This is a genomic window from Streptomyces sp. AP-93 (assembly GCF_022808175.1).
GTDB lineage: Bacteria > Actinomycetota > Actinomycetes > Streptomycetales > Streptomycetaceae > Streptomyces.
The window spans coordinates 55,126-111,723 of the sequence record NZ_JALGBX010000004.1; the positions used below are offsets into that span (position 1 = coordinate 55,126).

General features: G+C 73.8%; 44 protein-coding genes and 3 pseudogenes (2 of these 47 cut by a window edge). 22 read left to right on the forward strand and 25 right to left on the reverse strand.

The annotated features are described in order from the left end of the window. Positions 1–369: the start of a GNAT family N-acetyltransferase gene (locus MTF69_RS08090; protein ID WP_243332042.1), read on the reverse strand. 717 nt of this gene lie to the left of the window's left edge; only the first 369 of its 1,086 coding nucleotides appear in the window; it begins with the start codon at positions 367–369; the stop codon falls past the left edge of the window. 201 nt (positions 370–570) lie between these two features. On the opposite strand from MTF69_RS08090, the gene MTF69_RS08095 reads away from it, so the two are divergent. Then, positions 571–1,356 carry a VOC family protein gene (locus MTF69_RS08095; protein ID WP_243332628.1) on the forward strand — a complete coding sequence of 262 codons (786 nt, stop codon included), beginning with the start codon at positions 571–573 and terminating at the stop codon, positions 1,354–1,356. 165 nt (positions 1,357–1,521) lie between these two features. Here the strand turns inward: MTF69_RS08095 and MTF69_RS08100 are convergent, their stop codons facing one another. Beyond that, complete coding sequence (locus tag MTF69_RS08100) at positions 1,522–2,556, reverse strand: PHP domain-containing protein (protein WP_243332044.1); 1,035 nt, start codon at positions 2,554–2,556, stop codon at positions 1,522–1,524. Positions 2,557–2,633: 77 nt separating this feature from the next. Next, the gene (locus MTF69_RS08105) at positions 2,634–3,755 is read right to left on the reverse strand and encodes a hypothetical protein (protein ID WP_243332046.1); all 1,122 of its coding nucleotides are present in this window, start codon (positions 3,753–3,755) and stop codon (positions 2,634–2,636) included. A gap of 184 nt (positions 3,756–3,939) precedes the next feature. Between MTF69_RS08105 and MTF69_RS08110 the strand changes: the two genes are divergently transcribed. From MTF69_RS08110 to MTF69_RS08120, 3 genes are read left to right on the forward strand one after another with little or no spacing between them, the layout of a single operon-like run. Next, positions 3,940–4,452 (forward strand): DinB family protein, encoded by a 513-nt coding sequence (locus MTF69_RS08110; protein ID WP_243332048.1) that lies wholly within the window; start codon positions 3,940–3,942, stop codon positions 4,450–4,452. Beyond that, positions 4,452–6,236, forward strand: coding sequence for a carboxylesterase/lipase family protein (locus tag MTF69_RS08115; RefSeq protein WP_243332050.1), 1,785 nt, complete (start codon positions 4,452–4,454; stop codon positions 6,234–6,236). The genes MTF69_RS08110 and MTF69_RS08115 overlap by 1 nt, the downstream gene beginning before the upstream one ends. Then, positions 6,233–7,375 (forward strand): serine hydrolase, encoded by a 1,143-nt coding sequence (locus MTF69_RS08120; protein ID WP_243332051.1) that lies wholly within the window; start codon positions 6,233–6,235, stop codon positions 7,373–7,375. The genes MTF69_RS08115 and MTF69_RS08120 overlap by 4 nt, the downstream gene beginning before the upstream one ends. A gap of 35 nt (positions 7,376–7,410) precedes the next feature. Here MTF69_RS08120 and MTF69_RS08125 read toward each other — a convergent pair whose 3' ends face one another. From MTF69_RS08125 to MTF69_RS08135, 3 genes are all read right to left on the reverse strand, one after another. Continuing rightward, entirely contained in the window at positions 7,411–8,934 is a 1,524-nt protein-coding gene (locus tag MTF69_RS08125) for an MFS transporter (protein WP_243332052.1), read from the reverse strand. Between the two features lie 81 nt (positions 8,935–9,015). Beyond that, a complete protein-coding gene (locus MTF69_RS08130; protein ID WP_243332053.1) occupies positions 9,016–9,576 on the reverse strand; it encodes a TetR/AcrR family transcriptional regulator in 561 nt (186 codons plus the stop codon). A 99-nt stretch (positions 9,577–9,675) separates the two neighbouring features. Then, a complete protein-coding gene (locus tag MTF69_RS08135) occupies positions 9,676–9,936 on the reverse strand; it encodes a DUF6158 family protein (RefSeq protein WP_243332054.1) in 261 nt (86 codons plus the stop codon). Positions 9,937–10,049: 113 nt separating this feature from the next. Between MTF69_RS08135 and MTF69_RS08140 the strand changes: the two genes are divergently transcribed. Beyond that, a complete protein-coding gene (locus tag MTF69_RS08140) occupies positions 10,050–10,655 on the forward strand; it encodes a TetR/AcrR family transcriptional regulator (protein ID WP_243332055.1) in 606 nt (201 codons plus the stop codon). Positions 10,656–10,779: 124 nt separating this feature from the next. Next, positions 10,780–11,064: pseudogene (locus tag MTF69_RS43350) on the forward strand (MFS transporter); the annotation flags it as partial. A 411-nt stretch (positions 11,065–11,475) separates the two neighbouring features. Here the strand turns inward: MTF69_RS43350 and MTF69_RS08150 are convergent. Together MTF69_RS08150 and MTF69_RS08155 are read right to left on the reverse strand one after the other, a co-directional pair. Then, positions 11,476–12,390 carry a LysR family transcriptional regulator gene (locus MTF69_RS08150; protein WP_243332056.1) on the reverse strand — a complete coding sequence of 305 codons (915 nt, stop codon included), beginning with the start codon at positions 12,388–12,390 and terminating at the stop codon, positions 11,476–11,478. Between the two features lie 253 nt (positions 12,391–12,643). Next, a pseudogene (locus MTF69_RS08155) lies at positions 12,644–12,982 on the reverse strand (LLM class flavin-dependent oxidoreductase); the annotation flags it as partial. Here MTF69_RS08155 and MTF69_RS08160 point away from each other — a divergent pair. After that, the gene (locus MTF69_RS08160) at positions 12,949–13,458 is read left to right on the forward strand and encodes an SDR family oxidoreductase (protein WP_308401377.1); all 510 of its coding nucleotides are present in this window, start codon (positions 12,949–12,951) and stop codon (positions 13,456–13,458) included. The pseudogene MTF69_RS08155 and the gene MTF69_RS08160 sit on opposite strands and share 34 nt — an antisense overlap. Here the strand turns inward: MTF69_RS08160 and MTF69_RS08165 are convergent. Together MTF69_RS08165 and MTF69_RS08170 are read right to left on the reverse strand one after the other, a co-directional pair. Continuing rightward, positions 13,412–14,374, reverse strand: coding sequence for an aminoglycoside phosphotransferase family protein (locus MTF69_RS08165; protein ID WP_243332057.1), 963 nt, complete (start codon positions 14,372–14,374; stop codon positions 13,412–13,414). The two genes, MTF69_RS08160 and MTF69_RS08165, sit on opposite strands and share 47 nt — an antisense overlap. Positions 14,375–14,545: 171 nt before the next feature. Next, positions 14,546–17,746, reverse strand: coding sequence for a TIM-barrel domain-containing protein (locus MTF69_RS08170; RefSeq protein WP_243332058.1), 3,201 nt, complete (start codon positions 17,744–17,746; stop codon positions 14,546–14,548). A gap of 258 nt (positions 17,747–18,004) precedes the next feature. Between MTF69_RS08170 and MTF69_RS08175 the strand changes: the two genes are divergently transcribed. Then, positions 18,005–19,339 carry a chloride channel protein gene (locus MTF69_RS08175; protein ID WP_243332059.1) on the forward strand — a complete coding sequence of 445 codons (1,335 nt, stop codon included), beginning with the start codon at positions 18,005–18,007 and terminating at the stop codon, positions 19,337–19,339. Positions 19,340–19,387: 48 nt separating this feature from the next. On the opposite strand, the gene MTF69_RS08180 is transcribed toward MTF69_RS08175, so the two are convergent. The 6 genes and pseudogenes from MTF69_RS08180 to malX form a co-directional block, all read right to left on the reverse strand. Then, positions 19,388–19,702, reverse strand: coding sequence for a hypothetical protein (locus MTF69_RS08180; RefSeq protein WP_243332061.1), 315 nt, complete (start codon positions 19,700–19,702; stop codon positions 19,388–19,390). Positions 19,703–19,879: 177 nt separating this feature from the next. Then, positions 19,880–21,685: an ABC transporter permease/substrate binding protein gene (locus tag MTF69_RS08185; RefSeq protein WP_243332063.1), complete on the reverse strand. Its 1,806-nt coding sequence runs from the start codon at positions 21,683–21,685 to the stop codon at positions 19,880–19,882. Continuing rightward, on the reverse strand, positions 21,685–22,758 hold the full coding sequence (locus MTF69_RS08190; RefSeq protein WP_308401378.1) for a glycine betaine/L-proline ABC transporter ATP-binding protein: 1,074 nt from the start codon (positions 22,756–22,758) through the stop codon (positions 21,685–21,687). Before MTF69_RS08190 ends, MTF69_RS08185 begins: the two co-directional genes overlap by 1 nt. 319 nt (positions 22,759–23,077) lie before the next feature. Then, positions 23,078–23,890 (reverse strand): annotated as a pseudogene (locus MTF69_RS08195) (SigB/SigF/SigG family RNA polymerase sigma factor); the annotation flags it as partial. 479 nt (positions 23,891–24,369) lie between these two features. Then, entirely contained in the window at positions 24,370–25,590 is a 1,221-nt protein-coding gene (locus MTF69_RS08200; RefSeq protein ID WP_243332067.1) for a MalY/PatB family protein, read from the reverse strand. A gap of 3 nt (positions 25,591–25,593) precedes the next feature. Next, positions 25,594–27,195, reverse strand: a complete 1,602-nt coding sequence (gene malX, locus MTF69_RS08205) for a maltose/glucose-specific PTS transporter subunit IIBC (protein ID WP_243332070.1) — start codon at positions 27,193–27,195, stop codon at positions 25,594–25,596. A 223-nt stretch (positions 27,196–27,418) separates the two neighbouring features. Between malX and MTF69_RS08210 the strand changes: the two genes are divergently transcribed. Beyond that, a complete protein-coding gene (locus MTF69_RS08210) occupies positions 27,419–28,981 on the forward strand; it encodes a S8 family peptidase (protein WP_243332071.1) in 1,563 nt (520 codons plus the stop codon). 36 nt (positions 28,982–29,017) lie between these two features. On the opposite strand, the gene MTF69_RS08215 is transcribed toward MTF69_RS08210, so the two are convergent. After that, positions 29,018–30,496, reverse strand: coding sequence for a cellulose binding domain-containing protein (locus tag MTF69_RS08215; protein WP_243332074.1), 1,479 nt, complete (start codon positions 30,494–30,496; stop codon positions 29,018–29,020). Continuing rightward, on the reverse strand, positions 30,493–32,088 hold the full coding sequence (locus MTF69_RS08220) for a beta-N-acetylhexosaminidase (protein WP_243332633.1): 1,596 nt from the start codon (positions 32,086–32,088) through the stop codon (positions 30,493–30,495). The genes MTF69_RS08215 and MTF69_RS08220 overlap by 4 nt, the downstream gene beginning before the upstream one ends. A 267-nt stretch (positions 32,089–32,355) precedes the next feature. On the opposite strand from MTF69_RS08220, the gene MTF69_RS08225 reads away from it, so the two are divergent. Further along, positions 32,356–33,201, forward strand: a complete 846-nt coding sequence (locus tag MTF69_RS08225; protein ID WP_243332076.1) for a GntR family transcriptional regulator — start codon at positions 32,356–32,358, stop codon at positions 33,199–33,201. Positions 33,202–33,226: 25 nt separating this feature from the next. Here the strand turns inward: MTF69_RS08225 and MTF69_RS08230 are convergent, their stop codons facing one another. From MTF69_RS08230 to MTF69_RS08240, 3 genes are all read right to left on the reverse strand, one after another. Further along, entirely contained in the window at positions 33,227–34,804 is a 1,578-nt protein-coding gene (locus MTF69_RS08230) for a M12 family metallo-peptidase (RefSeq protein ID WP_243332078.1), read from the reverse strand. A gap of 113 nt (positions 34,805–34,917) precedes the next feature. Continuing rightward, a complete protein-coding gene (locus MTF69_RS08235) occupies positions 34,918–35,781 on the reverse strand; it encodes a winged helix-turn-helix domain-containing protein (RefSeq protein ID WP_243332080.1) in 864 nt (287 codons plus the stop codon). A gap of 125 nt (positions 35,782–35,906) precedes the next feature. Beyond that, complete coding sequence (locus MTF69_RS08240) at positions 35,907–37,646, reverse strand: IucA/IucC family protein (protein WP_243332082.1); 1,740 nt, start codon at positions 37,644–37,646, stop codon at positions 35,907–35,909. A 37-nt stretch (positions 37,647–37,683) separates the two neighbouring features. On the opposite strand from MTF69_RS08240, the gene MTF69_RS08245 reads away from it, so the two are divergent. The 4 genes from MTF69_RS08245 (at position 37,684) to MTF69_RS08260 (ending at position 42,730) form a co-directional block, all read left to right on the forward strand. Further along, positions 37,684–39,285, forward strand: a complete 1,602-nt coding sequence (locus MTF69_RS08245; protein WP_243332084.1) for an IucA/IucC family protein — start codon at positions 37,684–37,686, stop codon at positions 39,283–39,285. 33 nt (positions 39,286–39,318) lie between these two features. Then, positions 39,319–39,975 (forward strand): class I SAM-dependent methyltransferase, encoded by a 657-nt coding sequence (locus tag MTF69_RS08250; protein ID WP_243332086.1) that lies wholly within the window; start codon positions 39,319–39,321, stop codon positions 39,973–39,975. A gap of 200 nt (positions 39,976–40,175) precedes the next feature. After that, entirely contained in the window at positions 40,176–41,750 is a 1,575-nt protein-coding gene (locus MTF69_RS08255; RefSeq protein WP_243332088.1) for an FAD-binding oxidoreductase, read from the forward strand. Between the two features lie 41 nt (positions 41,751–41,791). Beyond that, on the forward strand, positions 41,792–42,730 hold the full coding sequence (locus MTF69_RS08260) for a serine protease (RefSeq protein WP_243332090.1): 939 nt from the start codon (positions 41,792–41,794) through the stop codon (positions 42,728–42,730). On the opposite strand, the gene MTF69_RS08265 is transcribed toward MTF69_RS08260, so the two are convergent. After that, on the reverse strand, positions 42,684–43,076 hold the full coding sequence (locus tag MTF69_RS08265; RefSeq protein WP_243332092.1) for a hypothetical protein: 393 nt from the start codon (positions 43,074–43,076) through the stop codon (positions 42,684–42,686). The two genes, MTF69_RS08260 and MTF69_RS08265, sit on opposite strands and share 47 nt — an antisense overlap. A 63-nt stretch (positions 43,077–43,139) precedes the next feature. Beyond that, positions 43,140–44,090, reverse strand: a complete 951-nt coding sequence (locus tag MTF69_RS08270) for an AEC family transporter (protein WP_243332094.1) — start codon at positions 44,088–44,090, stop codon at positions 43,140–43,142. 421 nt (positions 44,091–44,511) lie between these two features. Here MTF69_RS08270 and MTF69_RS08275 point away from each other — a divergent pair, with 421 nt between their 5' ends. From MTF69_RS08275 to MTF69_RS08290, 4 genes are all read left to right on the forward strand, one after another. Next, on the forward strand, positions 44,512–45,798 hold the full coding sequence (locus tag MTF69_RS08275) for a sensor histidine kinase (protein WP_374322456.1): 1,287 nt from the start codon (positions 44,512–44,514) through the stop codon (positions 45,796–45,798). Continuing rightward, entirely contained in the window at positions 45,795–46,478 is a 684-nt protein-coding gene (locus MTF69_RS08280) for a response regulator transcription factor (protein ID WP_243332099.1), read from the forward strand. Before MTF69_RS08275 ends, MTF69_RS08280 begins: the two co-directional genes overlap by 4 nt. 151 nt (positions 46,479–46,629) lie before the next feature. Then, positions 46,630–47,673: an alpha/beta hydrolase gene (locus MTF69_RS08285; RefSeq protein WP_243332100.1), complete on the forward strand. Its 1,044-nt coding sequence runs from the start codon at positions 46,630–46,632 to the stop codon at positions 47,671–47,673. Beyond that, the gene (locus MTF69_RS08290) at positions 47,670–48,914 is read left to right on the forward strand and encodes an acyltransferase (RefSeq protein ID WP_243332102.1); all 1,245 of its coding nucleotides are present in this window, start codon (positions 47,670–47,672) and stop codon (positions 48,912–48,914) included. Before MTF69_RS08285 ends, MTF69_RS08290 begins: the two co-directional genes overlap by 4 nt. Positions 48,915–48,995: 81 nt before the next feature. On the opposite strand, the gene MTF69_RS08295 is transcribed toward MTF69_RS08290, so the two are convergent. After that, on the reverse strand, positions 48,996–49,418 hold the full coding sequence (locus MTF69_RS08295) for a DUF350 domain-containing protein (protein ID WP_243332104.1): 423 nt from the start codon (positions 49,416–49,418) through the stop codon (positions 48,996–48,998). Between the two features lie 105 nt (positions 49,419–49,523). Here MTF69_RS08295 and MTF69_RS42805 point away from each other — a divergent pair, with 105 nt between their 5' ends. Continuing rightward, complete coding sequence (locus MTF69_RS42805; RefSeq protein ID WP_279345530.1) at positions 49,524–51,695, forward strand: GNAT family N-acetyltransferase; 2,172 nt, start codon at positions 49,524–49,526, stop codon at positions 51,693–51,695. 8 nt (positions 51,696–51,703) lie between these two features. On the opposite strand, the gene MTF69_RS08305 is transcribed toward MTF69_RS42805, so the two are convergent. Then, positions 51,704–53,890: an AMP-binding protein gene (locus MTF69_RS08305; protein ID WP_243332106.1), complete on the reverse strand. Its 2,187-nt coding sequence runs from the start codon at positions 53,888–53,890 to the stop codon at positions 51,704–51,706. Positions 53,891–54,026: 136 nt separating this feature from the next. Here MTF69_RS08305 and MTF69_RS08310 point away from each other — a divergent pair, with 136 nt between their 5' ends. The 3 genes from MTF69_RS08310 to MTF69_RS08320 form a co-directional block, all read left to right on the forward strand. Then, positions 54,027–54,413: a VOC family protein gene (locus MTF69_RS08310; protein ID WP_243332108.1), complete on the forward strand. Its 387-nt coding sequence runs from the start codon at positions 54,027–54,029 to the stop codon at positions 54,411–54,413. A 129-nt stretch (positions 54,414–54,542) separates the two neighbouring features. After that, positions 54,543–56,471 (forward strand): ABC transporter ATP-binding protein, encoded by a 1,929-nt coding sequence (locus tag MTF69_RS08315; RefSeq protein WP_243332109.1) that lies wholly within the window; start codon positions 54,543–54,545, stop codon positions 56,469–56,471. 65 nt (positions 56,472–56,536) lie between these two features. Continuing rightward, positions 56,537–56,598: the 5' end (the start) of a VOC family protein gene (locus MTF69_RS08320; protein WP_243332111.1), read on the forward strand. It continues 319 nt past the right edge of the window; the window shows 62 of its 381 coding nt (coding positions 1–62); the start codon lies at positions 56,537–56,539; the stop codon falls past the right edge of the window.

Below are 56,598 nucleotides of genomic sequence, written 5' to 3' on the forward strand. Positions count from 1 at the left end.
CGCGAAGCCGCCCGGATCCGCCATCCCCGCCGGATGCCACGCGCGGTCCTCCGGCTTGGCGAGGGACACGATGGCGGACAGGAAGCGGCCGGAGGCGGTGATCATGTCGAGCACCCCGGCCGGGGTGGTGCCCTCGTCCGCCCGGACCTCCAGGGGGACGTACGCGTCGGTGGCGCGCACCGCGAGCTGCGCGGCGTAGGAGACCAGGTCCTCGGCCACGTGCACGGCGGTGTCGTAGCAGCTCCAGTCCAGCCCGGCGGCCGGGGTGCTCCAGTCGCGGTGAGTCACCGCACGCAGTGCTTCGGTGGCGATCGATACCGCCAGTTCGACGTCGGTGGCGGTCGCGGGGGAACCCTTGTACATCATCATCCGGCGAACCCTAGGTGTCGTTCCCGCGGGCCGCCAAGGGGATATCCGAGGCCCGGTGGCGCGCCTGCGCGGCCGAGCCGGGGCCGGGGCGCTACTGCTTGTGCCGGGACGGCGCGCTGACCGCGCCCCGGTGAAGGGCGGAGCAAAACGGTGGAGATTTCGACGAGGGACGTCTTCGGGGCGCCCTGCTGGGTGAGCCTGATGGCCCGGGATCTCGGTGCGGCGCAGCGGTTCTACGGTGAGGTGGCGGGCTGGCGGTTCCGGCCCGCGCGGCTCGGCGAGGCCTTCACCGTGGCCGAGCTGGACGGGATGCCGGTGGCCGGGATCGGGGCGCTGGCCGGGGATCTCGCGGTGGCCGTGGTCTGGACCCCGTACTTCGCGGTGGACGACGCCGACGTGGCAGCGGACCGGATCCGGGAACGCAGCGGCACGATCGCGGTCGGCCCGGTCTCCTTCGAGTCGGGGGGCCGCGGGGCGCTGGCGGCGGACCGGGACGGGGCGGTGTTCGGGATCTGGGAGGGCCAGGTCTCCTCGGGCTGGCGGGTCGGTTCGGGACAGGCTCCGGCCTGGCTGGAGCTGCGCACCCGCGACGCCTTCGAGTCGGCGATCTTCTACGGGGAGGTGCTGGAGTGGGCCACCGGCCGCGCCGGGTGCTGCGAGGTCGCGTACGAGGAGGACCGCGTCGTGCTGCGCCAGGACGGGGAGCCGGTGGCGCGCCTCGACAGCGGTCCCGTGGAGCCGGGTTCCTACAGTCCGTACACCCGGCCGCGCTGGCACGTGCACTTCCGGGTGCCGGCGCTGGAGCCGGCGGTGGAGGCGGCGGTCTCACTGGGCGGCCGCACGGTGTCCGAGCCCGGGTCGAGCGGGACCGAGCGGTGGGTGGCGCTGCGCGATCCGGACGGGGCGCTCTTCACCCTCACCTCGTCCCGGACGGACGACGACGGGACCGGCGGGGGCGGCGGGGGCGGCCGGGACCGACAGGACTGACGGGACCGAGGGGGCCGACCGGGACTGACGGGACCGGCCGGGACTGACGGGACCGACGGGACCGGCCGGGACCGACGGGACTGACGGGACCGAGGGACGACGGGACCGAGGGGACTGACGGGTCCGAGGGACGACGGGACCGAGGGGACTGACGGGTCCGCCGATCTACGGCGTCCGACGGGTCCGGGTCCAGTCGAGGAGCTCGGCCTCGGACCAGGTATTGACGACCCGGTCGGCCGTCACCCCGCACTCCAGGGCGCGTTCGCAGCCGAGGGTCTGCCAGTCGAGCTGTCCCGGGGCGTGCGCGTCGGTGTCGATCGCGAAGAGGGTGCCCGCGGCCACGGCGAGCCGCAGCAGCCTGCGCGGCGGGTCGAGCCGCTCGGGCCGGCTGTTGATCTCCACGGCGGCGCCCGACTCGGCGCAGGCGGCGAAGACGGCCTCTGCGTCGAACTGCGACTCCGGCCGGGTCTTGCCCGTGACCAGCCGTCCGGTGCAGTGGCCGAGGACGTCGAGGTGCGGGTTGCGCACGGCGGCGACCATGCGCCGGGTCATGGCGGGGGCGTCCATCCGGAGCTTGGAGTGGACGGAGCCGACCACCAGGTCCACCTCGGCCAGGAGTTCCGGCTCCTGGTCCAGCGAGCCGTCGTCGAGGATGTCGCACTCGATGCCGGTGAGCAGCCGGAACGGGGCCCAGGTCGCGTTGAGTTCGGCGACGGTACGCAACTGTTCCCGCAGCCGCTCCGGGGAGAGTCCCCGGGCCACGGTCAGGCGCGGCGAGTGGTCGGTGAGCACCGCCCAGTCGTGCCCGAGGGCGGCCGCCGCCCGGGCCATCGCCTCGATGGGGCTGCCGCCGTCGGACCAGTCGGAGTGCAGATGGCAGTCGCCGCGCAGGGCGGCGCGCAGCGCGAGGGCTTCGGCGCTGGGCGGCGGGCCCACGGGGTGGGCCGCGGCCTTCTCCTCCAGCCCCTGCAAGTACGTGGGGATCGCTCCGCCGAGGGCTTCCCGGACGACCTGAGCGGTTTTCGGGCCGATGCCCTTGACCGCTTCGAGGGTGCCCGCGGCGACCCGTTCGGCCGCCTCGCCCTCGCCCATCCGGCCGATGGCGACGGCCGCCGTACGGAAGGCCTGGACCCGGTAGGTCGGTTCCTGGGCGCGTTCCAGCAGGAAGGCGATCCGGTCCAGTGCGGCCACCGGGTCCATCGCGTGTCTCCCTCCACGAGACGACGACCGGGTCAGAGGGGGCCCGGGTCCCGGACCCGTGCCCCCTCCGCCCGGGGTCAGGCGCCGTCGGCCGGGTCGGCCGCCGGACGGTACTGCAGGGCCAGGCCGGCGAGTACGGCGCCGGCCGCCGCGCTCAGCACCGCCGTGGTGCCGGCCCACTCCAGGGAGCCGCCGACCGCGCCGCCGAGCGGGTCGAACCCGGAGACGCCGCCGACCACGTGGAGCCCGGCCACGCCGAGCGCGACCACCGCGCCGGCCCGCCAGGCTCCGGCCGTGTCCCGTACCGCCAGCAGGGCGCCGGCGGTCAGGCAGAGCAGGGTGACGGCCAGGGCGAGCAGCCCGCCGGGGTCGCCGGAGGCCAGGGCCGCCAGGTCGCCGGGCACGTGCAGCGCACCGCAGAGGAGCAGTGCGAGGGCCACCGGCCAGCGCAGTATATGGCGCAGCGCGCCCTTACCCGGGCGTGCCGGGCCCCGGGCCGGGGTCGTGGACGGGCCCCGGGCCGGGGTCGTGGACGGGCTCCGGGCTGGGGCCGGGGCCTGGGCCTGGGCCTGGGCCTGCGGTGCGGGCGGGTGGACGGGGGTCCGTGCCCGGTCCACCTGCTCGGGGCGGTGCGGTGCGGGCTGTTCGCCGGTGCCGAGGATGCTGACGAGCAGGGCCACGTCCTCGATGGGCCGGCCGAGGGCGGCGGCCCGCAGGGTGATGTCGGCTTCGACCCCCTCGTGCGGGGGCTCGCCCAGCAGGGTCACCATCTCGCGGACCTCGTGGACGGGCCGGGACACGGCGGCCGCGCGCAGCGCCGTGTGTCCGGGGTTGGGGACCTGTCCGGAGTCCTTGAGGAGGTTCACCAGATCGGTGACCTCCCGTACGGAGCGGCCGGTGGCGGCGGTCTCCAGGATGGTGTGTGCGGGTGGTGCCGCAGGCCGGGGTGCGGGGTCCGGGCGGGGAGCGCCCCCAGCCCCGGGACCTGCCTGAGGACCGGCCTGAGGACCGGCCTGGGTCTCGGCCCGGGTCTCCGCCCGGGTCTCGGGAGCGGTCCCGGATTCGGTCCGGGAGCCGGGCTCGGGGCCGAAGTCGAGGTCGTCCGTGCCGGGGGCCGGCGGCCGGACGTCCGTGGTGTTCTCGGGGAGCCGGCGCGGTTCTTCGTACTCCGTCGCGGCGAGCGTGATCGGGTCATTCATGGAAAGCTCCGTTCGCCGGCGCGCGGGTCTACACATCGCACGCCGGTCATCGTGCGTCATGGGAAGCGCACGCTTTGTTACATTCAGCGGCACCCGGCCGCGCTGCGCCATTCGGGGCGGGCAAACGGGGGTTCCCCGCGGTGCCGCGGGCCCGGTCGGCGCCCGGCGTGGGCATGGTGGGGGCATGAAGGGTACGGAGGTACTGGCCGACGCGTTCGGCCGGATCCAGGTCGTGGTGCACGAGGCCGTCGAGGGGCTGGAGCCCGGACAGCTCGATGCGCGGATCGATCCGGGTGCGAACTCGATCACCTGGCTCGTCTGGCACCTGACCCGGATCCAGGACGACCACGTGGCGGACGCCGCCGGCTGGGAACAGGTCTGGGACGCGCAGGGCTGGGACGAGCGGTTCGGGCTGGCGCTGCCCCCCGGGTCGACCGGCTACGGGCACACCGCCCGCGAGGCCGGCACCGTCCGGGTCGGCTCGGGGGAGCTCCTGCTGGGGTACTTCGACGCCGTCCACGCGCAGACGGAACGGTTCCTGCGGGGGCTGTCCGCCGCCGACCTGGACCGGGTGGTCGACGAGCGGTGGGACCCGCCGGTGACCCTCGGGGTGCGGCTGGTCAGCGTGATCGGCGACGACCTCCAGCACGCGGGGCAGGCGGCCTTCGTCCGGGGCGTGCTGACGAGGGGCCGCTGATGGCGTCCGCGGGAGCCCTGCTGCTGACCCTCCTCCTCATGGCCGCCGCCCCGGCTGCCACGGCCTCGGCCGCCCCCGGAGCCGGGGCATGGGCCTGGGCCGGCTCCGCGCCGCTCGACGGGGCCCGGGCCGACGCGACCGGCCGCCGCTCGGGCGCGGGCGTCGGCCCAGGCCCCGGCCCCGGCACCGGCGCCGCCGAGCGGCCCGTCGTCGAGACCGACCGGGGGCCGGTGCGCGGGCGGGAGGCCGCCGGGTACCGCACCTTCGAGGGCATCCCGTACGCCGCCGCGCCGACCGGGCCGCTGCGCTGGCGGCTTCCGGAGCCCGCCCCGCGCTGGGCGGGCGTACGGGACGCGGGTGCGCCCGGGGCCCGTTGCGTGCAGTTGCCCGCGGTGGGACCGGGCGGGCCGAGCGGCTCGGAGGACTGCCTGTTCCTCAACGTCACGGCCCCCGAGCCGGCCTTCCCGGAGCCGGCGGCCCCGGACACCTCCGGCCGTCCCGTCATGGTCTGGTTCCACGGGGGCGGGTTCATGAACGGTGCCGGGGACCTGTACCGGCCGGGCCGACTGGCGTCGGCGGGCGGTGGGGCCGTGATCGTCACGGTCAACTACCGGCTCGGGATCTTCGGGCTCTTCGGGCATCCCGCGCTCCACGGGGCCCCCGATTTCGCGCTGGCCGACCAGCAGGCCGCCCTGCGCTGGGTGCGGGCGAACGCCGCCCGCTTCGGCGGGGATCCCGGCAACGTCACCGTGTTCGGCGAGTCCGCCGGCGCCCTGAGCGTCTGCCTGCACCTCACCTCCCCCGCCTCGGCAGGCCTGTTCCACCGGGCGATCGTGCAGAGCGGTTCCTGCTCGCTCACCGTCCCGGCGCACTCGCTGCTCCCCGCGCTGCCCGCCTACGAGCCGTTCGTGCCGGAGCGCCGCACCACGGCCGAGGGGGCCGCCGCGGCGGTCCGGCTCGGCTGCGGCCGGCGAGAGGACGAAGAGGTACTGGGGTGCCTGCGCGGCCTCGCCCCCGAGGCCCTGGCGACCCCCGAGCTCATGACCCTCTTCTCCGCGGTGTCCTACGGCACCCGGTTGCTCCCCACCGAGCCCCGGCGGGCCCTGGAACGCGGGGAGTTCCACCGGGTCCCGGTGGTGCAGGGCTCGACCCGCGACGAAATGCGGATCTTCCTCGGGCAGACGCTGACCGCCCACCCGGTCGCCGACCGGCAGGCCTACCGGTCCCGGCTGCGCTCCGCCTTCGGGGCACGCGCCGGACTCGTCGAGGCCGCCTATCCGGTGGCGGCCCATCCGACACCGGCGCTGGCCTTCGCAGCGGTGCTGACGGACGCCTCCTTCGTCTGCCCGCAGCTGCGGGACAGCCGTTCGCTGGCGCGGCACGTGCCCACGTACGACTACGGGTTCGACGACCGGCACGCACCGGACTTCAGCGGGCTGCCGCCGGTGCCGGGCTTCCCGTACGGGGCCTCGCACGGGTCCGAACTGCCGTACCTCTTCGACACCGGGCTCCCGATGAGCGCCGCGCAGCGGGTGCTCGCGGAGCGGATGACCGGCTACTGGACCCGGTTCGCGGCGACCGGCGATCCGAACGCACCCGGGGCGGGGCCGTGGTGGCCGCGCTCCCCCGCCGTACTGTCCCTGGCGCCGGGGCCCTCGGGCGGCATCCGGCCCGTGGACGCGGCGGCCCGGCACCACTGCGGGCTGTGGGACTCCGCAGGACAGGCTCTCTCCGTAGGACAGGCTCCCTCCGTAGGACAGGCTCTCGAAAGGGCGGGCTCGTGACCGGTTTGACCGACATCCTGCAGCCGTACGTGGACGACGGGACCCTGCCGGGGGCGGTGGCCCTGGTGGACCGGGGCGATGGCAGGGAACCCGAAGTGGCGGCGGTGGGGAGCGCGGACGCCGGGGGCGAGGCCCCGATGGTCCGCGACTCGATCTTCCGGATCGCCTCGCTGACCAAGCCGGTCACGGCGGCGGCGGTCATGATGCTGGTGGAGGACGGCCGGTTCGCACTGACCGACGCGGTCGCGCCCTGGCTGCCGGAGATCGCCGCACCGGTGGTCGTACGGACTCCCGCGAGCCCGGTGGACGACGTGGTCCCGGCGAAGCGGCCGGTGACGGTGGCCGACCTGATGACCTTCCGCGCGGGGTGGGGCTTCCCCTCCGACTTCTCGCTCCCGGCGGTCTCACCGCTCTTCGGCGAGCTGCGCCAGGGCCCGCCGCGACCGCAGGAGGTCGCGGGGCCGGACGAGTGGATGGCCGCGCTGGGCCGGATCCCGATGCTGCACCAGCCGGGCGAGGCCTGGCTGTACAACACCTGCTCGGACGTGCTGGGGGTGCTGATCGCCCGGGTGGCGGGGTGCTCGCTGCCGGAGTTCCTGGCGGAGCGGATCTTCGAGCCGCTGGACATGCCCGACACCGGTTTCGCAGTGCCGGCGGGGCAGTCGGGCCGGTTCACGCACCTCTACCGGGCCGGCGCGGACGGGGGCCTCGACCTCGTGGACGGCCCCGACGGGCAGTGGAGCGCGGTGCCCTCCTTCCCGTCCGGTGCGGGCGGGCTGGTCTCCACGGCGGACGACTACCACCGCTTCGCCCGGATGCTGCTCGACGGGGGCGGCCCGCTGCTCTCGGCCGATTCGGTGCGCCGGATGACCACCGACTGGCTGACCCCGGCCCAGCGGGCCGGGGCCGAACTGTTCCTGGAGGGCCAGGGCTGGGGGTTCGGCGGGTCGGTCGACGTCGTGCCGGCCGACCCGTGGAACGTGCCCGGCCGCTACGGCTGGATCGGCGGCACCGGCACCGCCGCCCACATCGTCCCCGCGACGGGGGCCGTCACCATCCTGCTGACCCAGCGGGAGCTGACCGGCCCGTCGCCGGCCCCGGAGACGATGCGCGCGGTGTGGGCGTACGCGGCCGCCTAGGGGGCGCCGGTACGCCCCTGCTCCTCCTGCGCCCGTCAGTGGTTCTCGGTCGGCCGCAGGTCGCGCGGGATCAGTGTCCAGGTGGTCGCCGCGGCGGCCATCGCGAGGACGCCGGCCAGCAGGAACGCCGGGGTGATCGCGAGGGTGTAGGACTGCGAGGCGGCGTCGAGCAGGGTCCGGCCGACGGCGCCGCCGAGCTGTTCGGCGGTGTGGGCGGCCTCGCCCACGGAGTCCCGTACGGCGGCCATCGTGGCGGAGTCCAGGTCCATGGCCGGGAGGTTGCCCCGGTAGAGCGCGGCGGCGGTGGAGCCGAGGATGGCGACACCCATGGCCGAGCCGAGTTCGTAGCAGGTCTCCTCGATGGCGGCGGCGCTGGAGACCTCGTCGGCCGGGGCTGCGGAGATCAGGGTCACCGAGGCGACGGTGGTGGCGATGCCCGCACCCACGCCCATGATGGTCAGCGCCGCGGCGAAGGCGGGGTAGCCGAGGCCGGTGAACTGCTGGAGGGTCCAGGGCAGGGCCATGCCCGTGGCGAGGACCACCAGGCCGCCGCCGAGCACGTGGCGGATCGCGAAGCGCTGCATGAGGGTCGGGGCGACCATCGAGGCGCAGATCAGCGCGAGCGGGGCGGGCAGCAGGCGCAGGCCCGCCTCCAGCGGGGTGTATCCCTGGCCGTACTGGAACCACTGGGTGACCAGGAACAGGATCGCGCCCATGCCCACCATGGGCAGGAAGATCGCGGTGGCGGCCACGCTGAAGGCGGGCTTGGTGAAGAGCCGGACCTGGAGCAGCGGGTTGTCCACGCGGAGCTGGCGGCGGACGAACAGGGTCAGCGCGACGGCGGCGAGGACCAGCAGGGCCCAGGGCAGCGGGTCGGCGACGCCGCTCTTGCCGAGCTGCTTGATGCCGCCCGCGAGGGCGAGCATGCCGACGATCGACTGTCCGACGCCGGTCCAGTCCCACTTTCCGGTGGAGCGCGGGGAGCGGGATTCGGGGAGGTAGCGCAGGCCGGCGGCGACGATCACCGCGGTGACGGGCAGGTTGAGGAGGAAGGCGGAGTGCCAGCCGTAGTCCTGGACGAGCAGGCCGCCGACGACGGGGCCGAAGGCCATGCCGCCGCCGAACACGGCGGCCCAGACGGCGAGGGCGAAGGCGCGTTCCTTGGCGTCGGTGAAGACGCTGCGCAGGATCGACAGGGTGGAGGGCATGATCGCGGCGCCGCCGACGCCGAGGAGGGCGCGGGCCGCGATGACGTGCCAGGCCTCGGTGGAGAAGACGGCGATGAGGGAGGCGAGGGCGAAGATGCCGAAGCCCGCCATGAGCAGCCGCTTGCGGCCCCAGCGGTCGCCGAGGGCGCCCGCGGTGACCAGGAGCCCGGAGAGGGCGAGTGCGTAGATGTCGATGATCCACAGCTGCTGTACGGCGCCCGGCTGGAGGTCGCCGACGAGCGAGGGGAAGGCCACGTTGAGGATCGTGGTGTCCATCGAGATGAGCAGGAGACTGCCGGAGAGGATCGTGAGCACGATCCAGCGGCGCGGGTCCTGCGTGGGGGTGTGCATGGGGGTTCCGTTCACGGTTGTTTCACGGTTGTGCGGATTTCACGGTCCGCGTAGTGCGGTCTACGCGGGAGGGGTGCGGGCTCAGGCCGCCGGGGACGGCCGGGTTCCGCTGAGGAAGGAGGCGAGGACCAGGCGGCCGATGTCTCGGCGGGCGAGGTGGCCGTCGCGGACGCCCTCGGCGGCGGCGTCGAGAAGCCCCCACAGCGAGTACCAGATCCAGTACGCGGGCAGGTCGACGCGGAGCCGGCCGAGGCGCTGGCCGAGCGCGAGGAAGGCGAGGGCCCGCTGGTCCTGGCGCTGGATCCCGGCCCGGAACTCCGGGTCGGCGAGCACGGTGGCGTCGCGGGAGGTGAACCCGTACAGGTGCGCGGCGGGCAGCAGCCCGGTGACGAGCCGCTCCAGCGCGGCGTCGAACTCCGCTCCGTCGGCGCTGCCGGCCAGGTCGGCGGGGGCGAGGCACCCGTCGACCACGTCGATGGCCCGGACGGCCACGGCTTTGAGGAGTGCCTCGCGGGTGGCGTAGCGACGGCTGAGCGTGGCGCGGCTGGTCCCGATGCCCGCGGCGATGTGCGCCATGGAGGCGCTGTGATCGCCGGCGAGCACGCGTGCGGCGCCGTCCAGCAGCTCTTCTTCGTTCATCATGCGATCCTCCTTCGTATCAAACGATACAAATTTGTCTCACATGATGCAAGTCTGATTCACGGTCCAGCTATAGAGGCACACCCCCCTCCCCCCGGGGCTTCAGCCCTGCTCCTCCGTCCCCGTGCGGGCGCGGGCGCCCGAGCGGGTGCGGCCGGTGGTCTGGGCGCGCTCCGGGTGGCGGCGTACGTACTCGCGCTCCAGCTCGTCCATCCGCCGGGTGTGCGTGACCAGCGCGTCGTCCGATCCGTGCAGCAGGGTCTCGTGACGCGTGCGGTGGATGGCTTCGAGCTCCTTCATCAGGCGGCCCTCTTCCAGGCCGTCCGCCGACGGCCCGGCCTCGCGGGCCTCGCGCTCCGCCATGGCAGGTCACCTCTCCCTCGGCCGGGCCGGGCGCCTCGCCCGGCCGCGCTCATCCCATCATCGCCGAGGGAGAGAGATAGACACTGTCTACGGCCCGGTGGTAGACCGTGTCCATGGATCAGGACAACGGGCTGCGCGAGCGGCTGATCGACGTCGGCGTGGAGCTCGTGACGAGCGAGGGGACCGCCGCGCTCGGGCTGCGCGAGATCGCCCGCCGCGCCGGGGTGTCCCACGGGGCGCCCCGGCGGTACTTCGCCACCCACCACGCGCTGCTGTCCGCCATCGCCCGGCGCGGGTTCGAGGAACTCGGCTCCCGGATCCCCGCCGCGATGGAGGGCCCGGGCGCGCAGGATCCGCGCGGGCAGGCGCGGGCGCTGGGGCGGGCGTACGTCGGCTACGCGCTGGAGCGCCGCGGCATGTTCGAGCTGATGTTCCGCCACGACCTGCTGGACGGCGGCGGTCAGGACGGGCCGCCGGGGGCCCGGCTCCGGGACTCCACGCTGCCGCTGTTCGAGCTGCTCGTCTCGCTGGTCGCCCGGTGCGGGACGGCCGGAGCCCCCCGCGTCACCGCCGCCGCGCTCTGGGCCAATCTGCACGGCGTGGCGCAGCTGTGGGCCCGGGGCAGCCTGCCGCTCGTGCTCGACGGCGATCCGGAGGCCTCCGTCGACCAGGTGGTCGACGCCGCCCTCGACGCCCATCTGCCGGAGCGCCGCCCGTGAAGCCCCGGCTCGCGCTCTGCGTCAGCGCCGCCGGCGCGATGCTCGTCGCCCTCGACGGGACCGTGCTGCTCGTGGTGCAGCCCAGCCTGCGGCGGGACCTCGGGGCGCGTCTGGCCGAGGTGCAGTGGACGAGCGGCGCGTACCTCCTGAGCGTGGCGGCCTGCGCGCGGCGCAGGGGCTGTTCGGGGCGCTGCTCCAGCCGGCGACGCTCGCCCTGCTGCGCCTCGTGTACCCGCCCGACCGGATCGGCGGGCCGGTCGCGGTGCGGACCGCGGCGATCTGGGTGGCCGCGGCGGCCGGGCCGCTGCTCGGGGGTGTGCTGGTGGAACGCTTCGGCTGGCGTGCGGTGTTCGTGGCGAACGTCCCCGTCGCCCTCGCGATCGCGGCGGCGGCCCTGTTCCTACGGGCCCCCGCGCCCCCGCCCGCCGAGCCCGGCCGGATCCGGCCCGGCGGCGCGGTCCTCCTCGCGGCGGCCCTCGCGGCGCTGGTCCACGCGCTGGCCGGCGTACCGGAACACGGCTGGCCGGGGCCCGGACCCTGGCCGGGTTCACCGCCGCGGCCGCGCTGGCGGCCCTGCTCGTACGGTCCGAGCGCAGCTCCGCCCAGCCCCGACGCCCCTGCCGGGCACCCGGGGGTGCTGGGCGGGCTCAAGCAGACGGCGATGAACGTCGGGCCGGCCCTCGGCATCGCGGTGGCCGCGGGGACCGGGGCTTCGGTCGCGGCGCTGACGGCGCTGGCCGCCGTAGGGCTGCTGCCCGCGTCACGGCTGCCGCCGTCACGACTGCCGACCCCACGACTGCCCGCATCTCGGCTGCCGCCGTCACGGCAGCTCGGGGGTAGCCCCGCGGGCCACGCAGGTGCGGGCCACCTCGTCGGCGAAGGCGCGGGCGGGCGGGGAGAGGGCGGACCAGCTCCGGACGGCCCAGCCGACGGCGAGCGGCGGCAGGGCGGGGACCGGTACCAGGCGCAGCGGTCCGTCTGATCCGGGTACCCGCCAGCCGGGCAGCGCCGGTACGACGGCGTGGCCGAGGCCCAGTTCGGCGAGGAGGAGGGCGGTGTCCCAGTCGGCGGCGCTGGTGTCGGAGCTGATCCGGATGCCTGCTTCGGCGAGGGCGGCGTCGAGCCGGGCGCGGGAGGTGGAGTTCTCCGGCAGCCGGATGTGACGGATGGCTCCGAGGTCGGACGGCTCCAGGCGGGAGCGGGCGGCGAGCGGATCGTCGGCGCCGACCGCCAGGACCCAGGGCAGCCGCATGACGGGGCGTTGCTCGATCCCCCGCACGGGGGCGCCGATGGTGATCCACGCGAGGTCGAGGTCCTCGGCGCACAGGGCGTCGAAGCAGCTCCGGCTGGAGTTCTCGGTCTGGAACTCCAGGCTGACCCGGGGGTGGCCGCGCCGGAAGGCGACGATCGCCTCGGCCATGAAGTGGCGCACCGTGGTGGCCCCGGTGGTGACGCGGACCGAGCCGCCGTCGCCCCGCACCAGGTCGTCGATCCGGCGCAGGGCTCCGTCGAGCCCGGCGATGCCGTCGGCGGCGGCCGCCTGGAGGATCAGACCGGCCCCGGTGGGCGAGACCCCGCGCGGGTGGCGCTCCAGGAGCGCGGTGCCGGTCTCCCTTTCCAGGCGGCGGATGTGCTGGCTGACGGCGGACTGGGTGCGGCCGAGGTCACGGGCGACGGCACTGAGGCTGCCGGCCCGGCAGACGGCGACGAACACGCGGAGATCATCGAGGGTCACAACTCCAAGGTATCCCTTGGAGGTTACGAGAAATCCGGAGGATTGACTTGGATGTCCGGCTGCCCGACGATCAGTTCACGGCCCAGGGCGGCAACCCGGTCCCGCCATCGCGAGGGTGGGCCCGGGTGCCGACCCGCAGCCGCGGGGCCTCGGTCCGGGGCCCGAGGGCGCGCCCGGCAGTGCGGCGGGGTCAGTGCGACGGTCAGCCGTGGTTCGGGTGGGTCCAGAGGCCGGCCCGGGCGAGCAGCGGGGCCGATCGGATCGCCTCGGGGATGAAACCTTCGAGCAGCCGGCGGGCTTCGGCCCACGCCTGCCCGGCAGTGTCCCGGGTGATCACATGGAGCCGGATGCCGAACCGTACGCGCCGCCCCGCGCGTGCGGCGAGCGCGCGTACGCGGTCCAGTTTCTCCGCCACCTGCACGGGTGGTTCGCCGAACGTCAGGTAGACATCGCTGTGGCGTGCGGCGACCTCGACGGCCGCCGGCGACGATCCGCCGAAGTAGACCGGTGGCACCGGGTCGGGCAGCCGGCCCAGCCGGGCGCCCTCCACGCGCAGGTGTGATCCGCCGAAGTCGACCAGGTCACCGGCCCATTCCGCTCGACGACTCCGCCGCCCTGCGCGGGGCCGCCGACGCCATCGCCGACCGGCATGGCGTGGTGGACGTACTGGTCAACTCCGCCGGCATCACCAAGAAGGTCGACCATGCCGACCTGGAAGGGCTGACGGACGCGGAGTTCGACCGGATCCTGACGGTGAACGTCAGGGGCACCTTCTCCGTGATTCGCGCGTTCACCCCGCTCCTGCGGTCCTCCGGTGACGCGGTCGTCGCCACCATCTGCCCGGGTGCTCGGCCCACAGGTGCGGATCTTCAACCTCTCGCCGGCGGCGGTCGACACGGCTTCGTCGCCGGCCGCGATCCGGCCGTGGTGCGGGCGCAGGCCGCGTCGGCGCCGCTCCGGGTCGTCGCGGACCCGGACGACGTGGCCTGTTCCCTGATCGGCGCCGTCACCTCGCTGCGGCTCAGCTCCGGCACCGTCGTCGTCTTCGACGGCGGCGGCCACCTGTAGGGGCCGGGCCCTCGGCGAGGAGTTCGCCGAGGACGTGGCGGGCGATGGCCGCCATGACGGGGTTCGTCTCCTTGTAGTAGTTCAGTTCCATGAGGGCGATCGACAGGGCCCAGCCGCGGGCCCGCGTCCACATCGCGTCGTCGGCGTCCAGGGCGGCCCGGAAGGCGGGGCGGGCGGTGGCCGGGAGGACGTACCAGGCCGGGATCAGGTCGACGGCGGGTTCGCCGAGGCCGGCGCAGCCGAAGTCGATGACGGCGGCGAGCCTTCCCTCGGCGAGGAGCAGGTTCCCCGGTTGCAGGTCGGCGTGGATCCAGACCGGCGGCCCGGACCAGGGCTCGGCCCGCAGGGCCTCCTCCCACAGGGCGGTCGCCTTCCCGGTCTGGACGTCGGCGTCCGCGTCGGCATCGGCGCTCGCGCCCAGTTCCGCGAGCGCGGCACGGGTTTCGGCGTCCCGGGCCGCCAGGGTCTCGCTTCGGTAGGAGGCCGGAGCGTCCACCGGATCGGCACGGTGCAGCGCGGAGACGAACTCCGCCAGGTCCTCGGCCAGGAGGTCCGGGTCCGCGATCCGGCCGGGCACCGGGTTCTCTCCGGGGACCCAGCCGAAGACCGACCAGGACCAGGGATAGCCCTCGGCGGGCCGCCCCGTGCCGATGGGGGCGGGGACGGCGGCCGGCAGACCCGGGGCGAGCCTCGGCAGCCAGACGCGCTCCATGCCCACGTCACCGGCCGCGCCCGGCGTGCGCGGAAGGCGTACGACCAGGTCCCCGCCCAGCCGGTACATGGCGTTGGACGTGCCGGCCGAGTCGACCCGCTCGACGGGCAGCCCCGCCCACTGCGGGAACTGCCCGGCTACCAGCCTGCGTACGAGGGAGGCGTCGATGTCGGGTTCGTCGGCGTGCATTTTCCCGGCGGGCATGAGCACCTTCCTGAAGCGTCCGAGGAGCGCGGCGGCCTCCACGGTAGCCGCCGGGCTCCGCGCACCGCGGAGCCCGGCCCGGCTGGGTGCCGGGCCGGGCTCGGTGGGGGGTGTCAGGCGGTCCTCATCGGGCGGGGGTCGCGGGGAAGGCCGGGACCGCCCGGTCCCGGGTCACGGTGTGAACGTCCAGCGCTGGGCCGGGGTCGTGGCGCACGCGACCCGGGTGAGCCTGGTGCCGTTGGCCGTGGCGGAGCCGGCCGGGGTCAGGCACTGGCCGGAGTTGCGCAGGCTGCCGTCCGGGCCGGTCTGCCAGCTCTGGCCGGAGCTGCCGTTGCAGGTCTGGATCGCGACGGCGGTGGCGGTGGCGGCGTCCAGACAGACTCCGCCGTGGCCGGTCAGCCGGCCGTCGCCCTGCAGGGTCCAGCGCTGGTTGGGGCCGCCGTGGCAGCTGTAGAGGGTGGGCTGGGTGCCGGGGGTGGTGGCGCTGCCCGGGAGGTCGATGCACGTGGCCGAGGCGCCGTTGACCAGGGTGGCGGCCGCGGGCAGCGGGGTCGGGCGGCCGGTGAGGGTGATCTCGGCGGCGCTGGTCCAGGGGCCGCGGCCGCCCGCCTCGGTCAGTGCCTTGAGGCGGAGGTAGCGGCCCGCTTTGGCGGACAGGGAGACCGACTTGAGGGCAGCCGTGTCGGCGAAGGTGCCGGTGGCCACCGGGGATCCCCAGTTGGTGGTGGTGTCGGAGACGTACACCTCGTAGCCGCCGATCCGGCCGTTGACCCCGCCGTCCTGGCGGGGCAGGTAGCCGAGGCCGTCGGCCGTGTAGCGGGCGCCGAGGTCGATCTGGATCTCGTGCGGGAGCGGCGCGGGGGCGGAACCGGACCATGCGGTGTGCCAGAGGGTCCCGGTGTTCCCGTCGAAGGCGTTGCGTGCGGCGCCGTTCTCGCCGCTGGTCTCCTGGCTGTCGGCGGAGACCAGGGTCCAGGCCGTCTGCGGGACGGGGCTGGAGGTGACCGGGATGGGGTCGGCGGCCGGGACGGAGGTGCCGGTGGCCGAGACGCTGAACGCGCCCGCCTTCGTACCCGTCTTGGTCCACAGGACGCCGCCGCGGTCGGCGGCGTCGAAGTACCAGCCCGTCGCCGCCGCGTCGTAGGCGGCCTTGCTGGTGAGCCGGGTGAGGGCCGCGCCGTCCACGGTGAGGGCGGTGGGGGCGGTGGCCACGTGGAGGCTGAACTCGTAGCCGCGCGAGGCCGGTTTGCCGGTGTAGCTGCCGGCCGGGGCGGAGACGGACACGGTGACGGTGCCGGACCCGGAGGAGGGGGCGGTGACGTCGACCTGCTGGCGGGCGAAGGCACCCGTCTGGTGGGCGCGGGTGATGCCGTCGTCCTCGTAGAGGCTGAAGGAGGTGGCGCCGCGCGGGTGGATGTCGTAGGTGAGGGTGGAGACGGGCTTCTCCCCCGTGTAGTTCATCTGCGGCCACATCGGGACGATGGCGCCGCCCTTGACGAAGAGGGGCAGGGTGTCGAGGGGTGCTTGGTAGCCGTTGAGCCAGCCCGGTCCGGCGTAGGTCTTGCCCGTCCAGTAGTCCGTCCAGGTGCCGGCCGGGAGGTAGATGCCGTCCCGTACGGAGGTGTCGGAGACCACGGGCGCGACGAGGAAGGAGTCCCCGGCCATGAACTGGCCGCTGGTCAGGTTGCCGCGCGCCACCGGGTCCTCGGGGTACTCCAGGACCATCGCGCGGGTGCTCGGGACGCCGGTCTCGTGGGCGGTCCGGCTCATCGTGTACAGGTACGGCATCAGCCGCATCTTCAGCTGGAGGTACTTGCGGTTGATCGAGAGGTACGGCTCCGCGAACCGCCAGGGCTGCTTGTCCTGGTAGCCGGCGGTCGGGCCGGTCGCGCCCCAGCCGGACATGGTCATGAAGGCCGGGGTGAAGGCCTTCCACTGGAGGTCGCGGGCGTACGTCTTGGGGCTGCCGGCGAAGATGCCGTCGACGTCGCCGGTGGCGTAGTTGAGGCCGGAGAGGCCGGCGCCGGTGATGGCGGGGACGTGCCAGCGCATGTCGTCCCAGGTGCCGTTGGTGTCACCGGTCCAGACGACGGCGTTGCGCTGGGTGCCGGCCCAGCCGTCGACGGTCCAGACGTAGCGCCGGGCGTCGGAGTTCTTCTCGATGCCGTCGACGGCCTGCTGGACGCCAGCGAACGCCGTCTTGTAACCGCCGCCGATCCAGGCGACGTCGGTCTTCACGCCCCGGGAACCGGCCACCCCGACTTCCTCGTTGATGTTGCCGAGGCCCGTCGAGGTCCACAGTCCGGTCTGGAAGCCCTTGGCCTTCAGGGCGTCGACCGTGGACTTCAGGGGCGTGGTGTAGCCGCAGCCGTAGCCGTCGTTGGGCAGGAACCAGCCCGAGGGCATGTCGGCGGCGCGGGCGTCCGTGGCGTAGCCGACGACGTCCGGGGTGGTCTGGTGGCGAAGGCGGTTGTGGTCGCCCTGGTAGGCCGGGTTGGAGGCGTTGAAGCAGTCGGCGTTGCCGAGTTCGAAGCCCCATGCCGGAGCCATGAAGGGCTTGCCGCTGACGTCGGTGTAGGCGTCCAGGACGGTCTTGAGGGAGTCGCCGGTGAAGTACCAGGCGTCGAAGCGCTTCTCGTCGTGGGTGAGCGTGGTGGGGGCGTTGAAGCCGTACGAGCCCGGGGCCCAGGTATTGCGCATCACGCCGTAGTTGTTCGTCGACACGTAGAAGGGCGCGGGGCTGGCGTTGTTGTTCTCGCGCCACTTGTTGTCGACCGCGATCGGGACGGTCTTGCCGCGCAGCGCCCATTCGCCCAGGCGCAGGCCCGTTCCGTAGAACTGCTCGTCCGCCGCGCGCGCGAGGTACTGGGTGGTCTGGCTGCCGGTCCAGGAGGTGGGCTGTGTCTCCTGCCAGACGAGGGTGGAGTTGTCGGCCCGGTAGACGGAGAACTGCAGCGGGGTCTTGTTGACCCGGATGGACAGGGAACCGGTGGTGATCTTGTAGTACGTGCCCGCCTCGGTCCAGGCCGCACCGACCGGGCCGAAGTCCGTCGTGGGGGCGAGATCGGTGCCGGCCGGGTCGTTGGTGAAGGTGCCGTCGGGTGAGAGCCAGAGCCGGAAGATGTCGGCGCGGGCGACGACCACCCGGGCCTTGGACCCGCCGGAGGTTGCGATGGTGAAGGTGTTCCCGGACTGGGTGACGCCGGTGGCGTTGCCCGCCGTGGCGGGGGCGGGCGCCTCGGCGGCCGCCGAGGCCGGTGAGGAGATGGGGCCGGCGGTGGCCAGACCGGCCACGGCGAGGGCCGCGGCGAGCAGCGCGGCCGCCGGGGCGCGCCGCCGCCGTGGGCTTCTGCGGATGCTGATGAGTCTCATGGGGCGGCTCCTCGTGCGGTCCGGATCGCGGACACACCTTTTGGCATGCACCGGGCAACATAGCGGTCCGACGGCCCCATTTGAAGGAAGATGCTCGGAATGGCTGGTCAACGAGCATCTTTGAACACTCTTTGCTCGTGCGGAAGGCCTTGGATCGCTCGTCGATCCCTCACCCGTATGGCCCACCCGCCCTGCGCGGCCCTCCCCGCGCCCCGACCCTGAGACGAACTACGGACTTTTCTGGAGGGCCCGGCACTCATGGAACAGGCGCAACAGCCCGCATCGCTCCGTCAGCTCCTCCTCGCCCCCGGGACGCTGCGACTGCTCGCACTCTCGGCCCTCATCGGCATACCGGTCTCGCTGTTCGCCTTCGCCTTCGTCAGCCTCGAACACGAACTCCAGCACTGGGTGTGGCACACCGCGCCCGACCTGCTCGGCTACACCCGCGCCCCGTGGTGGTGGGGCCTGCCCACGCTCACCCTCGCCGGACTGCTGGCCGCGCCGATCATCACGCGGATGGCCGGCGCCGGCGGACACGTCCCCGCCCACGGCTTCGGCGGCCCGCCGACCATGCCCCGCGAGACCCTGAGCGTGATCCTGGCCGCGCTGGCCTGCCTCCCCCTCGGCGTGATGCTCGGACCCGAGGCACCCCTGATGGCGATCGGCAGCGGCCTCGCCCTGCTCAGCATCCGCGCGGCCAAGCGCGCCGCCCAGCCCGAGCTGGCCACGGTGCTCGGCATGGCCGGATCCACCGCCGCCATCAGCACCATCTTCGGCAGTCCGCTGATCCCGGTGGTGATGGTGCTGGAGGGAGCCGCACTCGTGGCCGGGGGCCCGCGCCTGTTCGTACTGATCCTGCCCGCCCTGGTCGCCAGCGGGGTCGGAGCCCTGGTCTTCACCGGCTTCGGGCACTGGACCGGCCTCGGCATCGGCGCGCTGACCCTCCCCCAGGAACCCGCCGCCGGCCTGCCCGACGCCGGCGACTTCCTGTGGGGCATCCCCATGGCCGCCCTGATCGGGGTCCTCGTCGCCCTGGGCAAGTCCGCCGGGCTGCGCGTCCACGCCTGGACGGGCACGTCCATGCAGCGGATCATCCTGTGCGCGGTGGCCGTCGGCCTCTGCGTCACCGCCTACGCGCTGATCACCGGACGCTCCCCCGAGGAGGTGGCCCTGTCCGGACAGGCCACCGTCGGCCAGCTGGCCGCCGAGCCCTCGTCCTGGGCGGTGGGCGCGCTGGTGGCCCTCTCGGTCTTCAAACTGATCGGCTGGAGCATCGCCCTGGGCAGCCTCCGGGGCGGCCCGATCTTCCCGTCCATCATGATCGGGGCGTCGATCGGCGTCGCCTTCGGCAGCCTTCCCGGCTTCGGCATGGGCCCCGCCCTGGCGGCCGGCATCTGCGCGGCCGGGGTGGCCGGGACCCGGCTCCCGGTGACCGGCGTGGTCCTGGCCGCCGCCCTGCTGGGCAAGGAGGCCCCGACCCTGATGCCGTTGCTGGTGATCTCGGCGGTCACGGCGCTGCTGGCCTCGGCCCTGATCGACCGCCAGCGCCCCGCCGACCCGGCCCACCTCCAGCCCGCCTCGGCGGACGCCTGAGCCCGTCGACGTCTGGTCGACGACGGGCTCATCCAGTGGCCGGCAAGCTCATGCGAGGGCCCGTCCCCAGCCCGTGACGGGCTGCGGCGCGCTCACGGCCAGGACCGGCGCCGCCGGCGAGCCGTGCCGGTGCCCGCAGGGATCGAAGACCAGGACCACCGGCTGCCCCGGACGCTGACGCCATGAGATGCGTTCCGGGGCTTCGTCGCACACCGGGCAGCACGGCAGCGGACCCGGCCGGCTCATCAGGCCCAGCGGGCTCGACGAACTCGACGGACTCGACGGACTCGACGTACTCGACGGGATCGGCTCCGGGCGGTACTCGGGGGCGGCCGCGAGCTGCGTGGAGTGCGGATCGCTCATGGAGACTCCCTGGTCGTGCGGTTGGGCTGCTCGCACTGTGCCATGGACGGCCCCCTGTCCGCACGGGTGAATCCTCCAGGATTCCGGCTGGTCAGAGACGCACGCCGGGGCGCGAAGGACCGTAGGGGATCCTTCGCGCCCCGGCGTCCGGGCGTACGGGCACGCGCCCGCACACGCTCAGGCCAGCTTGTCGACCTCGGGGTGCTCTTCCAGCCAGGCGCGGACGGCCTGCTGTTCCTTGCCCTTGCCGGATTCCTGGATCCTGGCCTCCAGACCGGTGAGCTGGGCCTCCGTCAGCTTGAAGGAGCTCAGCCACCGGGCGACCTGCGGCTCGTCGGCCGCGAAGTCCTTGCGGGCGACGTTGTGGATGCCGTCGCCCTTGCCCCAGGCGCCCTGGGGATCCGCGAGCTTCGTCAGCTCGTAGGAGGCGTACGCCCAGTGCGGCGACCAGAGCACGACCGCGACGGGCTCCTTCTTCGCATAGGCCCGCTTGAGTTCGGCGAGCATGCCCGGGGTCGATCCGTCGACGACCTTGTACTCCCCGTCGAGCCCGTACTGCGGCAGCACCTTGTCCTTGAGGAGGCCCATCGCGCCGGCGCTCGGCTCGATGCCGATGATCCGGCCCTTGAACTCCCCCGCCTTGCCCTTCAGGTCGGCGAGGGTCTTCACGTCCTTCATGTAGGAGGGGACGGCCAGCTCGATCGAGGTGGGTCCGAACCAGGAGCCGAGGTCGTCGAGCTTGTTCCCGTACTTCTTCCAGTACTCGGCCTGCGTCGAAGGGAGCCAGGCGTCGGTCTGGAAGTCGACCTGGCCGCCCGCGAGCCCGGTGTAGAGCGCGCCGAGCTCCAGCTGGCGGGCGTCGACCTGGAAGCCGCGGCGCTCCAGGAGCTCCTTCCAGAGGAAGGTGGAGGCGACGCCCTCGTCCCACGGGATGTAGCCGATGCTGAGCTTGCGGCCCTTGCCGATGTTCTCGACCCCGGCCCCGCCGACCGCGTTGACCTGCGACTTCCCGGAGTCTCCGAAGATTCCGAGGCCGCCCGCGACCAGGGACAGCACCACGGCCGAAGCCACGGCGAAGACGGGCTGCGGGCGGTGGCTCCACACCTTGGCGGTGCCGGTGGCGGCGGAGCGGGCCTTGGCGAGGGCGCGGCGGCCGAGCGGGGAGACCTGGCGGCCCAGCGCCCCCGTCATCCGGTCCAGGTACATGGCGAGGATGACGATGGAGATGCCGGCCTCGAAGCCGAGGCCGATGTCCACGCTGCCGATGGCCCGGTAGACGGCGCCGCCGAGGCCGCCGCCGCCGACCATGCCGGCGATGACCACCATGGACAGGCCGAGCATGATCACCTGGTTGATGCCTGCCATGATGGTGGGCAGCGCCAGCGGGAGCTGGACCCGGACGAGGGTGTCGCGCGGGGTGGTGCCGAAGGCGTCGGCGGCTTCGACCAGTTCGGCGTCGACCTGGCGGATGCCGAGCTCGGTCATCCGGACGCCGGGCGCCAGCGAGAAGATGATGGTGGCGATGATGCCGGGCACCACGCCCACCCCGAAGAAGATGATGCCGGGGATGAGGTAGACCATCGCCGGCATGGTCTGCATGAAGTCCAGGACGGGCTTCAGGGCGGCGCTGACCTTGTCGGAGCGCGAGGCCCAGATGCCCAGCGGGATCGCGAAGAGCAGCGTGACCAGGGTGGCGACCAGGACCAGCGCGAGCGTGGACATGGCCTCCGGCCACAGGGCGACCGAGTCGACCAGGGCGAAGCCGGCGAAGGCGAGCAGGGCGGCGAGCAGACCGCGCAGCCACCAGGCGGCGACGGCGAGGACGCCGGCCAGCAGCAGGGGGTTCGGTGCGGACAGGACGGCTTCGATGCCGTCGTAGAGCCCGGTGACGAGCGCGGCGATGGCGTCGAACAGCCAGGACAGGTGGCTCTGGAGGAAGTCGACACCACTGTCGACCCAGGATCCGAGGTTCAGGCGGGGCATCAGGCAGCCACCTCCGCGCAGTCCAGCGGGGCGCGTCGCTCGTCGCCAATGAAGGCGACGAGGCGGCCCTGCGGGACGGAGCCGACGACGGAGCCGTCCTCGGCGGTGACGGCGACGTCGTGCGGGACGCGGGCGCTGACGGCGCACACGTCGGCCAGCGGGGTTCCCGCGGAGACGGTGGGGCAGCCGCAGTCCGGCCGGCCGCCGGTGGCTCCGGTCATGACGGCGTCGGCCGTCAGCACCCGCGAGCGGTCCACGTCCTGGATGAACGAGGCGACGTACTCGTCGGCGGGGCGGGTGAGGATGTCCTCGGCCGTGCCCTGCTGGACGATGCGGCCGTCGCGCATGACGGCGATGGAGTCGCCGAGCCGCATGGCCTCGTTGAGGTCGTGCGTGATGAAGACGATGGTCTTGCCCAGGCTCTTCTGGAGTTCGAGCAGCTGGTCCTGCATGTCGCGGCGGATCAGCGGGTCGAGCGCGCTGAAGGACTCGTCCATCAGCAGCAGGTCGGCGTCGGTGGCCAGGGCGCGGGCCAGGCCGACGCGCTGCTGCATGCCGCCGGAGAGCTCGTCGGGCCAGGACTTCTCCCAGCCGCCGAGCCCGCAGAGGGCCAGCGCTTCGGCGGCCCTCCGGTCGCGCTCGGCCCGGGGGACGCCCTGGACCTCCAGGCCGTAGCCGGCGTTCTCCAGCACGTCGCGGTGCGGGAACAGGGCGAAGTGCTGGAAGACCATGCTGATCTTGGTGGAGCGTACGCGGCGCATCTCGGACGGCGAGAGTGCGGTGAGGTCCTCTCCGTCGAAGAGGATCCGCCCCGCGGTGGGCTCCAGCAGGCCGTTGAGCATGCGCAGCAAGGTGGACTTGCCCGAGCCCGAAAGACCCATGACGACGAAGATCTGGCCGGGCTCGACGCGGAACGAGGCGTCGATCACCGCCGCCGTCGTTCCCTCGGCGCGCAGCTCGTCGCGGTCGGTCGCGCCGCTTTCGAGCGCGCGGACCGCCTTCGCGACGGCCGCGCCGTTGTCGGGTCCTTTACCGAACACCTTGTACACGTGCTCGGCTGTGAGCGTGGACACATACACCTCAAGGGTCGTACCGGAAACGGCCCACCGGCGTGCGTGCGGCCGGCGGGCCGTGGAGCGCGACGGGATCCGCCCGTCACCCGTGCGTCCCGGCCGCTGTCGGCCGGCGGACGGGTCCGCTCCAGCCGCGCTACTGCCCGTGCTTAACCCCTGCAAACGGTGAAGTGAGTCATGTCACTTGCGCTACGCCGCCACCCGCGCCCGCGGCTGCGCCCGTGCAGCCGGATTCCGCTTGCTGCGGGACCCCGGCTCCGGACGACTCTGCGGACGACTCTGTGGACCGCTCCGGGAACCGCTCTGCGGACCGCTCCGGGTCCGCGAGCATCGAGGCCCGCAGGTGCGCGAGCACCCGGGTCAGGAGGCGCGAGACCTGCATCTGCGAGATGCCGAGGGCAGCTCCGATCTGGGCCTGGGTGAGCTCCTCGCCGAAGCGCATCGACAGCATGCGGCGCTCGCGGTCGCTGAGGCGTTCCAGCAGCGGCGCCAGGGTCTGGATGTCCTCGACGCGCTCCAGCGCCGGCTCTTCGGCCCCCATGGTCTCGGCGAGGCTGTGGCCCTCGGTGCGGCCGTCGGCGTGATCGGAGCCCGGGGCGTCGAGGGAGCCGCTGGTGTGGCCGTTGGCGGCGACGAGCCCCTCGATGACCTCTTCCTCGGTGAGCGAGAGGTGCGCGGCGAGATCGGCGACCGTCGGCGGCCGGTCGAGGAGCGCGGTCAGCTCCTCCTTCGCCTTGGCCAGGTCGATGCGCAGCTCCTGGAGCCGGCGCGGGACGCGGACCGCCCAACTGGTGTCGCGGAAGTGCCGCTTGATCTCCCCGGTGATGTACGGCATGGCGAGGGAGGCGAACTCCACCTCGCGGGCCGGGTCGAACCGGTCGATGGCCTTGATCAGGCCGATGGTGCCGACCTGGAGGAGGTCTTCGAGGTCGCCTCCGTCTCCGCGGCCGCGGAAGGGGCGCATCGCGAACCGGACGAGCGAGCAGTTCATCTCGATGAGGGTCTCGCGGACGTACCGGTACTCGGGGGTGCCCTCGTCGAGCTCGTGGAGCCGGCGGAAGAAGAGCCGCGTCAGCTCGCGCGCGTCCGCGGGGGCCACCTCGCGGGGCTCCGCGATCCGGGGCGGGAGCACCGTGGCCGCGGGCTCTGCGCCGGCGGCTGTGCCGGGGGCTCTGCCGCCGGAGTCCGGGGCTCTGCCGGCGGCGGGGTCCGGGAGGGGGCCGGCGAGCCGGCCGGCGCAGGGGCCGGGGCGGGCACCGGTGCGGGGTCCGGGAAGGGAGCCGGTCCGGGGTCCGGGAAGGGGGCCGGTCCGGGGTCCGGGAAGGGGGCCGGGAAGGGGGCCGGGAAGGGGGCCGGTCCGGGGTCCGGGAAGCGGGCCGGGAAGGGGGCCGGCGGTATGGGAGAACGGGGTGGGCATCGGCACGGGGTCGCTCCTTGGGCTGGTCGGCTTGCGGCGCATGACCTTGATGGGCGTACACCCTAGCCGGTTCCGGATCCCTTCCCCAGTTCCCTTCCTGCGAGATCAACCAGCCGGAGCCCGGCCGCATTTGCCGCAGGGCCCCGTTCCGGTAGCACATCGGCCGTCCGGCCGAAGTCTCCTCGGCCGTCCGGTCAATTCCCTTCGGCGGCGGGCCCGGTGGCGGCGGCCGAAGCGGCCGGGGAGGCGGTTCCCGAGGTCGTGCGGAGCGCCCGGACGAGGGCGTCGATTCCGGCCTCGGCCTTGGAGCGCGGGCAGCCCACGTTGAGGCGCACGAAGCCCGCGCCTTCGGGCCCGTAGGCGGTTCCCGGCATGATCGCCACCTTCTCGGTATGAATCAGCTCACGTTGGAGCGCCTCGTCGCACACCGCGAGGGGCCGGAGATCTATCCAGGCGAGGTAGCCCGCCTTGGGGGGCTGCCAGTCGAGCTCGGGGAAGGCCCGCGCCAAGCGCTCCCGCACCATGTCCAGGTTCTCGGCGACGTACGCGGTGAGGGCGTCGAGCCACGGTCCGCCGTCGCGGTAGGCGGCGATGTGTCCGGCGACGGAGAGGACGGCCGGGGAGGACAGCCCGTCGGCGTCCTTGAGGAGGGTGAGGTAGCGCTCGCAGGACTCCGCGTCACCGAAGATGCCGTAACTACCGGTCAGTGCAGGGATGTTGAAGGACTTCGAAGCCGAGGTGACGATGGCCCAGCGCCCTCCGGGGCGGCCGTGCAGCGCCCAGGGGCGGTGCCGGTTCGGGGCGTGCGCGAGGTCGGAGTGGATTTCGTCGCTGATCACCGCGACCCCGTGGCGCTCGCACAGGCCGGCCATCCGCTCCAGCTCGGGCCCGCTCCACACGTGCCCGGTCGGATTGTGCGGGGAGCAGAGCAGCAGCACGGTCGTGTCGGGGCGGGCCAACTCCCGCTCCAGTGCGTCCCAGTTGTGGAGCGGGACCCCGCGCATCTCCCGGTCGCGGGCGGCGAGGAGGCGGGGGAAGGCGTCGTAGGCCGGGGTGTGGACCACGACTCCGTCGCCGGGGGCGGACCAGAGGTCCAGGATCCGGCCGGCCTGGTAGAGGACGGCGGGGGCGTAGGCGATGCGTTCCGCGGCGATGGGGGTGTCGTAGCGGGTGGCGTACCAGTGCCGGACCGCGGAGAGGAATTCCTCGTGGCGCCAGCGGGAGTAGCCGAGGACCCCGTGCTCCAGGCGGCCGCGCAGGGCGGTGAGCACCTCGGGGGCGGTCTCGAAGTCCATGTCGGAGATCGTGAAGGGGAGCAGGTCCGGGACCCCGAAGCGGTCCTCGACGTAATCCCACTGCGTGCACCAGGTGCCGTGCCGGTCGACCGGCACATCGAAATCGTAGGTCGTGGCCATGGTTCAGCCGACCGGGGTGAGCTTGGCGAGGGCGTCCTTCACGGACTGCACCTGGGGGCCGATGATGACCTGCACGTTGTGGTCGTCGAGCCGGACCACGGCGATGGCTCCCAGCTTCTTCAGCCGGGCGTCGTCCAGCAGGGCGGCGTCGCCGACCGTCATGCGCAGGCGGGTGATGCAGTTGTCGAGCGCGTGGATGTTGGCCGGGCCGCCGAGGGCTTCGAGGATGGCGACCGGGTCGTACTTGCCCGCGACCAGCTCGGCCTTGGGTGCGTCGGCATCGGCATCGGCCTCGGTGTCCGCGGCCTGCGGGCCGGTGGGCTCGTCGTCGCGTCCCGGGGTCTTCAGATCGAACGTGGTGATCGCCCAGCGGAAGAGGAAGTAGTACACGGCGAACCAGATCGCGGCGATCACCGGGACCAGGTACCACTTGGTCGTCGTGCCCTGGAGGACTCCGAAGACCAGCAGGTCGATGATGTTGCCGTCGGTGTTGCCGATGTACACGCCGAGGACGGCGGAGAGGAGGAAACCGAGGCCCACCAGGACCGCGTGGATCAGGTACAGCCACGGGGCGATGAAGAGGAAGAGGAATTCGAGGGGCTCGGTGACCCCGCCCACCACACAGGCCACGACGCCGGAGATGAGCAGCGCCTTGATCTCCGGGCGCATGGTGCGCTTCGCGCAGTGGTACATGGCGAGCGCGGCGCCCGGGAGTCCACCGAGGTAGGCGGCCATCTTGCCCTGGGACAGGAACTGCGTCGCGGTGTGCGCCGCGCCCGAGGGGGTGGGGCAGGACAACTGTGCGTAGAAGAGGTTCAGGGCGCCGCTGACGTTCTCCCCGCAGACCGCTCCGGCGCCTCCGGCGTCGGTGAAGCGGAACAGCGCGACGAGGATGTGGTGCAGGCCGATCGGGCGCAGCAGCACCTCGCCCATGCCGAAGAAGAAGGGGCCGAAGACTCCGGCGTGCGCGATGCCCGTGCCGACGGAGGCGATCCAGCTTCCGAGGGTGGGCCAGACGAGCGGGACGAGGAGTCCGACGATGCTCATGGCCAGGGCGGAGACGATCGGGACGAAGCGCAGGCCACCGAAGAAGGCGAGTGCGTCGGGCATCTGCTTCGTGCGGTAGCGCTTGTGCAGCAGGGCCACGATGACACCGACGGCGACCGCGCCGAGCAGTCCGGTGTCGATGGATTTCACGCCGAGCACGTCGGCGATGCCGTAGTGCGCGATCTCGCCCTTGTCCTCGAAGTCCACGCCGCGCGTGGTGAGGAAGAAGTTGACGGCGAGGTTCATCGAGGCGAAGCCGACGAAACCGGAGAAGGCGGCGACCCCCTTGTCCTCGCGCGCCAGGCCCAGCGGGATCGCCATCGCGAAGAGGACCGGAAGGAACTTGAAGGCCACCAGTCCGGTGTTGGACATCCAGGTGAAGGCCAGCTGGAGGGGTTCGTTGTCCAGGAAGGAGAGGTTCTGAAGGACGGCCGGGCTGGAGAGCGAGGAGCCGACGCCGAGCATGATCCCGCAGAAGGCCAGGAGCGCCACGGGCAGCATGAAGGTCTTGCCCAGGCCCTGGAGGAATTCCCAGAGCGCTGCCTTCGTCTTCTTCATGGTGGATCTTTCGTCCGGATTCGGAGGGGGTCGCACATAAAGATTCCGTTCTGCAATTGGGTGGCGCTAAGAGGAGAAGGGCCCCAATCCATAAGGTCTGATTCCTCCCGCGCGGGCTCCGCACAAGAGCCCCGCGCGGGCCCTGTCCGGGTCCGCGCGGGGCTCTTGTGCGGAGCTTGTGAAGGCAGCACTCTGAGCGGACGACTCAGGGGGGTCCGATTCAATGATCATGCGCTCGCACTTATTGCGGCGGTACGGAGCCGTGCTCGCACTCGCCTCGGCGCTCGCGCTCGGGGTGGACACCGGGGCCTCGGCCGCGGCCCCGCCGGAGGGGGTGGTCCTGTACGCCGGAGCTCCCGGAGCCGTCGGCGACAGCTACCTCGTCCTGCTGGACCCGGCGCGCGCGGGTTCCCGTACGGACCGGGGCCGGGCCGTGGTCGAACGGTTCGGCGGCACGGTCGACCGGACGTACGACTCGGCGGTCAACGGGTTCTCCGTCCGGATGACGGAGCGCCAGGCCCGGCGGCTCGCGGCCGATCCGGCCGTGACCACGGTCGCGCAGGACCGGAAGCTGCGCCTCGACACCACCCAGCCGACCCCGCCGTCCTGGGGCCTGGACCGGCTGGACCAGCGCAGACGGCCGCTGAACAACGCCTACACGTACCCCACTTCGGCCGGTGTGGGCGTGACCGCGTACGTCATCGACACCGGGATCAACATCAGCCACAAGGACTTCGGCGGGCGTGCCCGGTACGGCTACGACGCGATCGACAAGGATTCCGTGGCCGAGGACATGCACGGGCACGGAACGCACGTGGCCGGGACGCTCGCGGGCACCACCTTCGGGGTGGCCAAGCGGGCGAAGGTGGTGGCCGTCCGGGTCCTCGACTGGAACGGTGAGGGCACGACCGCGCAGGTGGTCGCCGGCATCGACTGGGTGACCCGCCACGCGGTGAAACCGGCCGTGGCGAACATGAGCCTGGGCGGTGACCCGGACAGCGTCCTGGACGCGGCCGTGCGGGCGTCCATCGCCTCCGGCATCACCTACACGGTGGCCGCGGGCAACCAGGACAAGGACGCCTCGGGACACTCGCCGGCCCGGGTTTCCCAGGCGCTGACGGTCGGGGCGGTGAGCGCCCGCGACGCGCGCTCCACCTACTCCAACTTCGGTTCGCTGGTGGACCTGTTCGCCCCCGGCGACTCCATCACCTCGGCGGTGTCCTGGGACGACGAGTGGAGCACCCAGATGTCGGGGACCTCCATGGCCTCCCCGCACGTCGCGGGCGCGGCGGCGGTCTACCTGTCCCTCAACCGCACCGCCACTCCGGCGCAGGTGGCGAGCTACCTGAAGGCCAAGGCCACCACCGGGGCGGTGCTCGACCGCGGTTCCGGCTCCCCGGACCGCGCCCTCTACATGGGCAGCGCGCCGAACCGGGTGGTCGCCAAACGCTTCTCCAACACCAGGAACTACGCGGTCGGTGACCTGAAGACCATCAGGTCACCGATCACGGTCAGCGAGGTCGAGGGCCGCGCCCCCTCCAAGCTCGAGGTGGAGGTGTCCGTCAAGCACCCGGACTCCGGGACCCTGCGGATCGATCTGATCGCACCCGACGGGTCGGTGTACCCGGTCAAGGACGAGTACACCGACTGGGGCGAGAGCGACCTCGTCGGGCTGTACACGGTCGACGCTTCCTCGGAGACGGCGGCCGGGGTGTGGAGACTGCGCGTGTTCGACGCCTTCGCCGGGACCACCGGGTACCTGGACTGGTGGGCGCTGCGGTTCTGAAGGGGCGCGGTTCGCAAGCACAGGGCGGCGGCCGGATCAGCCGTTGGGGACGTTGTCCACGAAGGCCGTGCCCGCGGTGCGGAAGCCGCCGACCTTGGCCGCGACCTGGGCCGGGGTGAGGACCTGGTCCTTGACGTGCAGGACGTAGTCGACACTCTGGTCGTACGAGCGCGGGGTGGTGCTGGTCTGGCCGTTGAGGTCGATCAGCCACTGGTTGAAGTTGATCGACATTCCGCGCTCGGGCAGGTACGTGGCATCGTGCGTGCCGAAGAGCTGCCCGTCGATGTAGTACTTGATCGTGGAGTTGTCGATGGTCAGCACCAGGTCGTGCCAGCCGGCGTAGCTCTGCCTCGACTCGGTGTGCTGGTTGACGGCCACCAACGGGTCGGCCTGGTACGTCTCCCAGGACGTCGTGTACAGGATGTTGGCCGGCTCGCCCCAGCCGCCGTTGGGGAGGTACTCGAAGTCGTACTCCGAGTAGTCGTCGGCCATCGGGGCCTTGAGGTCGTTGATGGGGAAGAAGGTCTGTACGAGGCGGTCGCCGTCGGGGCCTGACCTCGGGGCGTCGCTGAACTTGACGCGGGCGGCGTACGTGCCGTTCTTGAACTTCATGGTCTTGGTGAGGATCTCGGTGTGCTCGGTGCTCGCACCGGTGCCGGCGGTGGAGGTCTCCAGGTTCATGATGGAGTTGCCCGCCTCCAGCCCGAAGGTGACGTTCTCGGGGGCCCAGGTGGCACCCGGGACGCCGGGGCCGCCCGCGTTGGAGCGCACGCTCCAGCCGTGCGCGGCGATGGCCGGGTCGGTGTGCGAGGCGTAGTTGAAGTCGTCGAAGAGGGTGGCTCCGGCCGGTCCCGGGTCGGTCGGGGTGGGGGTGGGGTCCGTCGGCGTCGGCGTCGGGTCGGGGACGTTGCCTCCGGGCGCGGTGCCCCAGACCGTGCCGGTCCCCAGCTTGGCGGTCACCTTGTCCCAGTCGCCGTACGCCGTGCGGGAGGCGTCGAAGGAGTAGTCGTCGGACTGGCGCAGCGTCTGCCAGTCGGCGCGGTGGAAGCGCAGCTGCATGTCGCCGGTGTCGGCGCCCGGGGCGAGGCTGCCGGCGCCTGAGGTGAAGGCGATCTCCAGGTAGCGGTCGGCGGTGGCCGTCGGGGTGGCCATGGTGTGGAAGGTACCGGTGATGTTGGCGCAGCCCTTGACGGCCCAGGAACAGGCGTACCGGTACTGGGTGCTGGGGCCGTCCGCCTTGAAGTAGTAGCGGAAGCTGACCTGGCTCAGGGAAACGGTGCCGGAGCCGTTGTTGACCACCTTGAACCAGGGCTCCGCCTGGTCGGCGGTGGCCCCGGTCGCACTGGTGCGGTACTGGACCTTGACGGAGTCGGCCGCGGCGGTCGCGGGCAGGGCCGTCAGGGCGGCCGAGCCGACACCGGCGGTCAGGGCGACGGCCAGGGCCAGGGCCGTACGGCGCTTGCGGACGGGGGTGTGGCGCGGGGTGTGGTGCGGGGCACGGGTCGGGGTGCTCATGCTGCGTTCCTCTCGGGGTGGGGGGAGGGAAGGGATCGGCCGCGCACGCCGAGGGCGGCGAGCCGGGTCTGGTGGTGGCGTTGGCGGCGCAGGAAGTCCGGCCAGTCGCGGTGCGCCGACCAGGCGGTGTCGGCCAGGGCGCACAGCCGGGGGAAGGCCAGGTATTCGAGCTCGGCCGGGGTGCGCGCGTACTCGGTCCACAGCTGCGCCTGGGTGCCGAGCACCCGGCGCGCGGCCTCGGGTTCCCAGTGCGCGGGGGCGGGGTCGTTGTCGTAGACGCCGCGCAGGTCGAGCACGCCGCCGTCCTGGCCGCGCGGTTCGCCGGGGTCGGCGGACTGCGGGTAGTCGAGGTAGGTGGAGCGGTAGGGGGTCATGATCACGTCGTGGCCGCGCAGGGCGGCGGCCCGCCCGTGCTCCGCGTCGAGCCAGGCCAGGGCCGTGAAGGGGGCGGGGAGTTCCGTGCCGGTCCCGGTCCAGCCGAGCGGGCGGCGGCCTAGGCTGGCCAGGTGCTTCGCGGCCTCGCCGAGGAACCAGCCGTGGAGGGCGCCGGGGCCGGCCAGCCCTTCGGTGGCGACCCGGGCGCGGGCGGCCGGGGAGCTTTCCCATTCCGCGCGGGGGCATTCGTCGCCGCCGAGGTGGACGTAGGGCCCGGGGAACAGGTCCGCGACCTCGTCCAGCACGCCACGGCAGAAGTCGAGCACGGCGTCGTGGACCCCGAAGACGTTCTCGCAGACCCCCCAGCGGGTCCACGTGTCCAGCCGGACGCCGGGCCGGTTGCCGAGTTCGGGGTAGGCGGCGAGGGCGGCGCGGGCGTGGCCGGGCATCTCGATCTCGGGTACGACGCTCACCCCGCGCCGGGCGGCGTAGGCGACGAGCCCGGCCAGCTCCGCGCGGGTGTAGGCACCCTCGTGCGGGATTCCGTCACCCGCGCTCTCGGCGCGCCGGCCGCCGATCTCGGTGAGCCGGGGGTAGGCCGCGACCGGCATCCGCCAGCCCTGGTCGTCGGTGAGGTGGAGGTGCAGGACGTTGAGCTTGTGCAGCGCGAGCAGGTCCACGAAGCGGCGTACGTAGGCCACGGGCTGGAAGTGGCGGGCCACGTCCAGCAGGGCTCCGCGCCAGGCGAACCGCGGCCGGTCGGTGATCCGTACGCAGGGCAGCATCCACCGGCCGGCGGCGGGCCTACGGGGCTGCGCGCCCCCGGCGGCCAGCGCCTCGGGCGGCAGCAGCTGGCGCAGGGTCTGCACCCCGTGGAGCAGCCCCTCGGGGCGGGCGGCGCGCAGCAGGACGGAGTCGGGGCGAATGGTGAGGACGTACCCCTCGGGGCCGAGCGGATCCTCCCCGGGGGCCGTGTCCCCGGTCAGGAGGAAGGCGATCCGCCCGTCGGGGTCCGGGGCCAGCGGCAACCCGGTGGCGGGGGTGAGCAGTTCGCGCAGCAGGCCGGCCGCCGCCTCGGCGCCGGGTCCGGCGCGCAGCCCGGTGCGGTGGTCCACGGTGAAGCGGCCGGGCAGGGCGATGACCGAATCGGGCCGCGGGACGAGCGCGAGGTCGGGGCGGAGGGAAGCGGCGGCCGCAGCGGCCAAGGCGTCGGTCACGGCTTCGGTCACGGCGTCGGTCACGGCTTGGGTCACGGTCTCGGAGATTCCTCACCTGGCAGCTCCGTCAACTCACCCGAGGAGGATCGGAGTTGACCAACTGACCAATTGGTTAGCTGAGTGGCTAGAAGGTGACACGGCCCGAGTGCGCCGTCAACCCCGTACGGCCCGAATGATTTCGACGGACTCCTCGCGCCCTCCCCACCCCGAGTGGTTAGATGCACATGACCAGTTGGACAGGTGAGCAGAGAGAAATGGGGGCGGGCCATGACGAAGGACGCAACCGACCCGTCAGGATCCGTACTCAAGCGCGAACGGGTCCGCGAGCACCTGCTGGGGCTCATCGACATCCGGCGGCCCGGCGACGCGATCCCCTCCGAACGCACCCTGTGCGCCACCCTGGAGGTCTCCCGTCCCACCCTGCGCGCGGCGGTGGACGAGCTCGTGTCCACGGGGCTGCTCGTGCGCGAGCACGGGCGCGGGATGTTCGTCGCCCCCGCGAAGATCACCCAGGAACTCGCCGCCGACGAGGCGGCCTTCGCGATGCGGCAGGCGGCCGGTCACTGGTCCAGCCGGATCCTGGAGCACTCCACCATCCAGGCGGGCGCCCGGATCGGCCGCCGGCTGCGCGTCTCCCCCGGTGCGAGCCTGCTCTACATCGCCCGGCTGCGACTGGTGGACGGCGCTCCGATGGCCATCGAGCACCTGCACATCCCGGCCGATCTGGTCCCGGCCCTGACCCCGGCGGAGCTGGAGGCCGGGGACCTCTACGAGCATCTGCGCGACCACCACGGCGTGTACGTGCACGAGGCGCAGCAGTCCATCGAGCCGACGGTGGTGAACGAGGGGGAGGCGGGCCTGCTGGACGTCCCGCTGCTCTCCCCCGCCCTGCTCATCGAGCGGCTCACCACCGACTCCACCGGCCGGCCCGTGGAGTACGTGCACTCCGTGTACCGGGGCGACCGCTACCGGATCGTCTCGCGCCTGGCCCTCGGAGTGTCCCCGCGCTCCGGGCGGCCGGGCGGCCACCACCCGGGGATCCCGCCGGGCGACCTCGGCCGCCGGGCGGTCATCACCTCCACCACCACCGGGGACGTCCACACGAGCACGTGACGGTCCCGCACGACTCCGTCGGCCGTCAGCTGCGGACGAAGACCGCCTTGAGGTCGTGGGCCCGGTCCATCGTGACGTTGACCTGGGTCGCGGTGATCGCGTAGCGCTGCCCGTCCAGCTCCCACGCGGCGATCCGGTACCCGCGCGGCGGGGTGGCGGTCACCTTGATCGAGGTCCCCGGCCGGTACGGGCCCCAGGTGTCGGGGCGCAGGCCCTCGCCGAGGGTCAAGGCGTAGCGCTGCCGGAGTTCGGCGGGGGCGCGGTAGCCGGCGATGAGCGGGGTGGTGATCCGGGCGACGGCCGCGTTGTTGTTGTAGGCGTCGCCGAGCGGCTGGCCGTCCCAGGTGTTCTCGGTGTTCGAGTACTGGTTGACGGCCGTGCAGGGCCCGCCGCAGGCAGAGGAGTACGCCATCAGCGTGTGGTAGCGCCGGTCGGGCGTGACGTAGCCGGTGCTGTAGGGGGTCGTCAGGTACGGGCGGTAGTCGGCGCCGCCCGCCTGCTCGTCCAGGGTGGTCCGGTCGTGCCACAGCCCGAGGTTGTGTCCCACCTCGTGGCCGAAGTTGTACCAGAGCGCCACGGTCCGGTAGTCGACGACCGAGTACGCCTGGTCGTCGGTCTTCTCGCTCGGTGGCTGCGGGAGGTTGCCCTGCCCGCTGCTCGTTCCGTTCGGGACCTCGATCATCAGGGAGACCAGGTCCGCGCCGTGCTGCTCGCGCAGCGCGGCGGCCGGGGCGCCCAGGCGCGGCTCCCTCGGGTTGGAGAGCAGGCCGTGGACGACCGGCGCGGTCTCCTGGTCCGCCGGGGCGTAGTAGTTCGCCTTGTAGGTGGCCACGATGTCCACGCTCGCCTTGATGTTGCTGTCGGCGAAGGCGTGGTTGATGCTCGTCTCGGCGAAGGCGATCCGCGCGAGCATCGCCTCCTCCCCGCCCATGCCCCATTCGGCGCGCGGGGTGTAGCCGACGACCATGTCGATGACGACCGGCTCGGCGGAGGCTGCGCGGGTCATCAACTGCCTGCGTGCCTCCGCGATGACCGCGGGGTCGGGGTTCTCGTACTGCGGGTCCGCGTCGTCCTGCGGGGGCTTGACGTGGAGGCCGGGGTCCTCCTCGGTGATCAGCAGCCGGCCCGGTTCGTTGCGGGGCTGCGCGATGCGGTAGGCCCTCTCGCCCAGGTCGAAGAGGGCGTCCACGCCGACGGTGTCCGGTGCGGCCCCGGGGTCGCAGACTCCGGTGGTCGACAGCACCACCCGGCGGTGCACCCCGGACCCGACCGGGTGCCCGTCGACCTTGACGACCTCACCGCTCCATTTGACGGCGCCCCCCGCCGGGTCCCGCTCGACGCCGGACTCCACCACCTCGATGGAGGTGTCGGAGAACGGCCTGAAGGTGTGTCTGCGCGGGGTCCCGAACGGCTGGTCCGTGCACAGCCAGCGGTAGTCGGCCAGGTCGAGGTCGATGGTGCGGCTGCGCAGGACGTGGCCGGGCGGCGGGGGCTCGGCCGCCGGGTGCGCGGGCGCGGCGGCCAGGGCCGGCGGCAGGCCGAAGGCGGTGGCGGAGAGGGCGACGAGCAGCCCGGTGGCCAGGCCGAGACGGGAGATGATCATGCGCGTACGAACGCACGTCCACACCGGGCCGGTCCACGCCGACACCCGCTCCCGTGACCGCGTCACCCGGCCACCCCGCCCCGGCTCACCCTGACGGGCCCGGTACTACTCCGCTACGTCACCCGGAAGCCGATGGCGGCCGGGGACCGGTCGAAGGTCAGCCGGTCCCAGGTGGGGAACGCGAGATCGGTGACGGCGAGCAGCCGCCCGGAGGCGTCGTGCAGGGTGCGGCGTACGGAGAGCCCGCCGGCGGGGGTGGCGGCCTGCGGCGAGTTGGTCCGGGTCATGGTGATGGTCTCGGCGACCCGGCCGGCCCGCGCGGCCCCCTCCAGCCAGTGGTGCAGGGGACCCAGGTCCTCGTCCCGGACGCCCGCCACCAGGCGGTCCCTGTAGCGGGAGAGTTCCGGGGTCCGCACGACGGTGCGGGGGCAGAGGTACGTCACCGCGTGCCGCCGGGTCTGGCCCGTCGGGCCGCTTTCGCGATGGTGGTGGACCAGGGTCTGCTCCCCGCCGCGCATGCCGAGCTGCTCGGCGAGCGCCGGAGCCAGGGTGACGAGGGTGAGCCACGCCTGGGCGGGGGCCCCCGCGGGCGTCGGCGTCGGCGTGGCCGCCGGGGCGGGGGCGGCCACGGCCGCCGGAGCGGGCGGCGGCGGGACCAGAGCCGGATTCGGGGCCGGATTCGGGGCCTGGGCCGGATGGCCGGCCTGGAACGCCGCCGGGGGCCGGTGCTCCGGCACCGGGAAGGCCGGCCGGGTGCCGCGCCGGCCGGTGACGACGAGGCCGTCCTCCCTCAGGTGCTGGAGGGCGGCCCGGATGGTCTGCCGGTTGACCTCGTAGCGGGCGGCGAGGCTGCGCTCGGAGGGGAGCCGGGCGCCGGGAGTCAGTGCGGTGAGGTCGATCTCGCGCCGCAACGCTGCGGCGATCCGCTGGTACTTGGGCATGGCGGCCGGGCCGCCGCCCCGCGAAGGGGAGGGCATGGCTTCTCCTCTGACGGGAGGTCAAGGACTGCGCGGTCTGCTCGACCAACGTAGCATTGGTCTATACCTGTCAGTGAGGGGGGATCCGGTATCCGGACCCTGATTGGCCGGAACCGCACGCTCCCTCAGGGCCGCAGCGGGTTGGGAAGCGGCAGGTAGCGGGCGTCCGCACCGTCGGCGCGGGTCCAGCGCAGCAGCAGGTTGGTCTTGGCCGGGAGGCTCGGTGCGGCCAGCAGGCCGGCGATCTCGGGCAGGCCGTACTCGGCGCCGAAGCGCCGGAACTCCGCGCGGGCGGCGGGCCACAGGTCCCCGGCCGCCTCCGGATGGCTCTCCGCGAGCGCGCCCGCCACCTCGGTCAGGTGGTTGACCACCAGGCAGTAGACGAGGCGCTGCCAGGCAGCCTCCCGATCCAGGTCCGGGAGGAGCTTGACGCCCTCCGCGTCCCGGAAGAGGGCCTGCGCGGGCACGCCCTGGGCGTCGACGGCGACCAGGGTGTTCTGGAGGTGCGCTTCCAGGACCACTCCGTGCCGGGCGAAGAGGTGCAGCACGGGCGGCACCACCTGGCGCAGGTACGCCCGCCACCACCCGGCCGGCTCGGCCGTTCCCGCCAGCGGGCTGCCCGGGTACCCCTCCGCCAACGCGGCTGCCAGCAAGGGCGTGAGCCCGGGCTCCGCGTGCGCCGCCAGGCCGTCGCGGACCAGTACGGCGAGCTCCTCGAAGGCGAAGGCGGCCGTCCGGTACCCCCGGTCGGGCAGCCACGCCGCGCCCGACCCGGACCGGCGCAACTCCGCGAAGCCCGCCTCGACCGCCGCGTCCGTGCGGCGCAGCTTCAGCAGGTCGTGCCGCCACAGCCGGCGCACGTCGTTGGTGATCCGCACGTCGAGGCTGAACTTCACGAACAGATCCCCGGCCGCGCCCGCGCTGCTGCTCCCCCTGCCGTCGCCGGGAACGTACAGGGTCCGGATCGAGGCGGTCGGCCAGACCGGCACCCGCCCGGTTCCCAGCGACAGCAGCCTCCCGTCCGCGAGCGCCTCGCGGACGGCGGGCCTGCCCGCGACCAGGTCGAGCTGCCAGGGGTGGGCAGGCAGCAGCCGGTAGCCGGCCGGCGCGCGCGGCCCGCCCAGCGCCTCCGCGAGCGAATCGACCGCGGCGGCCGCGGCCGGCCCGCCCTCCTCGGCCACCTGGTCCTCGCGCACCCCCAGGAAGGCCAGCGGGAAACGGGCGTACGCCTCGGGGGCGTACGGCAGCCAGCCGTTGGCCGGCCCGCCGCCCCGGGCCTTGGGGGCCGGATGGTGGGGGTGCCCCATGATCAGGGACTGTTCGGAGCGGACGTACGCGTCCGCAGGCGGCGGCGTGGCCGCGCGGGCCGCCAGCAGCGCGGCGATGGTCTCGCGGCTGTCGGCGATCTCGACCGGGAGCTCGTCGTTGGACACCCCGGTGTACTGGCGCAGTTCGTCGGAGACGAGTTTGACCAGCTCGGTATGGGTAAGCGGATGCCAGCCGGCCTCGGTCCCCAGCTCGGGCCGCTCGGGCCTGCGCCCCGCACGCACCCGCAGCAACCGCCCACTGCCCGACAGCCGGTACGCGCACCAGCCGCTCCCCTCAGAACCCGCGGAACCCGAGGAACCCTCAGAACCCGCGGAACCCCCTGACCCGGTGGACCCGCTGGACCCGGCCGGCGGAACCGGCTCGGCTGCCTCCCGCAGGAGGCAGTTCAGGAGCGGGGTGGCCGCATAGGTGTCGGCGACGGCGTTGTCGGTGGCGTTGAGGTCCACGGATTCCTTCGGTACGTCCAGAGCGCCGGAGGTGCGCGGGGGCGTGCCACCGGCCGTGATCTTCAGTATCCGCGATGATGAAGTGATCATCACGTCATCCGAGAGGACCGGGGCCCTGGATCCCAGCATGCACCTCCCCGCCACCGCGGCCGAAGAGGCCGTCGCCGCCGAACTCGCCGGACTGTCCGAAACCGGCCCCGCCGGCCCACGGACCGGCCTCCGGGCCGCGTACGCCGCCGCGCTCCCCGGCGCGCGCGGCGCCGTACTGACCCGGCTGTGGCGGGCGTTCGCCTTCGAACCGCTGCCGTGGATCACCCACCGGGAGCGGGGTTCCGGATCGCTCGCGCTCCGGCTCGCCTCGGGCTCCCGGCTGGAAGGCCCCGTCCCGGATCCGTACGCGACGACGTTCTCCGCGGCCCGCGCGAGCGCACCCCCCGTGACCGAGCTGCTGCTCGACGGCCGTCCCTACCGGTGTGCCGCCCCGCTGGTGGCGGCGCTCGGGCTGCCGTACGGGGAGGAGTTCGCCGCCGAGCTCGACGAGAGCACGGCCTCCCTCGCACTGTCCCGGGCCGGCCAGCCGGCCGGCCCGGGCGCCGGGGACCTCGCCGCCTGGGAGTGGGAGCAGCGGGTGGTGGACGGCCATCCGTACCACCCCAACTGCCGCTCCCGCCCCGGTTTCACGGTGGCCGAGCAGCTCGCGTACGGACCCGAGCACCGGCCGCTGGTCACCCTCGGGCTGGCCGTCGTACGGGACGCGGAGTGCCGGGTCACCGGGGAGTGGCCGGACCGGTGGCGGGAGGCCGGCCGGATCCTCGTACCGGTCCACCCCTGGCAGGCCGAACACGTGGTGAAACAGGGGGAAGGGCAGGGGAAGGAGAACGTGCACGGGCACGGGCACGAGCTGCGGCCCGGGCCCGTCGCGCACCCGTTGATGGCCCTGCGCACCCTGTCCCCCGCCGACGGCGGACCGCACGTCAAGACCGCGCTCAGCACCCGCCTCACCTCCTCCGTGCGGGACATCTCCGTCTACTCCATCGAGACCGCCGCCGCGGTCTCCGCCTTCGCCCAGAGCCTGTCCGAACGGCTCGACGGCCGCCTGCACATCACCCGCACCCTGGGCGCCGTCACCGCCGGCACCCCGGACCTGGCCGCCGTGCTCCGCGAGCCGCCCGAGGCGTACGCGGACCGGGGCGCGGGCGAGCGCGTCCTGCCCGTGGCCGCCCTGGCGCTGACCCCGTACGCGCGCTCCGGCACGTGGCGGGCCGGTTTCGCCCGCCTCGCGCTGTCGGTGTGCCTGCGGGTCCTGGATCTCGGGGTGGCCCTGGAGGCCCACGGCCAGAACCTGCTGGTCGTGCTGTCCGCCGACGGCTCCCCGCTGCGGCTCGTGTACCGCGACCTCGCCGACATCCGGATCAGCCCGGCCCGTCTGGCCCGCCACGGGCTGGCGGCGCCACCGCTGTCGGGGCGGCTGATCACCGACGACGTGACCCTGCTGCGCCGCAAGCTCTTCGGATCGCTGGTGGCGGGGGCGCTCGGCTCCACGGCCGGTTCGGCCCCCGCGCTCGCGGCGGACCTGGCGGCGGCCGCGCCCGGCCTGCCGTCCACCGCCGATACCCGGGCGCTGCTGACCGCGCCGCTGCCCACCAAGGCGCTGACCCTGATGCGGCTGAGCCCGGGCGTGCCGGGCGATCAGTGGGCCGAGCTGGACAATCCGCTGACCGGGGGCTGAGTTCGGGGCTCCGGCGGGCTACTGTCCGGGGGCATGGCATCGACTTCGCGCTTGAACTCCGTCCGGTCGTCCTACGACGCCGTCGCCGCCGACTACGCCGCGCTGCTGACCGGAGAGCTGGAGGGCAAACCGCTGGACCGGGCCATGCTGGCCGCCTTCGCGGAGTGCGTGCGCGGGGACGGGCCCGGCGCCGGCCGGGCGGTCGCGGACCTGGGCTGCGGACCGGGCCGGGTGACGGCGCACCTCGACGGCCTGGGCGTACGGGCCTTCGGCGTCGACCTGTCCCCCGCGATGGTGGCGGTGGCCCGACGGACGTACCCGGGGCTGCGGTTCGAGGTCGGCTCGATGGCCGCACTGGACATCGCGGACGGGGTCCTCGGCGGGGCGCTGGCCTGGTACTCCACCGTCCACACCCCGCCCTCCGGGCTGCCCGCGCTGTTCGCCGAGTTCGCCCGGGTGCTGGCCCCGGGCGGGTACCTGCTGATCGCGTTCAAGGCGGGCGACCGGCAACTCCGGCTGGAACACGCGTACGGGCATCCGGTCGACCTCGACGTGTACTGGACCCCTCCCGAGCTGATCAGCGAGCTGCTGGCCGGGGCGGGCCTCACCGAGACGGCCCGCCTGGTCCGGGAGCCGGACGCCACGGAGAAGTCCCCGCAGGGCTTCCTGCTGGCCCGCCGGGCGGGCTGACCCCGAGCTGACCCGGGGCTGGCCCGGAGCCCCCGGGATCAACCCCGGGCCGACCCCGGGCGAACCCCGGCAGGGGCCCGGTCGGGGGGACTGGCTAGAAGCCACCCGCGGCCGCCCCGGCATGGGCCGTTCGGGGGGCAAGCCCGCCCCCGTGGGCCCGCCTTCGCCCCGAACGGGCCGGGCGGTGGCAGGAAGGAGGGATGACCCTCCACCGCCGCCAGGTCCTCGCGGGAGCCGCCACGGGCGTCCTCGCCTCGATCGGCGCGACGGCCCGCACGACACCCCGTACGACGACCCGTACGACCGCCCGCCGCGCGGACCCGGACTACGGGGCGCTGGCCCGGGCCCTCGACGGCCGGGTAGTCACGGCGGGCGACCGGGACTACGACGAGGCCAGGCAGCTCTTCCAGCCCCGCTACGACACGGTCCGGCCGGGCGCGGTGGCCTACCCCGCGCACCCGGGGGACGTGGCCGCCTGTCTCGACTTCGCCCGGCGCTCTGCCGTCCCCGTGGTGCCGCGCGGCGGCGGCCACGGCTACGCGGGCTGGTCCACCCGTGAGGCCGGACTCGTCATCGACACCAGCGCCATGGCGGAGGTGGCCGCAGAGTCCGGACCCGGGACCGGACCCGGGACCGGGGTCCGGATCGGCGCGGGCGCCCGGCTCGGGGAGGTGAATTCCGTCCTCGCCGCGCGGGGCCTGGCCGTCCCGACGGGGCTGTGCCCCTCCGTCGGCATCGCCGGCCTCACCCTCGGCGGCGGGCTGGGCCTCTCCTCCCGCTCCTGGGGCACCACCTCCGACCGCCTCACCGGGGTGACGGTCGTGACCCCCGACGGGACGGTCCGCGAAGTCGGCGCCGACCGCGAGCCCGACCTCTTCTGGGCCCTGCGCGGGGGCGGGGGCGGCAACTTCGGGGTGGTCACCGGGTTCCGCTTCCGCACCCACCCGGTCTCCGACTGCGCCTTCGCGGAACTGCGCTGGTCCGCCGCCGGCTCCCCCGCCGTCCTGCGCGGCTGGCAGCGCTGGCTCCGGGCGCTGCCCGATCCGTTCTGGAGCCAGGTGGAATTCACCGTCGACGGCGGCCCGGCCGGCGCCCCGGCCCTGCGGGTGCTCTGCCTGGACGGCGGGCTCGCGGAGCTGGAGCGGCAACTGACCCGGCTGGCCGACCTGGTGGGCGGCCCGCCCCGGGAGAGCTGGACCGTCGTACGCGGCTACGGGGACACCGTCCGGGCGATGGCGGGCTGCCCGGACCGGAGCCCCGGCGCGTGCCGGCTGCCGGGCAGCCTGCCGGGACACGATCCCTCGGGGCGGCTCGGCCGCGACTCCTACGCCGCCCGGTCCGACTTCTGGGCCCCGGACGGGCTGACCGAGCCGGCCTTCCTCGCGGTACTGGCCGCCCTGCGGCGCTACGCCGCGAGCGTGCCGCGCGGCGGGGTCGGCGTGGTGCAGTTCGACGGGGTCTGCGGCGGAGCCCTCAACCGGATCCCGGCGCGGGCCACCGCCTTCGCGCACCGCTCGGCCGGGTTCCTCGCCCAGTACCTCGTCTACTGGCCCGGCCCGGCTCCGGCGGCCGACATCGGCCGCCACCAGGGCTGGCTCGACGGGCTCTGGCAGGACCTGCGGCCCTGGGCGGGCGGAGCCGCGTACCAGAACTACGCCGATCCGAAGCTGACCGGCTGGCGCGAGGCCTACTACGGCCCGAACCTGGCCCGCCTCGAAGAGGTCCGGCGCCGCTACGACCCGGACCGGCTGTTCCGCTTCCCCCAGGCCCTATAGCCCCCTCGCCCTCCCTCCCATCCCCGAAGAAGGAGACGGACATGCGACGTACGTTGACGGTGGCGGCGGCCACGGCCGCCCTGCTGCTGCCCGGCGGGCCCCTGCCCGAGGCCGAGGCCGGCACCGCCCCGGCTCAGGCCCCGGCTCAGGCCCCGGCCGCCGACCGGTGGTCGGCCCGGGAGGCGGAGTCGTTCTGGACTCCCGACCGGATGGCGTCCGCGGTCCCGATCAGCCGCGGCGGCGCCCCGGCGGCGGTGGACGGCACCGGCCGGGACTTCGACGGCATCCCGGTCGTCGGCCGGATGTTCGTCATGAAGGGCGGCGGCGCGTACTTCTGCACCGCGAGCGTGGTCGCCTCCCCCGGCCGCGATCTGGTGCTCAGTGCGGCGCACTGCCTGCTCGGGACGGACGCCCGGCAGGTGGCCTTCGTACCGCAGTACACGGCCCAGAACCCCCAGCCGTACGGGATGTTCCCGGTCCTGCGGAACGCGGCCGGCCGCTCCAAGGTGTGGATCGACCCGCGCTACCGGCAGCTCGGCGCGGACAAGGGCGCCGCCCTCGACGTGGCCTTCGCCCAGGTCGGCCCGGACGCCGACGGCTTCCCCGTGGAGGACGTGGTGGGCGGCAACCGCCTGGTCACCGGCGCCACGTACGCGCACAAGAAGGTCTCGCTGATCGGCTATCCGGCCTCCGCCGCCCGGCCCCGGCTGTGCGTGAACCGGACGGCCAAGTTCACCAGTACCGATCCGGGGATCCCCGGCTCGTTCCTGCGGATCGACTGCACCGGCTATCCGGGGGGCACCAGCGGCGGCCCGTTCCTGACCGGCTTCGACGAGCGGACCGAGACCGGCGACGTGGTCGGGGTGATCGGCGGCTGGAAGACGGGCGGGGACACCGCCGACACCTCCTACAGCTCCTACTTCGGCGCCGACATCAGGAAGTTGTACGAGAAGGCTCTCGCCGGGGCGCGGGTGGCGTGAGCACCCGCACCCATCGGGTGCGGCGCGGGTTGCTCACCGTGCGCGGGGTCGCCGGCAGGCCTTCCGCGGTCAGCGGTTCGGCGGGCGCGAGGCCAAGCTGCCGGCGCAGGTCCGCGAGGGCGGTGTGCACGGGCGCGAGGATGACCTCGGCGCGCGGATGGGCGTACGCGAGGGCGTGCGCGGCCGTCTCGATGGCCTCGGCGGCGTCCTCGGCGGCGCCCCGGCTCCACCCTCCGGGGGCGGTCCGCCCCCAGGGCGCGAGGGTGTCGTAGAGGTGGCAGGCGGCATCGGCCACGGCGTCGGCCTGTTCACCGACGCCGGGCGCCGCGATCGTCGGGAGCTCCATACCCGCTCAACGAGCGGAACCCGCCCGGGGAACGAAGGCCGCCGCGGTCACGGGGACAGACGGTCACGGGGACACCGCCTGCAGCCAGAGCGGCAGCAGCAGGAGGGAGACCAGGGAACTCTTGATCACGACGGCGGCGGAGAGGTTCACGCCCACGTCGTAGCGCTGGGCGAAGATGAACAGGTTCTGGGGCGTCGGCATCGCGGCGATCAGCACGAGGTACGTGAGCCACTCGCCCCGGACCCCGAACAGTGCCCCGCACACCGCCCACGCCAGCAGGGGGAAGGCCACGCACTTGAAGCCGATGAGCGCCAGTTCCTCGGCCGTGGTCCCCCGGATGTCGAGGCCGATGCCGCCGAGGTGCAGTCCGAGGGCGAAGAGGGCCACCGGGGAGGCGCTGTCGCCGACGAAGGCGGCCCCGTCGAGGACCACCTCCGGGACGTGCACGGAAAGCAGGTTGAGCAGGATCCCCGCGTTGCAGGCGAGGACCAGCGGGGTGACGAGCGAGGCGCTGACGGCGCGGCCCAGGCGCCGGGCGGGGCCGCCGCCCGAGCCGGGGCCGGTGCGGCCCAGTTCCATGATGGCGATGACGACGAGCGACAGCACGCACACCTGGAAGAGCAGTACCGGGAAGATCGGCGCCGCCGTGCCGAAGAAGGTGATGAACACGGGGACGGCGAAGTAGGCGGTGTTGACCTGGACCCCGGCCATCACGCGCAGCGCCACGGCCCGCGGGTCGCGCAGTCCGGCTGCCGCCGAGGCGGCGGCGACGGCCGCGACCGCGAGGGCGGCGGCGGCCGCGTAGCCGCCGATGGCCCGCCAGTCGAAGAGGGCGGAGAGGTGTGCGGCGTAGATGTTGCCGAACAGGTAGCACGGCACCGCGAAGAGGAAGGCGTAGTCGGCGAAGGCCTTGGAGGCCTCGGCGGGCACCACCTTGCGGCGCGCGAGGAACACGCCGGCGCCGAAGGCCAGCACCACCGGTATGAGCTTCTCCAGCGCGGCCGCCCCGCCCATGCGTACCCGCTCCCCGCCCTTCGGTGATCGCCGTTCGGTGATCGCCGTTCGGTGATCGCCGTTCGGTGATCGCCGTTCGGTGATCGCCGTTCGGTGATCGCCGTTCGGTGATCGTCCGTGCCGGGCGCAGTCTATGCCGGTCGGCCGCGGCCGCCGGGGCGGGCTTGACCCTGACGTGCGGGTCAGGTCTAGGGCCGGGGAGAGCCGTCCGGGGCCCGGGCGTGACGCGGACGCATACGCTGGACCGATCATGAGCGAGCGAGCCCGATCCCGATTCCGATCCCTCTTCCGAGCCCGGCCCGGATCCCGGACCCCGTCCGGATCCCCGCCCGGGTCCAAGTCCGGATCCCGGCCCGGATCGCCGCATGGGTCCCCGTCCGGATCCCCCTCCGGGTCCCGGCCCGGCTCGCCGCCCCGATCCGTGCCGGTAGACCCGGATGCCTCCCACGCCCGGCCAGGGCGGTTCGCGGTGGCGCTGCGTACGCCCGCGCGGGCCGCCGAGCCGCTGCTCGCGCAGGCGCCCGAGGCCTGGCAGCGGGTGCTGCCGTACGCCGTGACCGCCGTGTGCGTGATGACGCTGCTGCCGGTGACGATCACCGTGCTGACCAACGACTACAAGGCGGGCGGCGGCTGGGCCGGGGCGCTCGGCGTGGCCCAGACCCTGCCGCTGCTGCTCGCCGTGACCCGGCCGCTGCCCGCGTGGGGGATGGTGCTCCTCGCGGACACGGTCGGGGCCGCCGTACTGACCCAGGCCGACCGGGTGGCCGGGCACGCCTGGCCCTGGACCCCGATGGTGATCATCGGCTACCTGGTGCTGATGGCCTGCCTGGGGCTGCGCGAGTCCATCCGGACCCTGGTCGGGGTGTGGCTGGCGACCGGGGTGGCGGGGGCGGCGCTGTGGGCCTTCCGCCCGGACGGGTCGACCAACACGGTCGCCCTGCTGTTCGTCCTGGCGGGGGTGGTGCTCGCGCTGACGGGGGCGCTGCGCGGGCTCGGCGACGCGCGCCAGAAGATCGCGGAGCAGGAGAGCATCAGCGAGGCCGAGCGGGCCCGGCGCACCTTGCTGGAGGAACGGGCCAGGATCGCGCGGGAGTTGCACGACGTGGTGGCCCACCACATGTCGGTGATCACGGTCCAGGCGGATTCGGCTCCGTACCGGCTGCCGGGCATGGCGGAGCCGGTGCGGGAGGAGTTCGCGGCGATCGCGTCGAGCGCGCGCGAATCGCTGGGCGAGATGCGGCGGCTGCTGACGGTGCTGCGCGGCGACGAGGCGAACGGCGCCGACCGGACCCCTCAGCCGGGGCTGGGCCGGTTGCAGCAGCTGGTGGAGGCGACCGTACGGGCCGGGCAGCCGGTGGAGTTGGCGCTGGCCGCGGGCGCGGCCGGTGCGGCGCCGCCGGCCGTGGACCTGTCGGCGTACCGGATCGTCCAGGAGGCGCTGGCCAATGTGGTGCGGCACGCGCCGGGCGCCCCGACGCGGGTCTCGGTGACCTTCGACGAGGAGGAGCTCCTCGTGCTCGTGGTCAACGGCCCGGCGCGGGACGCGGTGGTGGCGGTGGAGACTTCGGGCACCGGGCACGGGCTGGTGGGGATGCGGGAGCGCGTACGGTTGACGGGCGGGACGCTGGACACCGGTCCGCTGCCCGACGGCGGCTTCCGGGTCGCCGCCCGCATGCCCATCAACACCACTCCCGAGGAACCAAGTTGACCATCCGCGTGATCATCGTCGACGACCAGGCCATGGTGCGGGCGGGTTTCGCCGCGCTGTTGTCGGCGCAGGCCGACATCGACGTGGTGGGTGAGGCGCCCGACGGACGCCAGGGGATCCAGGTCTCCCGCACCGTCCACCCCGACGTGGTGCTGATGGACGTCCGGATGCCGGAGATGGACGGGCTCAGCGCCGCCCGCGAGCTCCTCGATCCCCCGCCGGGGGTGGTGCACCGGCCGAAGGTGCTGATGCTGACCACCTTCGACATCGACGACTACGTGTACGAGGCCCTGCGCGCGGGGGCCTCCGGCTTCCTGCTGAAGGACGCCCCGCCGGCGGACCTGATCGCGGCGGTACGGGTGGTCGCCTCGGGCGAGGCGCTGCTGGCTCCGTCGGTGACCCGGCGGCTGATCGCCGACTTCGTCGAGCGGCGGCCGGTGCCGCGCCGCGATCCCGCGCTGCGGCTGAACGGGCTGACCCCGCGGGAGACCGAGGTGCTGGAACTGATCGCGCGCGGGCTGTCGAACCAGGAGATCGCCGGTCATCTGGTGGTCGCCGAGCAGACGGTCAAGACGCACATCGGGCGGGTGCTGGGCAAGCTGGACCTGCGGGACCGGGCCCAGGCCGTGATCTTCGCCTACGAGGCGGGGCTGGTGCGGCCGGGCGACTCGACGGCCTGAACGGCCGGGCCGCCGGGCCGCCGGGCCGCCGGGAGGATCTTCTCCTCCACCCCCTACCTGGGTATGACATCCGGTTTGGCTCCACGGTGCGACGCCCGCTGCGCCACCTCCTTCTTACCTTCCTCCTCGTCACGAGGAGAGGAGAAGGGGCATGCGCCGCTTCGTAAGGACACTGGTCACGGCCGCGCTGGCGGCGGCCGTCGTCGCCGCAACCGCCGGATGGGCCTCCGCCGACGCCCAGACCGCGGTCACCGGCCCGCCGCCGGGCAGCGCCGCCTGGCGGGCCGACACGGTGTCCGGGCAGCCGCTGCCGGATCCGGCGCGGGCGGCGCCCTCCGAGGTCGCGCGGTTCTTCGCCGGGCTGGACGGGTCCCGCGCACGGGACCTCGTACGGGCCCACCCGTCGGTGGTCGGCAACCTGGACGGGGCTCCGCTCCCGCTCAGGTACGAGGCCAACCGGCTGGCCGTGCTGGCGACCGGCGAGCCCCGCTTCGCCTCGCTGGCCGAGCCCGGCCGGCAGATCCTGGCCTTCGACCCGCGCGGGCGGGGCACCGTCGCCGAGGTGTTCGGGGACCTGGAGCGGACCGCGCACGTATCGGTGATCGTGCCGGGCTCGGACAACGACGCCACGGCCCACGACCGCGCGCGGGCCGCGTACACCGGCCCGGCGGGCATGGCCCGCTCCCTGCGGTCCGCGACCGGGGATGCGGCCGCCGTCATCGCCTGGACCGGCTACACCACGCCCGTCGGAATGGGCCTGGACACGGCCCGCGGGCGGCTGGCGGAGGCCGGCGCGGTCCGCCTCGCCCGGTTCACGGAGGGGCTCGACGCGGTCGGCGCACCCGACCCGGTGCTCTTCTGCCACAGCTACGGCTCGGTGGTCTGCGGGCTGGCGGCCCGGCACACGGACGCCACCGACATCGTCGCCTTCGGCTCCCCCGGGATGCGGGCCGACAGCGTCGCCCGCCTGCACACCGAAGCCCGCGTATGGGCGGCGCGCGGGCCCTCCGACTGGATCGCCGACGTGCCCAACGTGGAGTTCGCCGGGCTCGGCCACGGCGCCGATCCCACCTCGGCGGCCTTCGGCGCCCGCCCGGTCCCGGCCGCCGACGTGACGGGCCACACCGGCTACTTCGCCCCCGGCACCGGGTCCCTGAAGGGCTTCGCCGCGATCGCAACGGGAGCGGGCCGATGAGCACGACGGAGACGAGGCCGGCGAGCGCGCCGGGCATTCTCACCAAGGCGCGGGCGGCCGCCGGCCGGATCGACGCGAAGACCCCCGCCCACCGGGACCGGGCGATCGACGGGCTGCGGGCGCTGGCCCTGCTGGCCGTTCCGACCGGGCACTGGCTGCTCGGCGGGTTCACCCTCGACTCCGACGGGGCCCTGCACAACGCCAGTCCCCTCTCCGCCTTCGGCGGCCTGGCACCGGCCAGTTGGGTGCTGCAGATGCTCGGCGTCTTCTTCCTCGTCGGCGGCTACGCCTCGGCGCTGTCCTTCCGGCGGCACACCGGATCGGCCGGGGCCTGGCTGAAGGGCCGGATCGCCCGGCTGGGGCGGCCGGTGCTCGGGGTCACGGCGGTGTGGGCGCTGGCCGCGCCCGTGCTGTACGCGGCCGGAGTGCCCGAGGCCACCCTGCGGACCGGGGCGAAGCTGGTGATCCAGCCACTGTGGTTCGTCGGGGTCTACGTGGTGGTCACCGCGCTGACCCCGTACTGCGTGCGCGCCGCGCACCGGTTCGGCGGCTGGGCGGCGGCCCCGCTGCTCGCCTCGGTCGCCGTGGTGGACTTCCTGCGCTACGGGCCCTTCGCGGACTCGGTGCCCGGGTGGGTGGCGCTGGTGAACATCCTGCCGGGCTGGCTGTTCGCGTACCAGCTCGGCGTGGACTGGGGCGAGGGCCGGATCGGGCGGCGCGGTGGGTGGCTGCTGCTGGCGGGCGGGGGTTTCCTGTTCGCGGCGCTGCTGATGGTCTTCCACTACCCGGCGTCGATGGTCGGTGTGCCGGGCGAGGCCCGGACCAACTCGCATCCGCCGTCGCTGCTGGTACTGGCCCTGGCCGCGGCCCAGTCGGGGGCCGCGGTCCTGCTGCGGGACCGGCTGGCGCGGCTGCTGGCCCGGCCGCTGCTGTGGGCTCCGGTGGTCGTGATCAACCTGTGCGCGATGACGATCCTGTGCTGGCACCAGACGGCGATGCTGGCGGCCGCCGTACCGGGGTCGTTCGCGGGCGGGCTGGCCGGGCTGACGACGGCGCCGGACAGCGTGGGGTGGATCGTGGCGCGGCTGGCGTGGATGCCGGTGTTCGCGGCGCTGCTGGTGGGCATCGCCCGGTACGCGCGCCGGTTCGAGCAGCCGTGGACGCGGGCCACGGCGGTGCGCCGCACCGTGGCGGGCCTGCTGGCGGCCGGGTTCGCGGTCTTCGCGCTGGGGCTGGCGTAGAGCGGCGGCGGGAGCACCCGTACGAAACGAGAGCGCCGCTCCCCTCGGGGAGCGGCGCTCTCGTGCGATCCAGGTGAGCCGTCAGGCGATGGATGCGGCGACGACGGCGGCGACCGCGAGGTTGCAGGAGGCCGTCACCCACACGGCGGGGTGCGGCTCGGGGTCGACCACGATGGCGCCGAGCTTGCCCGGGGTCACCAGGTCCAGCACCAGGAAGGCGACGGCCATCAGGACCAGGCCGAGGAGTCCGAACGCCGCCGTGGACAGCAGGCCCTTGCCGAAGCTGTCGTACGTGGTCCAGATCGAGGTGAAGACGATGCCGCCGATGCCGAGCAGCGCCGAGGAGAGCATCACGGCGGCGTTCCGGTTGCGCTCTTCCCAGATCTGCTTCGGCAGCTTGCCGGGGGTCAGCACGTCCACCAGGACGATGCCGAGGATGAGCAGCACCAGGCCGACGCCGCCGAATGCGGTGGTGCGGCCAAGTCCGTTGATGATGTCGCTCATTGGGAAGCCGTCTCCGGGGTGGGGTAGGAAGTACGTCGCGTGCCTGTCGTCGCGGTGGCCGAATCTATCGCACGCCATCGCACCCGACCATGGGGAGGTCAGGAAATGGCGGAGCTCAGGGCGGCGCGGCCCGATGAGGCCGACGCGCTGACGGGGCTGGTCATGCGCTCCCAGGCGCACTGGGGGTACGGGGCCGAGTTCCTGGCCGCGTGCGCGCCGGAGTTGCGGATCGGGGCCGGGGACGAGGTACGGCGGCGGATCGTGGTCGCCGAAGGCGCGGCCGGGGCGGCAGGAGGCCGGTCCGGCGGCGGCCCGGCCACGGTGCTCGGGCTCGCCTCCCTGGACGGGGAGCCGCCGCTCGGGCGGCTGGGGCTGCTCTTCGTCGAACCGGCCGCCATCGGCGGGGGTGTGGGTCGCCTGCTGTACCGGGACGTGCTGCGGCGCGCCGCCGGGCTCGGCTTCCGCAGGCTGCTGATCGACGCCGATCCGCACGCCGCCGGGTTCTACCGGGCGATGGGCGCGGTGGCCTCGGGTCCGGAACCGGGGCCGGGGCGGGGGCCGGGTCCGGGGCCGGGGCCGGGGCCGGGGCCGGGGCCGGAACCAGGGCGGGGTCCGGAACTGGGGCCGGAACCAGGGCGGGGTCCGGAACTGGGGCCGGAACCAGGGCGGGGTCCGGAACTGGGGCCGGAGCCGGGGCCGGATGCTTCCGGCGGGCTGGTGCGGTTCGAGGTGGCGCCCGTGCCCCTGGCGGACTGGGCCCGGGCCTGGACGGGCGGCGGGGCGGCCGTGCACGTGGGCAATGTCGCAGAGTACAACGCGCAGTTCGCGGACGCCTCCCTGGACCGGGAACAGCGGGCCGCCCACCACTACGCCTGTCTGGCCGCCTTCTACAGCCCGCGGCCGGCCGCGCTGGTGCTGCCGCGCGCGGTGCCGCCAGGCTGGATCTCCCTGCTCGGGCGCCAACTGGACTGGCCCGCCGGGGTGGAGGTGTACGACGGGCTCGCGGAGCGGGATCCGCTCCTGTCGGACGCCGTACGGTCCCGGCCGGCGCTGGCCGCACGGCTGACCGGGACCAGGGCCGGGACCGGGACCGGGACCAGGGCCGGGACCAGGGCCGGGACCAGGGCCGGGACCGGGACCGGGACCGGGGCCGGGGCCGGGACCGGGACCGGGACCGGGACCGGGACCGGGGCCGGGCCCGGGCCCGGGCCTGGAGCCGGAGCCGGAGCCGGGGCCGGCGCCGGGGCCGGGGCCGGCGCCGGGGCCGGGGCCGGCGCCGGGACCGCGCCACTCGTCCCGTGGGGCCTGACCGCGCCCTTCGCCCGGCTGGCGCGGCGGCCCTGGCGGCCGGACGAGCTGCGGTACGAGTCGAAGTCCGCGGCTCACGGGCTGTTCGGCCGGATCCTCGCGGAGGGCGCGCACCCCGCGATCACGCTGCCCGCGCAATGGCGGGCGGACACCCGGCGGGCGGCGATCCGGCTGCTGGCGTCCCGGACCAAGGCGGGCGAGAGCACTGTTCTCAAATCGGAGCACGGCGTGGGCGGCTCGGGCACCGCGGTGATGACCCCCGAGCGGGTCCGCGCCGCGGGCGGCGCCCGGGCGGCGGTGCGGGCGCTGCCGCGCGGACCGCTGCTGGTGGAGGAGTACGTACGCGGTCCGGCGGATCCGGCCGAGCCGCGCGACCTCACGTACGACGGGTTCGTGGACGCGCGGGGCCGCGTGCACGAGGTCGGCGGGGCGGTGATGGACGTGGCGGACGGCGGGTACCGCGGGGCGACGGTGGGCCCGGGGGTGCTCCCCGGGTGGGCGGCGAAGCCGCTGCTCGCCTTCGGCCGCGCGGTGGGCCGGGAGCTGTCGGCCGCTGGCTACCGGGGCTGGTTCGACGTGGACTTCGTCGCCGACGGCGCGGGACGGCTCGCCCCGACCGAGACGAACCTGCGCCTGACCGGGCCGTCCGTGGCCTTCGTGGTGGCGGCCCGGCTCGACGAACTGCGGGGTGCGGGACACTTCGTACGGATCGCCGACCGGGTTGAGCTGGGCGCCCGGCTGCCGGAGGCGGCCTTCGACGACCTGTGCGAGCGGCTGTCCCGCCGGTGCGCCGGGATCGGCGCGGTGTTCCTCCCCGCCATCCCCACCGGTGCCTTCGAACCGGCGCCCTGGATGGGCGCCCTGGTGGCAGCGACCGGCAGGGATCTGCTGGACGCGGCCGAGCGGCTGGTGCGGGCGGAAGCGCTGTCCGTCGGGGCGATGTTCGAGCAGGCGGACGGGGACCGGTAGGCCGGAGCTCAGCCGGCCGGATCCCTGGTCGGGCCCCCGTCCCGGACCGGCGCCTGCGCCTGCCCCGGAACCGACGCCGAGGCCGGGGCCGGGGCCGAGACCGGGACCGGGACCGGGGCCGGGGCCGATGCCCGGTCCGGGTCCGGGTCCGGTTCCACGTCGAAGGCACTGAGCGGCGGACGCGAGGCGTAGACCGCCACGATCCCGGCGGCGATCATCAGGGGAATGTTGAAGGCGTAGACGAGCGCGGCCTGTTGGGGCCAGTCCTGCTTGGCCGCGAGCCGGTAGAAGTTGTCCTGCGGCCACCACGCGGCCAGCAGGTAGACGATCGCCAGATGGGCCGCCGCGGTGATGCGGGGGCCGCGACGCCCGTGGCGGCGCATCCGGGACCGGCCGGCGAACAGGAACCAGACACCGGCCGCGAACGCCCAGCACTCGAACAGGTAGAGGAGGAAGAAGAGCGTCGCGTACGGGTTCGGGACGCCGGAGAGGTCCGTGGAACCGGGCCAGAGGATCATGGTCAGGAGCATGGTGAAGCCCGCCACCAGGACCAGCCCGACCGCGATGAAGAAGATGACGCCGGCCCATCCGGCGATGTTGGACCCCGAGTCCCCTCGCGCGTACGCGCCCCCGTACTTGCTCCCGCCTCCGCTGCGATCCTCCCCGGCCGGTCCGGGCGGCATCGGGAGCGCGGCCCGCTGCTCGCGGCCGGCCCGGTCCCGGGGGATCCTGGGCAGCCGGAACACGGCACTCGGCATCATGGCCCCCGGCAGCCTGCCCGCCAGGTGGCGGCGGAGTTCCCCGCCGTCGGGGAGGTCGGATCCCGGGGGCCAGGTGTCGTCCTCCGCGGCCGGGGCGAGGAAGGCGACGAGCATCGGTCGCGCGTTCACGCCCGTACCGGCGCCCTTGACCTCGGCCAGGAGCGCGGCGCCCACCGCTTCGTGGCCGCGGATCGCGGACTCGACGGGATACGGGTCGAAGGCTTTGCCCTCCACGGTGAGCCGGTCGCGGAGCCGGCCACGGAACTCCAGCAGGCCGTCGGGGCGCAGTACTCCGAGATCCCCGGTCGGGATCGGTTCGCCGCCGCCGGGCACGGTGAGGTGGATCTGCCCGTCGCGCACGTCCAGCTCGCAGCCGGGGAAGGCGGTTCCGATCAGCGAGAGCTCCTCGGGCCCGTCCAACGGTGCTGCGAGCTGCGGGAGTTCGAAGCGGGCGCCGACGCCCGCCGCTTCGGTGGGCCCGTAGACGTTGAGCAGTCGGGCGCCGGGCCGCAGTCGGGCGAGCAGTGCGGCCTGCTCGTCGAGGTAGAGGCGGTCGCCGGTGACCGTGACCATGCGCAGGGACCGCAGCCCCTCGTCGGGGCGGCGCAGGGTCCGCGACAGGGACGCCTCCCGGTCGCGTACGAGGAGCTGGGCGGCGGTGTCCGGGTCGGTGTGCAGGACGGTGACCCGCTCGGCGTCGACGGCGCGGCGCAGCGACGCGGGTGTCCAGCGCGGGCCTTCGGGCAGGACGAGGGTGCCGCCCTCGCACAGGGCCCGCGTCCATCCGGCGGCGAAGCCGGTGAGGTCCGGGGCGGCGGTGATCAGGTGCCGGTCCTCGGGAACCGGCCCCACCACCCGGGCCCATCCCTCGTGGGCGGCGAGCAGCCGCTCCTGGGAGAGGGGGACGGCCCGCCGGTCCGCGCCCCCGGTGAACAGCACGGCGGCCGCGTCCCCTCGGGGGGCCCGGTCCGGCGGGTCGGTGGACAGCCTGCCCGTGGCGGCCTCCTGCTGCGCGCCGAGGAGGATCACCCGCAGGTCGCCGCCGTCGTCGAGGCGGGCCTGGTCGGCGGCGTCGGCGAGCAGGACGCAGGGCCGGGCGGCGGCGAGCTGGCGCTGTCCGGTGCGCGGGTTCTCCACGTCGACGACGGTGTAGGCGGCGCCGGCCTTGAGGATGCCGAGGAGGAGGACGAGGAGCTCGGCCCGCGGGGTGGAGCCCACGGCGACGACGGCCCGTTCGGGCAGCAGTCCGGAGTCGAGGAGGTGGCGGGCCGACTGGTTGGCCCGTGCGTCGAGTTGTCCGTAGGTGAGGCTGCCGGTGCCCGCGGCGAGGGCATGGGCTCCCGGGGTGTCGCGCACCCAGCGTTCGAAGCGGGAGAGAACGGTGTCGTCGGCGCGCCGGCCGAAGTGCGTGAAGGACTCTGATCCCTGCGTCATGGGCCGATTCTGGCACCGGGCACCGACAGGCACGAGGGCTGCGAAAATCCCTCGTACGAGCGACGGTTGATCCATTATCGTCCTGCGCTGGCGCCGACTGGTGCCGCTGGACAGGTTTCGAATGGCAGGAGGCCGCATGGCCAAGGAATTCCAGGTGACGTACGACTGCGCCGATCCGGGCGCGCAGGCGGTGTTCTGGGCGCAGGCGCTGGGCTATCGCGTCCAACTTCCGCCGGAGGGCTCCGCCGACTGGGCGGCCATCTCGGATCCGGACGGCAAGGGCCCGCGGCTCTACTTCCAGAGGGTCCCGGAGGCCAAGGCGGAGGCGAAGAACCGTCTGCACCTGGACGTGCGCTCGGCACCCGGACTGAAGGGGGACGAGAGGATGGCCGCGCTGGAGGTGGAGGCCGCCAGGCTGGAGGAGCTGGGCGCGAAGCGGCTGTACCGCCTGGAGTCCGATGAGGAGAACGAAGGGATCATCGTGATGGCCGATCCCGAGGAAAACATCTTCTGCCTCGACTGACCTCTCGACTTGCCTGTCGACTTGCCTGTCGATCGACGTGTCGATCGACGTGTCGAACAGGGTTCCTGGTCACCCCGGGGCCATCCACCCCTTGACCTCAAGTTTGGTTGAGGTCCTACGGTTCGGCTCATGGATATGGAAGTCACCGCCTGGACCTCGCTCCACAGCGCGATCAACGCCCAGCAGGACCGGCGCCCGCTCTCGCGGGCCGGCCTGCGCCGGATCGCCGCCTTCGCCCGCCCGCACCGGCGCGGGCTGACCTTCTTCCTGCTGCTCAGCGTGGTGACCGCGCTGCTCGCGGTGGCCACCCCGGTGCTCGCCAGCCGCGTGGTCACCACGATCGTCGAGGGCCGCGAGGGCGGTACGGTCACCCGCCTCGCCCTGCTGATCGCGCTGATCGCGGTCGCGGAGGCGGGGCTGGGGCTGGTCCTGCGCCGGTTGTCGTCCACCCTCGGCGAGGGGCTGATCCTGGATCTGCGGACGGCGGTCTTCGACCACGTGCAGCGGATGCCGGTGGCGTTCTTCACCCGGACCCGGACCGGGGCGCTGGTCAGCCGCCTCAACAACGACGTGATCGGCGCGCAGCGGGCCTTCAGCAACACGCTGTCGGGGGTGGTGTCCAATACCGTGACGCTGCTGCTGACCCTCACCGTGATGCTGGGCATCTCCTGGCAGATCACCCTGCTGGCCCTCGTCCTCCTGCCGGTGTTCGTGCTGCCGGCCCGCCGGATGGGGGTGCGGATGGCTGCGTTGCAACGGGAGGCTTCCGCGCTCAACGCCTCGATGGGCACGCAGATGACCGAGCGGTTCTCCGCGCCGGGCGCCACGCTCGTCAAACTGTTCGGGCGGCCCGACGAGGAGTCGGCGGAGTTCGCGGCGCGCGCCGCGCGGGTGCGTGACATCGGGATCCGGACGGCGATGGCCCAGTCGGCCTTCATCACCGCCCTCACCCTGGTCTCCGCGCTGGCCCTGGCGCTCGTGTACGGGCTCGGTGGCCACTACGCGCTCGCCGGCACCCTGGACGCGGGCTCGGTGGTCGCCCTGGCCCTCCTCCTGACCCGGCTGTACGCGCCGCTGACCGCGCTGGCCGGGGCCCGGGTGGAGGTCATGAGCGCGATGGTCAGCTTCGAGCGGGTCTTCGAGATCCTCGACCTGAAGCCGCTGATCTCCCAGAAGCCGGATGCCCGCCGGGTGCCGGAGGGGCCGGTCGCCGTGGAGTTCGACAAGGTCTCCTTCGGCTACCCCTCCCCCGACAAGGTCTCCCTCGCCTCCCTGGAGGAGGTCGCGACCCTCGACGCGAGGGGCGGCACCGAGGTGCTGCACGAGGTGTCCTTCCGCGCCGAGCCCGGGCAGATGATCGCCCTGGTCGGCTCCTCCGGCGCCGGGAAGTCGACCATCGCGCAGTTGCTGCCCCGGCTGTACGACACCGACGCCGGTGCGGTCCGCCTCGGCGGGGTCGACGTACGGGACCTCACCGCGGACTCGATCCGCGAGACGCTGGGCATGGTCACGCAGGACGGCCACCTCTTCCACGAGTCGGTACGGGCCAACCTGCTGCTGGCCCGCCCGGAGGCCGGAGAGGACGAGATCTGGGAGGCCCTGCGCCGCTCCCGGCTCGACGGGCTCGTGGCCTCGCTCCCGGACGGGCTGGACACGGTCGTCGGCGAGCGCGGCTACCGGCTCTCGGGAGGGGAGCGCCAGCGGCTGACCATCGCCCGGCTGCTGCTGGCCGGCCAGCGGGTGGTGATCCTGGACGAGGCCACCGCCCATCTGGACTCCACTTCGGAGGCGGCCGTCCAGGAGGCCCTGGCCGAGGCCCTGGCGGGCCGGACCGCCGTGGTGATCGCGCACCGGCTGTCGACGGTGCAGGCGGCCGATCTGATCCTGGTGGTGGAGGACGGCCGGATCGTGGAACGCGGCACCCACGCCGAGCTGCTGGCGGTGGGCGGACGGTACGAGGAGCTGTACCGCACCCAGTTCGCGGCGGCCGGCCCGGACGGGGACACGCCGGCGGAGCAGGCCGTTCCGGGCGGCGCGGCGGCGGTCTCCGGCGGATGATGGCCAACGGGGCGGCCGGCAGCGGCCCCCCGCAACCGCTGGGACACCGGAGTCAGGAGCAGCCGATGGACATCAAACTGGAACTGGTCGCCGTACCGGTCACCGACATCGACCGGGCCAAGGCCTT

What these genes read in the sequence shown, in the direction of transcription:
- MTF69_RS08095 (WP_243332628.1), top strand. Translation starts at nt 571, where the DNA reads ATGGCCCGGGATCTCGGTGCGGCGCAGCGGTTCTACGGTGAGGTGGCG.
- MTF69_RS08100 (WP_243332044.1), bottom strand. Translation starts at nt 2,556, where the DNA reads ATGGACCCGGTGGCCGCACTGGACCGGATCGCCTTCCTGCTGGAACGC.
- MTF69_RS08105 (WP_243332046.1), bottom strand. Translation starts at nt 3,755, where the DNA reads ATGAATGACCCGATCACGCTCGCCGCGACGGAGTACGAAGAACCGCGC.
- MTF69_RS08110 (WP_243332048.1), top strand. Translation starts at nt 3,940, where the DNA reads ATGAAGGGTACGGAGGTACTGGCCGACGCGTTCGGCCGGATCCAGGTC.
- MTF69_RS08115 (WP_243332050.1), top strand. Translation starts at nt 4,452, where the DNA reads ATGGCGTCCGCGGGAGCCCTGCTGCTGACCCTCCTCCTCATGGCCGCC.
- MTF69_RS08125 (WP_243332052.1), bottom strand. Translation starts at nt 8,934, where the DNA reads ATGCACACCCCCACGCAGGACCCGCGCCGCTGGATCGTGCTCACGATC.
- MTF69_RS08130 (WP_243332053.1), bottom strand. Translation starts at nt 9,576, where the DNA reads ATGATGAACGAAGAAGAGCTGCTGGACGGCGCCGCACGCGTGCTCGCC.
- MTF69_RS08135 (WP_243332054.1), bottom strand. Translation starts at nt 9,936, where the DNA reads ATGGCGGAGCGCGAGGCCCGCGAGGCCGGGCCGTCGGCGGACGGCCTG.
- MTF69_RS08140 (WP_243332055.1), top strand. Translation starts at nt 10,050, where the DNA reads ATGGATCAGGACAACGGGCTGCGCGAGCGGCTGATCGACGTCGGCGTG.
- MTF69_RS08165 (WP_243332057.1), bottom strand. Translation starts at nt 14,374, where the DNA reads ATGCCCGCCGGGAAAATGCACGCCGACGAACCCGACATCGACGCCTCC.
- MTF69_RS08170 (WP_243332058.1), bottom strand. Translation starts at nt 17,746, where the DNA reads ATGAGACTCATCAGCATCCGCAGAAGCCCACGGCGGCGGCGCGCCCCG.
- MTF69_RS08175 (WP_243332059.1), top strand. Translation starts at nt 18,005, where the DNA reads ATGGAACAGGCGCAACAGCCCGCATCGCTCCGTCAGCTCCTCCTCGCC.
- MTF69_RS08180 (WP_243332061.1), bottom strand. Translation starts at nt 19,702, where the DNA reads ATGAGCGATCCGCACTCCACGCAGCTCGCGGCCGCCCCCGAGTACCGC.
- MTF69_RS08185 (WP_243332063.1), bottom strand. Translation starts at nt 21,685, where the DNA reads ATGCCCCGCCTGAACCTCGGATCCTGGGTCGACAGTGGTGTCGACTTC.
- MTF69_RS08200 (WP_243332067.1), bottom strand. Translation starts at nt 25,590, where the DNA reads ATGGCCACGACCTACGATTTCGATGTGCCGGTCGACCGGCACGGCACC.
- malX (WP_243332070.1), bottom strand. Translation starts at nt 27,195, where the DNA reads ATGAAGAAGACGAAGGCAGCGCTCTGGGAATTCCTCCAGGGCCTGGGC.
- MTF69_RS08210 (WP_243332071.1), top strand. Translation starts at nt 27,419, where the DNA reads ATGATCATGCGCTCGCACTTATTGCGGCGGTACGGAGCCGTGCTCGCA.
- MTF69_RS08215 (WP_243332074.1), bottom strand. Translation starts at nt 30,496, where the DNA reads ATGAGCACCCCGACCCGTGCCCCGCACCACACCCCGCGCCACACCCCC.
- MTF69_RS08225 (WP_243332076.1), top strand. Translation starts at nt 32,356, where the DNA reads ATGACGAAGGACGCAACCGACCCGTCAGGATCCGTACTCAAGCGCGAA.
- MTF69_RS08230 (WP_243332078.1), bottom strand. Translation starts at nt 34,804, where the DNA reads ATGATCATCTCCCGTCTCGGCCTGGCCACCGGGCTGCTCGTCGCCCTC.
- MTF69_RS08235 (WP_243332080.1), bottom strand. Translation starts at nt 35,781, where the DNA reads ATGCCCTCCCCTTCGCGGGGCGGCGGCCCGGCCGCCATGCCCAAGTAC.
- MTF69_RS08240 (WP_243332082.1), bottom strand. Translation starts at nt 37,646, where the DNA reads ATGATCACTTCATCATCGCGGATACTGAAGATCACGGCCGGTGGCACG.
- MTF69_RS08245 (WP_243332084.1), top strand. Translation starts at nt 37,684, where the DNA reads ATGCACCTCCCCGCCACCGCGGCCGAAGAGGCCGTCGCCGCCGAACTC.
- MTF69_RS08250 (WP_243332086.1), top strand. Translation starts at nt 39,319, where the DNA reads ATGGCATCGACTTCGCGCTTGAACTCCGTCCGGTCGTCCTACGACGCC.
- MTF69_RS08255 (WP_243332088.1), top strand. Translation starts at nt 40,176, where the DNA reads ATGACCCTCCACCGCCGCCAGGTCCTCGCGGGAGCCGCCACGGGCGTC.
- MTF69_RS08260 (WP_243332090.1), top strand. Translation starts at nt 41,792, where the DNA reads ATGCGACGTACGTTGACGGTGGCGGCGGCCACGGCCGCCCTGCTGCTG.
- MTF69_RS08265 (WP_243332092.1), bottom strand. Translation starts at nt 43,076, where the DNA reads ATGGAGCTCCCGACGATCGCGGCGCCCGGCGTCGGTGAACAGGCCGAC.
- MTF69_RS08270 (WP_243332094.1), bottom strand. Translation starts at nt 44,090, where the DNA reads ATGGGCGGGGCGGCCGCGCTGGAGAAGCTCATACCGGTGGTGCTGGCC.
- MTF69_RS08285 (WP_243332100.1), top strand. Translation starts at nt 46,630, where the DNA reads ATGCGCCGCTTCGTAAGGACACTGGTCACGGCCGCGCTGGCGGCGGCC.
- MTF69_RS08290 (WP_243332102.1), top strand. Translation starts at nt 47,670, where the DNA reads ATGAGCACGACGGAGACGAGGCCGGCGAGCGCGCCGGGCATTCTCACC.
- MTF69_RS08295 (WP_243332104.1), bottom strand. Translation starts at nt 49,418, where the DNA reads ATGAGCGACATCATCAACGGACTTGGCCGCACCACCGCATTCGGCGGC.
- MTF69_RS42805 (WP_279345530.1), top strand. Translation starts at nt 49,524, where the DNA reads ATGGCGGAGCTCAGGGCGGCGCGGCCCGATGAGGCCGACGCGCTGACG.
- MTF69_RS08305 (WP_243332106.1), bottom strand. Translation starts at nt 53,890, where the DNA reads ATGACGCAGGGATCAGAGTCCTTCACGCACTTCGGCCGGCGCGCCGAC.
- MTF69_RS08310 (WP_243332108.1), top strand. Translation starts at nt 54,027, where the DNA reads ATGGCCAAGGAATTCCAGGTGACGTACGACTGCGCCGATCCGGGCGCG.
- MTF69_RS08315 (WP_243332109.1), top strand. Translation starts at nt 54,543, where the DNA reads ATGGATATGGAAGTCACCGCCTGGACCTCGCTCCACAGCGCGATCAAC.